We start from the raw sequence: 55466 nt of genomic DNA, 5'->3' as shown, positions 1-55466 counted from the left end.
CCCGGTGCCGGGCGATGACTTTCTCGGCGTGACGCACACGCTTGTCGCCCACCTGGTCATAGCCGATGGACTCGCCGTCGAGCATGATCTGGCCGCCTTGGAACTCTTCCAGCATGTTCACGCAACGCAGCAGCGTGGTCTTGCCCGAGCCACTGGAGCCGATCAGCGTGACCACGTTGCCGCGCTGCATGCTCAGGTCGACGCCCTTGAGCACTTCCAGCGGGCCGTATTGTTTGCGCAGGCCACGAATGTCCAGCAGCGGTTGGGTGTTGGAGAGGGAAACGTCAGTCATGGCAAGGCCACCCGCTTTTCAATGTGCCGCCCGAGCAATTCGATGGCGTAATTGATGATGAAGAAGAGAAAACCGGCGAACAGGTAGAACTCCAGGGTCATGAAGGTCCGGGCGATGATCTGCTGGGTGCTGAGCAGCAATTCGGCCACCCCGATCACCGACAGCAGGGTCGAAGCCTTGACGATCTCGGTGGAGGAATTGACCCAGGTCGGCAAAATCTGCCGCAACGCCTGGGGCAACAGCACGTAGCCCAGCGCCTGGTAGAACGTCAGGCCGATGGCCTGGCTCGCTTCCATCTGCCCACGGGGCAAGGCCTGCAAGGCACCGCGCACGATCTCGGCCACGTGGGAGCCGCAGAACAGCGTCAAGCCCAGCACGCCGGCCTGGAACGCGCCGATCTTCCAGCCCAGGGCCGGGGCCATGTAGAAGCAGGCCAGCACCAGCACGAATACCGGCGTGCCGCGAATCAAGTCGACGTAGAAACGAAACGGCGCGCGCATCCACGCCCGGCCATAAGTCAGCACCAGCCCGGCGACGAGGCCGATCAAGGTGCCCAACACAATCGCCAGCGCCGAACACTGCACGCTGGTGAGGAAGCCGGCCCACAGAGTGTCCCGGGCGACCCACAACTCATGCAACCAACTGGGGGATTCGTACATGGGAAGCTCCTAACGGCGGATCGCCAGGCGCTGCTCGAAATACCGCAGCAGCATGGCAATGAGGTAACAGGCCGCGACATACAGGGCCGTGGTCACCAGCCAGGTTTCGATCACCCGGTAGCTCTCCACGTTGATCTTGCGGGCGTAATAGGTCAGCTCCGGCACGGCAATCGCCGCCGCCAGGGAGGTGTCCTTGAACAGCGAGATGAAGTTGTTCGACAAGGCCGGCAATACGTTGCGCAGCATCACCGGCACGGTCACGTAGGCCTTGACCTGCCACTCGCCGAGGCCGATCGCCAGCCCGGCTTCGCGCTGGCCCTTGTGGATGCTCAACAGCCCACCGCGAAACACTTCGGTCAGGTACGCCCCGGCGTACAGCGAGAGCGTGATGACGAACGACGGCAGCTTGTCCAGGCGAATCCCCAGGCTCGGCAAGGCGAAGTAGATCAACAGGATCAACACCAGGATCGGCGTATTGCGGATCACCGTGACATACACCGACGCCAGCACCCGCAGGACGCGATGCTTGCTGAGCAGCGCGAACGCCATCGCCAGGCCGATCACGCAACCGATGGCGATCGACACCAGCGCCAGGGAAAGCCCCAGGCCCAGCCCCGCCAGCAAGGTGTCGAAATCGCGCCAGACGGCGGCAAAGTTCAACTGATAATTCATGGTCGGCAGCACCTTCGACGGAGCGCCCGCAAGGGGCGCCCCGGACTCACGGGGTCATTTGAATTCAACAGGGAAACCGATCGCCGGCGACGGCAGCTCGACGCCGAACCACTGCTTGAACGACGCCGCATAGGTCGGGAATTCCACGCCGGTCATGGCTTCATGCAAGGTGGTGTTGACGAAGTTCAGCCAGTCCTGGTCGCCGCGCTTGACCGCACAGGCGTAGGTTTGCGGGCTCCAGGCGTAGGCCGGGCTGCGGTAGCGCCCTGGGTTCTGCACCATCAGGTATTTGACCGAGGATTGGTCAGTGGCGGCGGCATCGGCGCGGCCGGAGTTCACCGCCTGGTACATCAGGTCGACGCTGTCGTACTGGTCGACCTTGGCCTTTGGCAATGCCTGGTGCACCAGTTCTTCGGCGTAGACGTTCTGCAACACCGCCACGGTGACGCCATCGCCGGCAGCCTTGAGGTCTTCGATTTCCTTGTACTTGCTGTTGGCCGGCAACAGCAGGCCCACCCCTTCGCGGTAGTACGGCAGGGTGAACGCCACTTGCTGGGCGCGGCTGGCGGTGACGGTGATGAACTGGCAGCTCATGTCGACCTTGTCGGTCAGCAGGTTGGGAATCCGCGCATCGGACGACTGCACCACGAACTCGACTTTCTCCGGGTCATTGAACAAGCCCTTGGCGACCATCCGCGCGATGTCGATATCGAAGCCCTGCAACTTGCCATCCGCTCCCTGGAAGTGCCACGGCGCATTGGTACTGCCCGTGCCCACGATCAATTTCCCGCGTTGCAGCACGCTGTCCAGCTTGCTGTCGGCCGCCTGGGCGACACCCATGGCAGCCGTCGTGGCCGCGAAGAGAAAAACACACGCTTTGAACAAGGAAGGTCGGCATTGCATGGCAAGCACTCCAGGGTGAGTTTATTCCGCTATACCGGAACATGGTATGTAACAACGGAATAGACAGCAGAAAGTGTGCCACAGCCTTTCGACGTGGTGGAGCGGAAATTGGAACGTCAACGAAATCAGGCAGATAGAAAAACTGCCGATGCGGGGCGAAATCATCGCGCGGTTGCGGTTGCTACCGTTGGCTACGGCTGCCGGGTAGCAAGGCCCCAGCGCGAAGCATATCGACGGCGCGATACACCCCACCGCACCAAAAGGGTCATCCCTACGTTTTTGCAACGTTAGCCCAACAGATACAGCAGATTCTTCTTTGCCAAGCCCAACAACGGCACAACCCGCCAGGGCCGCTTTGTTAGCTTATGGGCATGCAATCACGACCTGCTGCGGCAGTCTCATCACCGCTCTACGGGAGCCCGAAGGATGACCAAACCCTCCTATATTCCGCACGACACCGGGCAGTTCTACATCAATGGCCGTTGGCAGTCGCCGGCCCAAGCGACGACGCTGGCCGTGATCAATCCGGCCACCGAAGAGGTGGTCGCCGAGGTCGCCCAGGGATCGTCCGACGACGTTGACCGCGCCGTCGCGGCGGCTCGGGCGGCGATGCCGGGCTGGGCCGCGACGCCAGTGGCCGATCGCGCGAAAATCCTCGGCAAGCTCCACGAACTGATCCTCGAACACCAGGAAGCCCTGGCCCAGGTGCTCTCCCTTGAAATGGGCGCGGCGATCGGTTTTGCCCGATCCATGCACGTGCCACTGGCGGCCGAACACGTCCGGGTGGCGCGCGATGTGCTGGCCACTTATGCATTCCAAAAGATCGAGAACGGCACCGCCATCGTGCGTGAACCCATCGGGGTCTGCGGCCTGATCACGCCGTGGAACTGGCCGCTCTACCAGATCACCGCCAAGGTCGCCCCGGCGATTGCCGCCGGCTGCACCGTGGTGCTCAAGCCCAGCGAACTGTCGCCCTTGAGCGCCCTGCTTTTCGCCCAACTGGTGCACGACGCGGGCTTGCCGGCGGGCGTATTCAACCTGGTCAACGGCGGCGGTGCCGAGGTCGGCGCGGCCATGGCGGCGCATCCCGGCATCGACATGATCTCCATCACCGGTTCCAACCGCGCGGGCGCCCTGGTCGCCCAAGCCGCGGCCCCGACGGTCAAGCGCGTCACCCAGGAGCTGGGCGGCAAGTCACCGAACGTGTTCTTGCCCGACGCCGACTTCGCCAAGGCCGTGCCGCCAGGCGTGATGTCGGCGTTGCGCAATGTCGGCCAGTCTTGCAGCGCTCCGACGCGGATGATCGTACCGAGAAACCGCCTGGCGGAAGTCGAGGCACTGGCGGCGACCACGGCCAATGCGATCGTTGTCGGCGACCCACGGTCGGAAGACACCGTGCTCGGCCCGATCGCCAACGAGGCTCAGTTCAAGCGGGTGCAGGCGATGATCGAAGCGGGCCTCGCGGAGGGCGCCAAGTTGATTTGCGGCGGGCCAGGCCGCGTGGACGGCTTCGCCAAAGGCTTCTACACCCGGCCGACGGTGTTCTCGCACGTCGACAACGGCATGCGCATCGCCCAGGAAGAAATCTTCGGCCCCGTGCTGTGCATCATCCCGTACGACACCCTGGACGAAGCCGTCGCCATCGCCAACGACACCGTCTACGGCCTGGGCGCCCACGTCCAGGGCCAGGACCTTGACCAGGCACGCGCCGTCGCCGCGCGCATCCGCGCCGGGCAAGTGCTGCTCAATTACCCGGCCTGGAACCCCATGGCCCCGTTCGGCGGATACAAGCGCTCGGGCAATGGGCGTGAATATGGGGTCCATGGGTTCGAGGAATATCTGGAGATCAAGGCGATTGTCGGGTTCGAGTAAACGCCCTACTCCTCCGACCGCCCCCTGCCCTCGCGATCACCCTGATACCGCCGCGCCAACGCAAATGCCGGTAGCCAGGACTCTCGGCGCACGGTCCAGCATTCGTAAGTGGGTGTCAGTTGATCAGGGGCGTCGAGCGCGCCGAGGTGCACTTCGATCTCATCGTCGCTGCGGGCGAACAGTGACGAGCCGCAGTGGGGGCAGAAAAAGCGTCCGGCGTAGTCCCGGGTTTCGCCCGTAACAGTCACCGCGTCCCGGGGGAACACGGCCGCCGCGAAAAACACTGCGCCATGGTGCTTGCGGCAATCCAGGCAGTGGCAAAGGCCGACCCGGTAAGGGCGGCCGGAGGCTTCAAGGCGAACGTTGCCGCACAGGCAACCGCCGGTGAATCGGTCCATCGCTGCTCTCCTCTGGTCAAGAAAAATGTCATGGCGCATGCCGATCAAGGATAGGCGCATGTTGCGCCATCAACTCCACCACCCAATCGATGAACACCCGCAGCTTGGCACTGATATGCCGGTTCGGCGGGTAAGCCACGTACATCGGCATCGACTCCAGGCGCCAGTCTTCGAACAACGGCACCAATGTCCCCTGCGCCTGGTGGATCCGCGACATGTAGGTGGGCAACCAGAGCACGCCGAGCCCCGCCAGGCCGGCGGCGAGGTAGGCGTTGCCATCGTCGATTGCCAGGGCGTAGCGCCCCTTGATGTGCAGGTGCTCGTCCTGTCTGTGCATGGCATAGGGCAAGGCTTTGCCGGTGCGTGCCCAGAGGAAACCGACGACGCGATGTGGGGAATCCTCCAGCTCGCGCGGATGCGCCGGGGTGCCCAAGCGCGCCAGGTAGCTCGGCGCGGCGAAGACGCCCAGGGCCAGGTCGCCGACACGCCGGGCGATCAGCGATTGGTCCGTCAGCTCGCCGCCGCGAACCACGCAGTCGACGTTCTCATCGATCATGTCGACGATGCGGTCGCTGACGCCCATGTCGATCTGAATGTCCGGGTAACGCTCATAGAATGCCGGCAACGCCGGGATCAGGATCAGCGCCGCCAGTGGGCTCGGCACATCGACCCGCAGTCGGCCGCGCGGCGACGCCTGGGCGCCGGACAGGCTGGTCTCGGCGTCGTCCATGTCGGCCAGCAGGCGTATCGCCCGCTCGTAGAAAACCGCGCCGTCCGCCGTGACGTTGACCTTGCGCGTCGTGCGGTTGAGCAATTTCACCCGCAGCCGTGCTTCGAGCTGTTGCACCAACTGGGTCACGGTGGTCTTGCTCATGTGCAGCGTCTCGGCGGCCTTGGTGAAACTGCCCGCCTCCACGACACGCACGAACGCTTGCATCGCGTCGAAACGATCCATTCTTTGCCTCGGATTGTTTGGTTTCTACAAACAGTGATCGCCAAGGTTGCTCGTTTATCGCCCGGGCACAAGCCCCTAGAGTGACTTCATCGTTGAGTTCCGGCCGCTTTCGGCCATTGATGGAGAGATCCCCATGACCACCCGTGACGTCGTTTTCCCACCCGGACGCCAGGCGCTTTACGAGCGCAACCGTTATTCACCGGCTGTTCGCTCCAACGGTTTGCTGTTCGTCTCCGGACAGGTCGGCAGCCGCGAGGACGGCTCGCCCGAGCCGGTGCTGGAAGATCAGGTGCGCCGCGCCTTCACCAACCTGAACGCGATCCTCGCAGCCGCCGATTGCAGCTTTGACGATGTGATTGACGTTACCGTCTTCATGGTCGATCCCGAGTCGATCTTCGAACGGGTCTGGAGCGTCGTGCCCGAATTCTGGGGCAACGCGCCGCACCCGACGGTGACGGCGGTGGGCGTGACGTGGCTGTATGGCTTCCAGTTCGAGATCAAGGTAGTTGCCAGGCTGCCTGGACCCTCCCTGTAGCATCTGGCGTGTGGAGAGTCAGCGGTGAGTGTGTTGGCTGACCCTCAGCCATCGCGAGCAAGCTCGCTCCCACATTTGATGGGGGTAACTTCGATTTTTCTGCCAGTACGGATCCCTGTGGGAGCGAGCTTGCTCCGGGCGGCGATCCGACGATGGCTGAGGGTCAGCCTGCATGGTTTTTACTGCCGACCGCAGGCTACCCTCGCACCGCCGCCTCGATTGCCGCGATGTCGATCTTGGTCATCGTCATCATGGCCTCGAAGGCGCGCTTGGCGGCGGCTTTGTCGGCGCTGGTGACCGCATCCACCAGCACCCGCGGGCTGATCTGCCACGACACGCCCCACTTGTCCTTGCACCAGCCGCAGGCACTCGCCTGGCCGCCGTTGTCGATGATCGCGTTCCACAAGCGGTCGGTCTCGGCCTGGTCGTCGGTTGCGATCTGGAACGAAAACGCCTCGCTGTGCTTGAACATCGCCCCGCCATTCAAGCCGATGCAAGGGATGCCGATCACCGTGAAATCCACCGTGATCACATCGCCCTGGCTGCCCGACGGGTAGTCGCCCGGCGCGTGGTGGATGGCGTTCACCGCGCTGTCGGGAAAGGTTCTTGCGTAAAATTCCGCGGCCTCTTGCGCAGTGCCGTCGTACCAGAGGCAGATCCTGTTCTTGTTGTTCATGCGGACTCTCCGAAAGGGACTGGACCGTGAAGTCTAGCAGCCCCTCCGCAAGTGAATGGACTCAGGTGAACAGATCGACGCCCAACTGGAACGCCACCCACAACGCCAGGCCGGTCGCAAACACCAGCGCAACGTTCTCGAACAGGTTGTTGCGGTACTCCTTGCCCAGCAGCGATTTCTGGTTGGACATGATCAGCAGGCCCAGGGAGATCACCGGCAGGCCAACGATGTTCAGCGCATTGACACCGATGGTCAGGGTCACGAAGTCCGGCATGCCCGGCAACGACCAGACCAACGGCGTGACGAGGATGAACAGCATGAACCACTTGTGCATCGGGTCGCGGTGGAATTCCTTGCCATAGCGCTCGCGACGCTCGGGTCGCACGTGCTGGAAGGCGTCGGTGATCAACATCGGGAACGCCGTGGTCTTGCCGGAAATGCTGGCGAACAGCGTGGCGAAGACGCCGATGAAGAACACGTACCAACCGATCGAGCCAAAGAACATTTCCAAGGCCTTGCCCAGGTCGCCCAGGGTCTTCACCTCGATGCCATTGGGCCGCAGGATCTCCGCGCCGACGATCCAGATCGCCAGGTTGATGACGATCCCGACGAACACCGCAAACAGCAGGTCGTTGCGCTGGATACGCTTGTGCTCCGGCCCGACCCAACCTTTCTGGCGCATGACATACGGGTGGACGAAGTTGGCGATGGAACCCGCCACCGCACCGATCACCGAGACTGCCACGAGCAGCGCACCGTGCACGCCTTCATCGGGCGGAATGCTGAAGCCGATGGTGCCTTTGACGATCCCGGCGACATCCGGGCCGGACATGACCGCCAGGGCCAGGAACGCCAGCGTCATGATCGCCAGCAGGGCCTTCATCACGCCTTCGATCATCGAGTAGATATTGCGCCCGACGAGCATCCACACCGCCAGCACCACCGCCACCGAACACAGCAGCGGATAGTCGACCTTGAGCAACATCGCCAGGGCCTCGCCGGCGCCCTTGATCATGTAGGCGTTCATCAAATGGCCCATGAGCAGCGCGTACACCAGCAGGAACCAGGCGAAGAACGGATTGAGCTGGGCGTAGCCCTGGAGGATGGTCATGCCTTGGTTATTGCAGAGCTGGAAGCGCGCGATGATGTTGACGATCAAATATCGCAACAGCAGGGACACTGCCAGCACCCACATCATGGCGTAGCCGTAGTTCGCGCCAGCCACGGAAGAAGTGATGAGGTCGCCGGCGCCCAGCCAGGACAGCACCGCGATGATGCCGGGGCCTAGAAGCTTCAGCAGTCGCACGAAACGGCTTTGCGCAGGGGCCACTGCCTGGCCCTCGGCGGAAGGAATGCTCGACATGGATGGAGTCTCCGTTATTTTTTTTGTGAGAAACGGAAACAGTCGACCACATTACGTACGACGTCGTACAACCAAAATTAAGCTGTAATTATGTGAAAATGTTTCACGCACGGATGTCGAATTGATGGCGCGACAGGCACCCTTTGTCACGGCGCACTCCCTCGCTCGCCGTTATTGATCATCCAGCGAATCATGCTCGCCAACGGCACCCGATAGTGCTGGGCTGCAGATTGACCGACCTCCTGCGGGTCGTACCATTCGACGTAGCGGCTGAGCAGCACATGGCGGCCATCCTCGGCCAACCGCAACTCCATTTCGCGGCAATGCAACGTACCTTGGTCGAGGCTTTTTACCCGCCGGTGCAGGACCAGCGCCTGGCTATTCATTCGCGGCACCCTCTTCCCCACAACGCGGCGCGTCCTGGACGGAACCCAATTTCCCCTGGGCGACGAAATCGGCACGCCGCTGGGCGATGGCGTCGCGAAGCGCCACGTAGTAATCAGGCTGGGCCTGCAGTTTGTCGGTGAGCGGCAACGCCTCCGCACGGCCATCGACGACGCCCCCCACGGTCTTGATGGTGCCCAGGGTTTCGACGGTATCGCTGTTGTCGCCGAACGGATCGACAGCAAAACTCACCACTTTCCCGGTCGCGTCCCTCAGGTTGGCGGTGCCCAGCAACGGCAGCTCGACGATCGGTCCGGGAGCGATGTCCCAGACGCCAAAGGTCTGGCCGAAATCGGACTCGTGGCGCTCGATGCCCAGCTTGCCCGACACATCGATCAGACCGACTACGCCCACGGTGGTGTTAATGACGAAGCGACCCAGCGTGTTGACCGAACGTTGCCCGTTGCCTTGCAGCAAATCGTTGATGAATACCTTGGGCTCGCCGAAGTTGGCGACGAAGTTGTGCACCCCTGCCTGGAACATGTCCGGCAGTTTGCGATAGCCACGGGCGATGGGGGCCAGGGCGTAATCGTCGACGGTGCGGTTGAAGACGAAAATGCCGCGGTTCACCGGCTCGGCTGGATCATGAACGGCGAAGGGCACGCTCTCGCAACTGCCCGGCGTGGCAGTGGGGGTGCTGGTGCAACCGCTGGCGAGTGCCGCCAGCGCGACGATGACGGTGGATCGGACAAGCAACGGCGCGGGTTTGGTGATCGGCATGCGGGGCTATCTCGGGGAGGAATGGGGACGATACCAATCAGCCAATGACGCGGTTCCTGTGGCGAGGGGATTTATCCCCGCTGGGTTGCGAAGCGACCCCAAAACCAGGCACCACGGTACGTCTGGTTCATTGAGTCAACAGCTTTGGGGCTGCTTCGCAACCCAGCGGGGATAAATCCCCTCGCCACGGGTTCCGTTTGCCATCGTCTAACCAACTGGAATCGACCCCATCCTGCCGCCGTTTTCTTGCCCGCAGATTTCCGGAATATTGCCCGCCGGCAGCTTTGTTTCCGGATTGAAATATATGACGCAAGCCCCGGATTGCCCCTAGTATTCCATCCCGTATTCACTGCCCGACGTGACCCCCGTGAGCCATTTACTCCTGGTGGACGATGACCTCGAAGTCCTCGCCCTCCTGCGCAAATTCCTCGAACAACATGGCTATAGCGTCGAAGTCGCCGCCGACGGCAAAGCCCTGTGGCAAGCGGTGGAACGCCGGCAGCCGGACCTGATCATCCTCGACGTGATGCTGCCGGGCGACAACGGACTGGTGCTCTGCCAGCGCCTGCGCACCGAGCACCGGGTCGGGATCATCATGCTCACCGCCATGGGCGAGTTGAGCGACCGGGTCGTCGGCCTGGAAATGGGCGCCGACGACTACCTGACCAAACCCTTCGACGCCCGTGAGTTGCTGGCCCGGGTGCGCGCCGTCCTCCGGCGCACCGGTGAAGCCAGGGGCGCCGTGGGCGACTTGACCCGCCCGGTCCTGGAATTCGACGGCTGGCAACTGGACGTCACCCGCCGCGAGTTGCGCTCCCCCGACAAGGTCATGATTCCCTTGTCCAGCGGCGAGTTCGAACTGCTGCTGGTCTTCGTCGAACATCCACGTCGGGTGCTCAGCCGCCAGCAACTGCTGGACCTGGCCCGCGGCGAAACCTTCGATGCGTTCGACCGCAGCATCGACGTGCAGGTCAGCCGACTGCGTCGCAAGCTGGAGACCGACGTCACGGGCCCGTCGATGATCCGCACCGTCCGCAACAGCGGCTACTTGTTCAGCCCCCACGTGGTGAAGCGATGACAGCGGGCGGCACGAAGGTGCCTCGACCACGGGACACCGTGGCGCGGTGGATCGCCTTGACCACGATGGTGGCGATGCTGACGTTGCTGGCCCTCAACGAATTGTTCGGGGTATTGGCCGGTGCCTGGGCACGCCCTCCCCTGATGGAAACCGGCCTGATGGACAAGGCCGCGGCAATCACGCGCATCATCGATTCCGCCGCCCCCGGGCAACGTCACGACATCGCCAAGACCGCCAGCGACCCGGGGCTCAGCGTGCAATGGTTGCAGCGCTATGAGGACGCGCGGTTGCCAGTCATCGGGGACCCTGAGTTCAGTGAAGGCTCGGTTTTCCTGCGCCGGCAATTGAACAGGCCCGACGCCCGAATCGAAGCCTATGAGCCGGACGATTGGCCAACCAAGGATAGTCCTGACAGGCGCTACGCGGTGATCATCGAGCTGACCGACCACACCTGGGTCATATTCTCGGTGTCATCCCGCAGTTGGGGCCTGGGGGAATGGCAACGCAACCTGATCATCATCGCGCTGATCCTGCTCTCAACCTTGATCGTCGCCCTGATCGCCACACGACACCTGGCGACCCCCCTGGAGCACTTTGCCGAGGGCGCCCGGCGCTTCGGCGTGGATTTCCGGGCGCCGCCGATCCCAGTCGTGGGCCCCTATGAAATACGCCAGGCGATCCTCGCGTTCAACGCCATGCAGGCCCAGCTCAAGCACTTCGTCCAGGACCGCACGCAAATGCTCGCCGCCATCTCCCACGACCTGCGGGCACCGTTGACCCGCATGCGCCTGCGCGGGGAATTCATCGAGGACGCCGACCAGCAATCGAAGCTGTTCAGGGACGTCGACGAGATGCAGGCGATGGTCAATGCCGCACTGGAATTCTTCCGCGACGAAGCGCGCCTGGAACACGCCACGGCATTCGATCTGGCTGAGCTGCTGCACACCGTCGTCGATGACTTCAGGGACGCCGGCACCGAAGTGTCGTTCGAAGGCGCGCAGCGTTTTGTCTATGTCGGCCGGCCCATCGGGATCAAGCGTGCGCTGACCAACCTGATCGACAACGCGGTCAAATATGGCAGCGAGCCCGGCGTTCGTTTGAAGGCCTTCGCCGATTGCGTCGAGATCCGCATCGTCGACCGCGGGCCGGGCATTGCGCCTCACTATCAAGAGCAGGTGTTCGCGCCGTTCTTCCGCGTCGAGGGCTCGCGCAACAAGCATACCGGCGGTGTCGGCCTGGGCCTGTCGGCCGCGCGGGCGACGGTACTGGAGCATGGCGGGACACTGGTGCTCAGCAATCGTCGTGATGGCGGCCTGGAAGCCAGGGTCTCGCTGCCGCTCAATTGACCCCGGCGAGGCGCGCTGAACAACGATGCCCTAAACCCCACGCGATTTCGGTAGGATGTGCGGCCTTTTGACCTGGCCCCTGTTTCGTGGAATTGCCCCGATGATCCTGATCGTTTACGCCCATCCCTACCCCGACCAGTCGCGGGTCAACCAGCAGATGCTCCAGCGTGCGTCGGCCCATCCGGACGTGGTCATACGGTCGCTCTACGCGCTCTACCCGGACTTCGCCATCGACGTCGAGGCGGAACAGCGCGCCGTCGAACAGGCGGATCTGATCGTCCTCCAGCACCCGATGTACTGGTACAGCATGCCGCCGCTGCTGAAATTGTGGATCGACAAGGTGTTCACCCACGGCTGGGCCTACGGCAAAGGCGCCACGGCCCTCAACGGCAAGCGCATGCTGTGGGCCGTGACCACGGGTGGCGAGCGGGAGCATTTCCAGATCGGCGCGTACCCGGACTTCTCAGCGCTGGCCCAGCCACTCCACGCCACGGCGCTTTACTGCCACATGCGCTGGCTGGAGCCGGTCGTCGTGCACGGCGCATATGCCGCCGAGTCCGAAGCCCAACGCGCACAAATCGAACACTACGGCGCACGCCTGGCCGGCTGGAAGGAAGACTGAGATGGAGACGCACAGCCTGATTGAAATGCTCATCTACCTCGCCTCGGCGACGCTGATCGTGCCGATTGCCGTGCGCTTCGGCCTGGGCCCGGTGTTGGGTTACTTGCTGGCCGGGTGTTTGATCGGCCCGTGGGGACTGAAGCTCATCACCGATGTGAAGGCCATCCTGGAATTCGCCGAAATCGGCGTCGTGCTGATGCTGTTCATCATCGGCCTTGAGCTTGATCCCAAGCGCCTGTGGGCGCTGCGCCGGATGGTGTTCGGCGGCGGCGCCTTGCAAATGCTGGCCTGCGGCGGTGCGATCGCGGCGTTCTGCGCCGCCCTGGGGCTCAACTGGACGGCGGCGCTGCTGGTCGGCCTGACCTTGAGCCTGTCCTCCACGGCCATCGCCATGCAGGCGATGAGCGAACGCAACCTGACCGCCACCGCCGTCGGGCGCAGCAGCTTCGCCGTGTTGTTGTTCCAGGACATCGCGGCCATTCCCCTGGTCGCCATGATCCCCTTGTTGTCGGCCCACGGCGAAACCCCATCCGGCATGGCCCTGGCGCTGTCGGTCGTGAAGATCGTCGCCGCCATCAGCGTCGTCGTGCTGCTCGGGCGCTACGTGACGCGACCGCTGCTGCGTTTCGCCGCGCGCTCAGGCCTGCGGGAGATCTTCAGTGCCGTGGCGCTGTTCCTGGTGTTCGGTTTCGGTTTTCTTCTCGAAGAAGCCGGGCTGTCGATGGCCATGGGCGCGTTCCTCGCCGGCGTGCTGCTGGCAAGCTCGGAATACCGCCACGCCCTGGAGAGCGACATCGAGCCGTTCAAAGGCTTGCTGCTGGGGCTGTTCTTCATTGGCGTGGGCATGTCGATCGATTTCGGCACGCTGATCAACGCACCGCTGAAAGTCATCACCCTGACCCTGGGTTTCATCCTGATCAAACTACTGGTGATCAAGACCGTCAGCCGCTTCCTCAACGTCCCCGCCGGCCAACGTTCCTGGCAAGCGGTGCTGCTCGGCCAGGGCAGCGAATTCGCTTTCGTGGTGTTCGGCGCCGCGACCTTGGCCGGCATCCTCACCGACCAATGGGGCAAGAGCCTGACGCTGGCGGTGGCCCTGTCCATGTGCCTGACGCCGCTGCTGATCCTGCTGCTGGACCGCGTGGAGTCGGCCAGCAAGAAGGACCGCCAGGAATCGGACCTCGTCGATCAGCAAAACCCACGGGTGATCATCGCCGGCTTCGGTCGTTTCGGGCAGATTGCCGGGCGTTTGCTGATGTCCTGCGGCGTCGACGTGGTGGTCCTGGACCATGACCCCGACAACATCGAGACGCTGCGCAAGTTCGGCGTGAAAGTGTTCTACGGTGACGCCACGCGCCTCGACCTGCTCCACGCGGCCGGCGCGGCCCAGGCGGTGGTGCTGATCAATGCGATCGACGACCAGCAGGACAACCTGACGCTGACCCGCATGGCCCAGGAGCATTTCCCCGGGTTGAAACTGATCGTGCGGGCGCGGGACATGGCGCACCTGATCACCCTGCGGCAACTGGGCGTGGAAAGCGCCGAGCGCGAGACCTTCGAAAGCGCGCTGGCATTGGGTCGCAGCGCTCTGGTGCAGATGGGCGTCGGCGCGTACGAGGCGCGTGAACGCGCCGATCAGTTCCGCCGCCTCAACCTGCGCATGCTCGAGGAAATCGTCGCCCAGCCGGAAGACGACCTCAAGTTCCGCCACGACGCCTACCGTCGTGCCAATGCGCTGCTCACCGAGATGTTCAACGAGGACCGCCAGCGACCGATTGACAGCTGGCCTGAACATCACCGAAACGAGACGGAAAAAAGCGACGGCTAGGGGCTGGTGCGGCCTGTCTGAAACATCTGTGGCGAGGGGATTTATCCCCTCGCCACGGGTGTCAACTTTGCGAGCGCAATCGGCGCCGGCGCGCGTCTTCAGTGAACCAACCCATCCAACTCGTCCAGCATCTGCGCCGGGATCTTCAGTTCGCTCGCCGAGAGGTTTTCCCGCAGGTGCGTCACGGATGACGTACCGGGAATCAGCAGGATGTTCGGCGCACGTTGCAGCAACCACGCCAGCGCGACACACAACGGCGACGCCTCCAGGCGCGCCGCGACGCTCGAAAGGGTTTGCGACTGCAGCGGCGTGAATCCACCCAACGGGAAGAACGGCACGTAGGCGATGCCTTGCTTGCCCAACTCGGCGATCAGTTGTTCGTCGTCACGATGGGTCAGGTTGTAGTGGTTCTGCACACAGGCCACCTTTGCGATGCCCTGGGCCTGCCTGACCTGGGACGCCGTGACGTTGCTCAGGCCCAAATGCCGGATCAAGCCCTGGCGCTGCAATTCGGCCAGTGCCGAGAATTGTTCCTCGATGTCGTCATCGGCAGGTGCATGCAGATTGCCCCAGGCGCGCAGGTTGACCACCTCCAAGGCATCCACGCCAAGGTTGCGCAAGTTGTCATGGACGGCGCGGGTCAGCTCGGCCGGGCTGTGGGCCGGGTTCCACGACGCATCGGCACCGCGAACGGCGCCAACCTTGGTCACGATGACCAGATCCTCGGCGTAAGGGTGCAGCGCCTCACGGATCAGCCGATTGGTGACATGGGGCCCGTAGAAATCAGCGGTGTCGATATGGTTGACGCCCGCCGCCACCGCTTCGCGCAGCACGGCGATGGCCGCTGCCGGATCCTTGGGCGGCCCGAAGACCTGGGGCCCCGCCAGTTGCATCGCGCCGTAGCCCATGCGCTTGACCGTACGATCGCCCAGTTGAAAAGTCCCTGCGGTGTCTGCCCTGCTCATCTCGTACCCCTTGGATCAAATGTGCCTGGGCCGACTATAGGCGTTGACCACTCCACTGATAATCGGGTGCAATCCGAACGGGTTGTACGGCGGAGAGAACAATGGCGACGGATATCCAGGATTTGCTGTCCTTCGTGGCGGTGGTGAATGCGGGTGGGTTTCGTGAAGGCGCGCGGATCAGCGGCAAATCCGCGTCCAGCCTCAGCGATGCCGTGCGGCGGATCGAAAGCCGCCTCGGCGTGCGCCTGCTCAACCGCACCACCCGCAGCGTGGTGCCGACCGAGGCCGGCGCACGGTTGATGGAACGCATCGTGCCGGCCTTGGGCGAAGTCGAATCGGCGCTGGACGTGGTCAACGATTTTCGCGACCGCCCCTCAGGCACCCTCAGGTTGAACGTGCCGGTCAGCGCCGCCCGGCTGGTGCTGCCCGCGCTCATCGCGCCGTTCCTGAAAACCTACCCCGACATCCGACTTGAAGTGGTCACCGAAGAAAGCTTCGTCGACATGCTCGCGGCCGGGTGTGACGCCGGCATTCGCTACGATGAACGCCTTGAACAGGACATGATCGCCATTCCCATCGGCCCGCGCTTGCAGCGCTTCGCCACCGCGGCCTCGCCGGCGTACCTCGACGCCCGGGGCCGGCCCGGGCACCCGCGGGATCTGCTTCAACACGCCTGCCTGGCCGGCAAGTTCCCCAGCGGCGCCCTTCCGCTCTGGGAATATGAACGTGACGGGGAAACCATCAGCGTCGAGCCGAACGGCCCGTTGATCGTGCGCATCGGCGGCGCCATGGACCTGGCGGTGCAGGCGGCGATCGACGGCCTGGGGGTTGTCCATCTGTTCGAAGATTGGCTGCGGCCCTACCTGGACCGCGGCCTGCTCGAACCCGTGCTCGAACCCTGGTGGCAGCGCTTTACCGGACCGTTCCTCTACTACCCCGGGCGCCGCTACCTGCCCTCGCCGTTGCGGGCGTTCGTGGATTTCATCAATGAGCACCGGGACGGAACGAACAACACCGTCCACTGTGGGAGCGAGCCTGCTCGCGAAGACGCCGGCACATCCAACATCTCCACACACTGAACCACCCCACTGCCCGCTCGTCTCCCCGCCGCAAGGATTTTCGAACCAAGCATTTCGCCACGGCTCGGACCTACATAACACCGCCGAAAGCCAAGGCTTGGACGGCGGGATCATCAGGTTCCTCTGCGCTTCACTGCCGGGAGTTTCGCTATGTGTGACGGTCTTGTTCAACATGTTTCCCCAAAAGACTCCTTGGCGTATTTCGCCCAGCGAGACACGCCTGGCAGTCGTTTCGGGACACACGCAACGCCCGTGGACCTTCGCGTGACCAGCGCTGTACAGAAGCAGGAGCTGCACGGCCTGATCAAACCGAACATGCAAGTCAGCGCCATTCGCCGTCGCGGTGGTCGCCTGGAGTGCATCAAGGTTCGCTGGGGCTGGTCGCCCATCTGGTCGGTGGGGACCATGCCTCCCTTGACCCATCTGCCGCTCCACCTGGTGATGCGCTCCAAGGTCTTCGATCAGATCAAGCGCGAGGGGCGTGTACTGGTGGCCGTCGATGGCTGGTATAAATCGCCGGAACCGTCGTTACCCGGGCAGACGCCACGCTACGTCTACACGACATCACCGCAATCGACGCCGATCTTCCTCGCCGCCCTGGCCCAAGCCAGCGAAACCCCTTTAGGCTGTGACGGCCTGGCCCTGGTGACCTATGGCGACATCGCCAACCAGCATCAGCGAGTGTTGGCGTTCAGCGCCGAAGATGCACTCGACTGGCTGGAGCCGGAGTTGGGATGGGAGCAGGCACAACAGCTGATCGAGCGCATGAATGCCACGCCGCCGCACCTTGAACCGGGGATGACCGTTCAACGCCCGGCCCAGGGCGGCCTTTGATCCTGGAAGATAAAGCCATGTACGTAATCATGGGTGCCACGGGCCACGTTGGATCGGCCACGGCCCGAGCCTTATTGGCGCCAGGGCATGCGGTGATTGTCATGACCCGCAACGCCAGCCACGCCACGGAGTGGCACGCCAGGGGCGCTCAGATCGTCGAAGCGCATGCTGAAAACGTCGAGTCACTGCGCGCCGCCTTTCAACTTGGGCGCAGGGCGTTCATTCTCAACCCGCCGGCGGCCCCCAGTACCGATACCGATGTGGTGGAACGAGGCACCGTCGCCAATATCCTGTCCGCCCTCGATGGCTCGGGGCTTGAGAAAATCGTGGTGCAATCCACCGCTGGCGCCCAGCCCGGCGAACGTATCGGCGATCTCAGCGTCTTGTGGGAACTGGAAGAAGGCTTGCACGACCTGCCTATCCCGGCGGCGATCAATCGCGGCGCCTATTACATGAGCAACTGGGACAGCCTGCTCGACACCGTCCGCGATACCGGCAAGCTCCCCACGCTATTTCCCGCCGACCTGGCCTTTCCCATGGTGGCGCCTCGGGACCTGGGCGAAGTGGCGGCCGCACGGATGCTATCGTCGATCGACGACGTTGGCGTGCGTCACGTACAAGGACCTCGCCTGTATTCGCCCAACGATGTGGCGCAGGCTTTTTCCAAGGCGCTCGGCCGGCCGGTCGAGGTCCAGGTGATACCCAGGGACCAATGGGAAAGCACCTTCCAGCACCTCGGCTTCAGTCCCGCCGCGGCGCAATCCTATGCGCGCATGAGCGCCGTCAGCCTCGACAGCGGCTTCGATGTGGGCGATGACGCGGCCCTGCACGGCACCACGACGCTGGAGGTCTACATTGAGGCGCTGGTGCAACGCAGCGGCCTGGGAGCGCTGGGATAACGGAATGCAGGAACGTTGCAGCAATGGGCGCTAAACTGCCGCGGTCCTTTTTTTCCAGCATGAGGTTTTGCATGAGCAACCCAGACATTACGTTCACCCCCGACCCGGACGCAGACTCCATCTCCTCCGACGTCGCCGGTTTCGGCGGCCTGCTGGTTTCCACGCAGATCCCGACCCGCGCCGACGGCAGCCTGGAACTGGGCGACATCACGCTGCAAAGCGAGTGCACGTTGCAGGCACTCAAGACTGCCTTGGAACGCGCCGGCAGTTCCATGGACCGCGTGTTGCACCTGACCATCTACCTCACCGACATGGCGGATCGCGCGGCATTCAACGAGGTGTACAAACGCTTCTTCGCCAAGCCTTGGCCAGTGCGCGCGGCTGTTGGCGTGGCGGCGCTGGCGGTTGAAGGGATGCGGGTGGAAGTGACGGCGATGGCGGCGAAGGGCTGAACCACACACCTCAGACAAGCGAGGTGCTTTTGTGGCGAGGGAGATTGCTCCCGCTGGTTCTGTAGGAGCTGGCGTAGCCTCGGGCCGCGTTCGGACGATCTTTTGATCTGGATCCTTCAGCTCAAGACCAGAAGAAAAGATCGCAGCCTCGCTTCGCTCGGCAGCTCCTACAGAACCAGCGGGGCGGGCGACGTTTCGCGAATTCCCCTCGCCACGGGTTCTGTGTTACCCATCTTTTCAGCCTACAGAGGGCTGTGTTTATTCGGTTGTAGGATCCTTCGCGTTCGGGCTACGTCGTCTTGCGCCGTTGCCTACAACTACGCCAGAATCCGCCGGCTTGTGCGCCTTGGGGTCGGGCTTTACTGTTGCTTGGTCGCTGAAAATCAGCGATCGGGTTTGGTAGCCCGGCTTTTGACTTGGCGCATAGCACAGCCCTACAAGCCTTTTTGGCATTTGTTATGGCGGTCATGCGCAGGGCGTCTTCGGACGCGCCGGTTGCCAGGTCACCGGTCTACCAACCCGCGTATGGCCGCCACCCTTCGTTTGGTAGCGAGAGTGGATGGCTCCTTTTTCCGACTTGGAGTTTCATCTATGTTCAAAGTAACCCCGAATCCTCCCGACACCGATCCAGCCGACGCGAAGGCATTCGACGAAGCCGCCGACCGCGCCCTCGATTACTACCTCAAGCCCAAACCCGGCAAACCAAAAACCGACCCCAGCCAACTGTTCACCGTGATCAACGGCGTGGGTAACGAAGCCCTGCTCGCCAACCTCAGCGAAACCCTGGCCTCGGCCAACGCCATGATCAATGACCTGGCCTTCGACCTGGACGGCTCGCGACGGCACGTTGCCCTGGGCATCCTGCAGTTGATCGAAATGGGCGCGCTGCTCGCCAACCGTGCGCTGGACAACGTCGAAGCGCGCTAGCCGCCGCTGCACATCACCTTTGTGGCGAGGGAGCTTGCTCCCGCTGGTCTGTAGGAGCTGGCGAAGCCTGCGATCTTTTGATCTTGATCTTGATCTTGATCTTGATCTTTCGCTCTCGATTCTATGGGCAGGGGAAAGATCGCAGCCTCGCTTCGCTCGACAGCTCCTACAGACCTGGCGGGAGCAAGCTCCCTCGCCACAGGGGTTTGGCTGGCCATCGCCTGGCAAATCCCCGCCTATACTTCTCTGCCAATCCCCCCGGGGGCCTGCACTTCCAACAATAAAAAGCAGAGGTGGAACATGGTCTGGCAACAAGTCTACGATCCCTTCGGTAATGCAGTGCTGTCGACGTTCCTGGCGGCGGTTCCGGTGGTGGTGATGCTGGCGTCCCTGGCGTTCTTTCATGTCAAGGCGCACCTGGCGGCGCTGTACGCCCTGGCCTCGGCGTTGCTCATCGCGATTTTCGCCTTCGGCATGCCGGCCAACATGGCCGGCTCGGCGGCGCTTTATGGCGCGGCCAACGGGCTGCTGCCCATCGGGTGGATTGTGCTCAACATCATCTTCCTGCACCGGCTGACCACCGAGAACGGTTCGTTCAAGGTCCTGCAGGATTCCCTGGCACGCATTACCGATGACCGCCGCTTGCAACTGCTGCTGATTGCCTTCTGCTTCGGCGCGTTCTTCGAAGGCGCGGCGGGTTTCGGCACGCCGGTGGCGGTGACCGGCGCGATCCTGATCGGGCTGGGCTTCTCGCCGCTGGCCGCCTCGGGCCTGGCGTTGATCGCCAACACCGCGCCGGTGGCGTTCGGCGCCCTGGGCACGCCGATCATCACCCTCGCCAAAGTCACCGGGCTCGATGAGATGGAGCTGTCGATGATGGTCGGTCGACAGTTGCCGTTCTTCTCGGTGATCGTACCGTTCTGGCTGATCTGGGCGTTCGCCGGCTGGCGCAAGATGCTGGAGATCTGGCCGGCGATCCTGGTGGCCGGCGTCAGTTTCGCCATCCCACAATTCCTGGTGTCGAACTTCCACGGGCCGATGCTGGTGGATGTGATCGCCGCGCTGATCTCCATGGCGTGCCTCACCGGGTTCATCAAGGTCTGGAAACCGGCCACGATACATACCTCCGCAGCGCTGTCGGGCCGACACGATGATTCGAAGATCGACGCCAGCGAAGCACAGGCGCCGGTCGCCAGCGCCGCGTTTTCCAATGATGCCCGTCCCGCCGTGCTGCGCGCCTGGATGCCGTGGATCATCCTCACGGTGTTCGTGTTTGCCTGGGGCACCCAGGGCTTCAAGAACCTGTTCGACACCCGCCCGGCCATCGACCCGCAGACGCAATCGGCGAAGCTCGATCCCCAGGGCAAGCCGATGCGCGAGGCGAACCCAATCTTCTCGCCGCTGCTGACCTTCGGCACCATCCACCAGCAGATCGAAAAGGTCCCGCCCGTGGTGCCCCAGCCTAAAACCGAGGAAGCGGTCTACAAGTTCAACTGGTTCACCGCCACCGGCAGCGGCATCTTCCTGGCGGCGGTGCTCGGCGGCTTGCTGATGGGCTATTCGATCCCGCAACTGGTGCGCCAGTACCTGCGAACGCTGTGGGTGGTGCGCTATTCGCTGATCACCATCGTGGCAATGTTGGCGCTGGGCTTCCTGACGCGTTATTCGGGCCTGGACGCGACCATGGGCCTGGCCTTCGCCGCGACGGGCATTTTCTACCCGATGTTCGGCACGCTGCTGGGCTGGCTCGGCGTGGCGCTGACCGGTTCGGACACGGCTTCGAACGTGCTGTTTGGCGGTTTGCAGCGGGTCACGGCCGAGCAGTTGGGCATCAGCCCGGTGCTGATGGCGGCGGCGAACAGTTCAGGCGGGGTGATGGGCAAGATGGTCGACGCCCAGTCGATCGTGGTCGCTTCCACCGCAACCCGTTGGTACGGCCACGAAGGGGAAATCCTGCGCTACGTGTTTTTCCACTCGGTGGTGCTGGCGATCCTGGTGGGCGGGCTGGTGACGTTGCAGGCGTATGTGGCGCCGTTCAGTCATATGGTGGTGGGCGGACGTTGAATAAGTGCGTTCTGTAGGAGCTGCCGAAGGCTCGGGCCGCGTTCGGACGATCTTTTGATCTTTCGCTTGGGGCCCAAGTGGCTGGGGAAAGATCGCAGCCTCGCTTCGCTCGGCAGCTCCTACAACGTCCCCGTCAGACAGGGGCAAGCTGGTTTTTTACTGAACGTTCTTCAGCTTGACCACATCACCGGACACCGACGTGGTGTAGCCGGTCAGGACCCACGCCCAGAACCAGTTTTCCTGGACTTGGGTGTTGATCATGGCGTCGCCGCCCTTGGCTTGGATCGCCGCGGTCTGGGCACGGACGAAACGGTTGTTCTGACGGATCGGGATCACGCCGAACAGCAGCAGGCCGGTGGCCTTGGCTTCGCTGTGACCGACGACGGTGTATTGGCTGCTGTCGTACTGCTGGGTCTTCATCGGGGTGCCGGTGCAACCCGCCAGGACCAGGCCGAACAGTGCGCCGGCGACAACTTTGCTGATGTGGTTCATTTGAGGCTCCATGGATAAACGCCCGGGATCCATCTCTCGGGCGGCGCGTACTCTAACCGATCAGCAATAAAATGACACAACATCCTCCGCCCATTTCAGGGCTCGAAAGGCCCATGGCAGAGCCATTCGTCAGGTGCGCCTCCAGCGAAACAGACTCGCGTCGATAGCATGAAAACTGCGCCACGGAAGGCAGTTTCTTGTCTTGACGACCGCCAGGTAACGGCCGGTCCCGTTGGAGGGTTTCATCATGATCGACGTAACAGTCTGGAGCGTTACCCTGCCGGTGCAAACGCCCGCGCAGGTCGTGGCGACCAAAGCCATGCCGAGTTTGAAAAACAAGTATTTCGACAATAACGGCCAGCGGATCGTCTTCTGGGCGCCCGTCACCGGCTCCCATACCGGTAACAGCAAATTTCCGCGTTCCGAACTGCGGGAAACCAGCAAGGACGGCAAACATCGCAATTGGCGCTACAACAGCGGCACCAACGCCCTCAAGGGCGAACTGTCGGTCAACCAGGTGCCGTCGGAAGGCCGTGTGGTGGTGGCGCAGATTCACGCCAAGAATGCCCCGACGCCGTTGTTGAAACTGGTTTACCGCTATGAAAAGGGCACCGGCAACATTGACGTGGAATACCGGGTCAAGCCCAACGACAAAAAGAGCCCGGTGATCTACACCGTGCCCAAGGTGCCGTTGAACAAATCCTTCTCCTACACGTTGCAAATGGACAAGCAAGGCCAGCTCACGATACTGATCGGCAGCAGCGGCAAACAGGTGAAGCTGGACAAGTCCTGGTACGGCTACGACTTCTATTTCAAGGCTGGCGTCTACACGCTGGACAACAAGGGTTATTCCAACGAAGGCGGCAAAGTCACCTACACCAAACTGAACGTCAGTCACAAATGACTGACGTTCTTGCTCCCCTCACGCCTCGGACGGTGTCACGGCCCCTTGCCGACCACTGAAGGTCAACAGGAAACCCACGAACACCACCAGCGCAAAACCGGCCGGGAACAGCCAGATGCTTTTCCAATCATGGCCGCCTTCCACCACGAAATGATCGGTCACCTGCCCCGCCACCCAGAAACCGATCAACATGCCCACGCCATAAGTCGCCAGGGTGATCAAGCCCTGGGCCGAGCTGCGCAGGTGTTTCGGCGCCTTGGCGTCGGTGTAGACCTGCCCCGAGACAAAAAAGAAGTCGTAGCAGATGCCGTGCAGGGCGATGCCGATGAACAACATGAACGCCAGGTCAGCGTTGTCGCCGTAGGCAAACAGCACGTAGCGCAACGCCCACGCCAACATCCCCACCAGTAGCGCCAACTTGATGCCAAAGCGCTGGATGAACAGCGGCAACAGCAACATGAACAGCACCTCGGACACCTGCCCGATGGCCATTTTCGCCGTCGGGTTGGTCATGCCGGTTTCGGCCAGGAAGGGATTGGCGTTCTGGTAATAAAACGCCAGGGGGATGCAGATCAGGATCGAGGCGATGAAGAACACCAGGTAACTGCGGTCCTTGAGCAGGCCCAACGCATCGAGCCCCAGGGACTGCTTGATGCCGCTCGCACTCGCCTGCTCCTTGAGCGGTGCCGTGGCGGGCAACGTGAAGCTGTAGAGTCCGAGGGCCAGCGAGGCGATGGCCGCCATCAGGAAGGTGTTGCGCAGGCCACCCGCTGCAATCGCCTCGCGCGAATCCCAGGCGAACACGAAGCTGATCACCACGCCCGCGGCGATCCAGCCCAGGGTGCCCCAGACCCGGATGCGTGAGAATTCCAGCGCCGGGTCGCGCATTTGCCGAAAGGCCACGGAGTTGACCAGGGCCAGCGTCGGCATGTAGATCACCATGTACGCCAGCACGAAGGGGTAGAACGCGCCGAAATCCACCGCCGAATACAGCTGATACAGCAACACCGCGCCCACCAGGTGCAACACCGCCAGGATGCGCTCGGCGTTGAAGTAGCGGTCGGCGATCAGGCCGATCACGAACGGCGCGATGATCGCCCCCCAGGACTGGGTGGCGAAAGCCATGCCGACCTGCCCGCCACTGGCTTGCAGCGTGCTGGACAGGAACGTGCCGAGGGTGACGAACCAGCCACCCCAGATAAAGAACTGCAGGAACATCATCACGCTGAGGCGTGCATTCATCGTGGTCATGACTGTCACCGTCTTGTTGTTGTTCTTGTTGAAACAAAGTCGTGCGCTGTTATTGCGGCCTGCTTTTTGTGACCTGCTTTGTGGATTGCTTTTGTGGCGAGGGAGCTTGCTCCCGCTGGGTGGCGAAGCCGCCCCAATACAATGTTCCAGGCGGACCGCATCGCCTGGTTCTACGACTGCTTCGCAGCCGAGCGGGAGCAAGCTCCCTCGCCACAGGGTTCTGCGATCAGCCGTTACCCAGACAACCCCAACAACCGCCGGTTGGATGCCTCATCCGCCGTGACCCCGGCAAAGTCATCGAATGCCTTGGCGGTCCTGGTGATCATGTGCCGCTGGATGAATGCCGCGCCTTCGGCCGCACCCTGTTGCGAATCCTTCAGGCAGCATTCCCACTCCAGCACCGCCCAACCGTCGAAACCGTATTGGGTCAGCTTGCTGAAAATCGCCTTGAAATCGATCTGCCCATCGCCGAGGGAACGGAACCGTCCCGGGCGATCCACCCAGCCCTGGTAACCGCCATAGACACCGGAGCGGGCGTCGGGACGGAATTCGGCGTCCTTGACGTGGAACATGCGGATACGGTCGTGGTAGCGATCGATGAAGCCCAGGTAGTCCATCTGTTGCAGCAGCAAGTGGCTGGGATCGTAGAGAATCGCGGCCCGTGGATGATGGTCGACCGCCTCGAGGAAGCGCTCGAACGAGGCGCCGTCGTGCAGGTCTTCGCCAGGGTGGATTTCGTAGCACAGGTCCACGCCGGCCGCGTCGAAGTCATCGAGGATCGGCCGCCAGCGCCGGGCCAGCTCGGCGAAACCCTGCTCGACCAGGCCGGAGGGGCGCTGTGGCCACGGGTACATGTACGGCCACAGCAACGCACCGGAAAACGTCGCGTGGGCCTTGAGGCCCAGGCGCTGGCTGGCGCGGGCGGCCAGTTTCAGTTGCTCGATGGCCCATTCGGTACGCGCCTGGGGCTGGCCGCGCAGGTGGGCCGGGGCGAAGTCGTCAAACAACGCATCGAACGCCGGATGCACCGCCACCAATTGGCCTTGCAAGTGCGTCGACAATTCGCTGATCTCGACGCCGGCCGCTGCGCAAGTGGCCTTGAGTTCGTCGCAATACGCCTGGCTCTCGGCAGCCCGGGCCAGGTCGATGTAACGCGTGCCCAGGGTCGGCACCTGGATGGCTTTGTAGCCCTGCGAAGCGGCCCATCGGGCGATGTTCGCCAAGCTGTCGAACGGCGCTTCGTCGGCCATGAACTGCGCCAGGAAAATCGCCGGCCCGCGCAGGCCGCGCGATGTTTGGTCGTGAGTCTTCACAGCTGCGATTCTCCGGTTTCCAGCGCGGTCCACTTCGCCTCGCCACGGTGATTGATGATGGCGGCCTCGATAAACGCCATGCCGCGCAAGCCGGTTTCGATGCCGGGTACGCCTGGCACGTCAGGGCCTTCGACTCGGCCGCGAATGGCCCGGGCGAAATCGCCGTAGAGGTTGGCCATTGCCTCCAGATAACCCTCCGGATGCCCCGCCGGCAGACGCATTCGCCGGGTCGCCGCATCACAGAGCCAAGGCTGGCCGACACCACTGCGCAGGACGCGCAGCGGTTGGTCGAAGGCACGGTGGATCAGGCTCGACGGTTCTTCCTGGCGCCACTCCAGCGCGCCTTTGTCGCCATAGACGCGGATCTTCAGCGGGTTCTCTTCGCCGGTGCAGACCTGGCTGGCGAGCAACACGCCGCTGGCGCCGCCGTCCATCTTGAACAGCATCGCGGCGTCATCGTCCAACTGCCGGCCCGGAACATGGCTGCCCAACGCGGCGCACAGCTGCTGGATCGGTTGGTCCGCGACGAACTCGGCCAGGGAAAACGCGTGGGTGCCAATGTCGCCGATGCAACCGCCCAAGCCGGACTGGGCCGGATCATCACGCCACTGCGCCTGCTTGTTGCCCAACGCCGCGACGTCCTGGCTGAGCCAGCCCTGGGGGTATTCGACGAACACTTTGCGCACCTGGCCGATCACGCCCGAGCGCACCATCTCACGAGCCTGCCAGACCATGGGATAGCCGAGGTAAGTGTGGGCCAGGCCGTAGAGGCAGCGACTGTTTTGCAGCACGTCCTGGAGGGCCAGCAACTCCTTGAGATTCAGCGCGGCGGGCTTCTCGCTGAACACGTGGAAGCCGGCCTTCAGCGCTTGGCTGGCAATCGGTGCGTGGAGGTGATTGGGCGTGACGATCACCAGCAACTCCATGCGTTGATCCAGCGGCAGCAGCGCTTCGTCGTCGAGCATCTGTTGCCAGTCGTGGTAACAACGCGATGCCGCCAGCCCCAGTGCCGCGCCGGTCTGCCGGTTGTTGTGGGGATCGCGGCTGAACGCGCCGCACACCAGCTCGAAACCGCCATCCAGGCCCGCGGCCTGACGATGGGCCTGGCCGATGAAGGCGCCCTCCCCACCGCCAACGAAGCCCATTCTTATTTTCGGTGCTACAGGATTCATCGCGATTCTCTTCTGTTCGGATCGATGATGTAACCGGTTACATCATGACGGGAATCTAGGCTTGGTTTTGTCGCCTGTCAAACGCTATGGAACCGGCTTGAGATGTGTCGGGCGACAAACCTGCGGTAAGCTCGCCGCCATGCCTGGGTCGCCAGGCGCCGAATCGAGGTGCCCTTGTCCAACATCCGTGAAGTGGCCCGGCTGGCCGGTGTGTCGGTGGCCACGGTGTCCAGAACACTGAAATCTCCCGAACGCGTGCTGCCCGAGACCCGGGACAAGGTCAACGCAGCGGTACTCCAGGCCGGTTATCGCCCGAACCTGATGGCGGTGCAGTTTCGCTCCCGGCGCACCGGCAACCTGGTGATCCTCGTGCCGACAATCGCCAACACGTTTTTCGCCCGGGTGATCAGCGGCGCCCAACAAGCGGCGCAAGCGGCCGGCTATCGACTGCTGCTGTGCGACACCCAGGGCCGCGAAGCCATCGAGCAGGAATTCGCCGCGCTGGTCTACGCCCATCAGGCCGACGGCGTGATCCAATTGCGCGCCAGCGACCCCTTTGTCTCACTGCCTCCCGGCACCGATGCGCTGCCGCTGGTCAACGCCTGCGAGGTGGTCAAGGATGCGCCCTACCCGACCATCAGCCTGGACAACCGCAGTGCCGCGCGCGCCATGACCGAGCACTTGATCGGGCTCGGCCATCGGCGCATCGGCATCATCAAGGGCCCGCGCAGCAGCCCGCTGACCCTCGACCGCGTGGCCGGTTACCAGGACGCCTTGCACGACGCCGGCATCGCGCTCGACCCTGAGCTGATCTGCCACGGCGACTTCACCCTCAAGGCCGGCTACGAAGGAGCCGGGACGATGCTCGCCTTGGCCGAGCGCCCCAGCGCGCTGTTCTGCGAGAACGACGAAATGGCCATCGGCGCGCTCAAGCGCATCAAGCAGACGGGCCTGCGGGTGCCCGAGGACATTTCCCTGGTGGGTTTTGACGACATCCCGTTCGCCGCGTATTGCGATCCACCGTTGACCACCATTTCCCAACCGGCTGAAACTTTTGGTCACAAAGCCGTGGAGATGCTCATCGCGCTGATCGAGAAGAAACCCATCGCCCAGCAGCATGTGCAACTGCCGTTCGAACTGACTGTGCGCGGCAGTTCGGCGTCGCGGGTAGGAGCTGGCGAAGCCTGCGATCTTTTGATCTTTTGATCTTTGGTCTTTGATCTTTCGCTTCCGATTCAATCGACAGCGAAAAGATCGCAGCCTCGTTGCACTCGGCAGCTCCTACGGTCCCCTACAGCTCAGATCCGAAGAGTCTTCAATGCGAGTCAACAAGCGCTTCACCTCCTGGCCGTCGGTGCATTGCTGGTGGTGGCGCTGCCGCTGACCGATGAGATCGGCTTCGTCCCGGGTGAGGCCAGGGTCAAGGGCAATGGCGCCGGCATGGAGATACCCGAGGGCGCTCGGCTGGAAAACGGCAGTTGGCGATACCACCGCGAACTGCCACCGCTGCAACCGTTGAAGCTCGGCCGCACGCCCCAGGCCGGTGATTACCAGCTGTGTGATGCCGGCGTTTGCCGGTCGATGGCGCATTGGCTGGGGCCGCCTTCCGCACAGCAACCAGCCGTGGAATTGTGGAGCTGCCCGCTGTGATCGTTCAGTCAGCGCTGATGGAGCGCCACGCTGCTTGCGCCAATAATTCCCGGTGAACCTTCGGACTGGAGGGCACTCGCCCCGCCAGCCATGCCCGGCAATAACTTTCAGACGCGCCGATGATCAGCGAAAACATCAACTCGGCGGGATAACGCTTGAGCGCCTCGCCCTGCTCGGCGGCGCCCAACCACTGCCACAACTGACCGTTACGTGAGGTGTTGCGGCTGGCGAGCTCGTCCTTGAACGGTCCCTTGGTCACCGCAAAGCGCGCGTGATACTGGAAACGCGCCCATTCGGGCTGGCTGTCGACCCAATCAACGTAGCTGTAGATCAACGCTTGGACACCCTGCTCGGCGGTTGTCGCTTCGGACAGGTATTGCTCGCGCAAACGCGCCTGATCCTCCAGGGCAGTGAAAAACAGTGCCGCCACCAAGCCTTCCTTGTTGCCGAAATGATGGTAGATGGCGCCGACGCTGGTCTGGCATTCGGTGCGGATCATCTCAATGGTGGTCGCCTCGATGCCCTGTTCGTTAAACAGGGCCAGGGCCTTGCGAAAGATATCGCGCTTGAGTTCGGCTCTTCTGCCGGGAAAGGCGCGTTCGAGTAAATCTGCTGTTTCCATGCTTGGCATTAACCGGTTCGTTGGATGGACCGGGCGCTGGGTTGCCCGTGACGAAGTGAGCGCAGCTTGACAGATTCGCCGCCAACAGAATACCGTTCTGTCACAGAATATTATTCTGTTACGGAACACTGTTCCGCAAAATCACTTATCAGCGAGGCTTCACATGAATCAGGTTCTCGGTATGTTCAACAGCGCAGGTCCGGACGCCTTCAGCAAAATGGCCTGTCAGATGGCACCGTACTTTTCCACGATCAACCCGCTGGTCACAGCGCTGCGCCAAGGTGCGGCGACCGTGCAGGTCCCGTTTCGCAAGGAAATCACCAATCACCTGGGCACTGTCCACGCCATCGCCATGTGCAACGCCGCCGAGTTGGCCGCCGGCATGATGACCAACGTCTCCATTCCGGAAGGCGCCCGCTGGATTCCCAAAGGCATGACCGTGCAATACCTGGCCAAGGCCAAGAGCGACGTGACGGCCGTTGCGAACGGCGACGAGGTGGACTGGCAGACCGAAGGCGACAAGATCGTGCCGGTGGACATTCATGACGTGGAAGGCAAGAAGGTGTTCACGGCTCAGATCACCATGAACGTGAAGCTGGGTTGAAGTCGAGGGCGTCCGGGACGCCCTCTATCGATGAAAGCCAGATGTTCGTGGCGAGGGAGCTTGCTCCCGCTCGATTGCGCAGCAATCGCAATGGCAACTCAAGCGCCCCAGCCAGTTATTGGTGGAGCCTGGGGGTCAGGCGAACGTCGCCCCTCGGGTGTTCACGAACAACGAGTACAGCGAATGGCTGCCGGCCATGAACAGCCGGTTGCCCTCCCTGCCGCCAAAGCAGACGTTGGGGCAGCGCTCGGGCAACGAGATGTGCCCAATGGCCTTGCCCTCGGGGTTGAACACCCGCACGCCGTCGAGTTTTTCCAGGTCGGCCTTGGGGTCGCCGTTCCCGCCCCACCCGCACCAGAGGTTGCCGCTCTCGTCGCACTTGATCCCGTCGATAGCCGCGTAGTCCAAGCCTTCGATGTGCTTGCGCCGTTCCCCCAGCGTACCGTCATCCTTGACCGTGATCGCCCAGATCAAGCGGTTGGGCTTGGCCCGGCCTTCGACCACGTAGAGGATTTTTTCGTCCGGGGAAAAGCACAGGCCGTTCGGCCCCGCGAGGTCGTCGATGACCCGGCTGAGCTTGCCGGTCTGACCGTCGATGCGGTAGACCGCGTGGGGCTGCGCCGGGGTGACTTTGTGCCCTTCATAATTGTTGCCGGTCTGGAACGGTGGATCGGTGAACCAGATCGAGCCGTCCCGCTTGCAGACGATGTCGTTGGGCGAATTCAATGGCTTGCCGTCGAAACTGTCGGCCAGCACGGTGATCGTGCCGTTGGGTTCGGTGCGCGTGATGCGCCGACCTTCGCTCGTCGTGGTCGAGCCTTCGCAGACCAGCAACCGCCCCTGGCGATCGCGGCACATGCCATTGGAGAAATTCGAGTTCTCGCGGTACACCGACAACCCGCCGGTGACTTCGTCCCAACGCACGATGCGGTTGTTGGGGATGTCACTGACCAGCAGATAGCGACCGTCGCCGATCCATACCGGACCTTCTGCCCAACGCAGGCCGCTGGCGAGTTTTTCCACGCTGGCGTTGAAAACGCGCAGGTCCATGAACGAAGGGTCGAGAATATTCACCAGGGGGTCTGGATAACGCTGGCTCAACGGCTCGGCCTGGGCGAGCCCGGGCAAGTTGCCCAGTGTCGCGGCGGCGGCCGAGACCACCAGGGATTGTTTCAGGAAGATCCGGCGCCCCTGATCGGCGATTGCAGGTTGCGAAGCATCCATCGTACGTCTCCGTTAATTATTATTGGACGGGGACGTCTGTTTTACCTCGTGATAAGACATCGTACAAGTAAATATGAATGCCTTGCCCATCACTCGCCACGGAGCGGAATCCGAACGGTGAACGTGGTGCCCCCGCGCGCCTTGGAATGAACTTCGATAGTCCCCTGGTGAGCCGCGACGATCGCCGAGGCGATGTAGAGACCCAGCCCCAGGCCGGCCGTGGGGCCGTATTGCAGGTCGCCGCTGCGCACTTGTCGGATCAAGGGATTGAAGAGGCTCGCGATGGCGTCCTTCTCGATAGGCTTGCCCTGGTTGTTGATTGCGATGACGGCGTCATCCTCTTCACGGCTCAGCGATACGGTGATCGGCGCGCCCTGTGCGCCGTGCTGGACCGCGTTGCCGATCAGGTTGGAAAAAACCTGTTCCATCCGCGCCGGATCGAACAGCCCTTCGAGCGGACCGTGGGGCTCGAAAAGGATACTGCTTTCCGGATGGAACGCCCGTGCCTCCTCCACCATGCCTTCGCACGCGGCGACCAGGTCGCCATTGAAGCGCTGCACCGGTATGCCCGCGCCCAGCTGGGTTCGGGTGAAATCCAGCAGGTCGCCGACAATCTTGTTGGCCCGTTTGACGCTGGTGTAGATGCGCGAGGAAATCTTGGTGGCCTTGGCGGGTAGATCGCCCGCCCGCAGGAGCACTTCGGAACTCAACAGGATCGCGCCCAGCGGGCTGCGCAGGTCATGGCCCAAGATCCCGAGGAAGATATTGCGCGCCGCATCGACAGCGCCTGAGTAGCTGACCACCGATTCCGCCAGGGCCTGGTCGACGGCCTCGTTGAAGCGGATCACATCCGACATCGCCTGCGCCTGGCCCAACTGTGCGTGGGGCATCCATAACATCAGCACGCTGGTGCGCAACGCGCGGTACTCCGAGACCATCTGCTGCACGGTAAAGCCGGAGGACTGGCGAATGACGGCATGGGTCTCCGCCGCAGTCTCGGCTTCTGCCGCCGGCGCTTCGCCCTGGGACTTGGCGATCTGCTCCTCGGTGGTCTGGGCGGTGCGCAGGTCAATGGCAATGGTTCGCAGCATCTGCTCGGCATGGTCGCGCAGCGCCGTCGAATCCATGCCGATGGACGCCGGCCTGATGGTCCTGGCGAAGTCTTCCCAGGCCTGGAGGATCGGTTCGATGTTGTCGACAATGAAATCAGCCAGGCGCATGGGTTGCTCCGCGGAAAACTCAGGGGGATCGGTGCCGGAAACAACACAGCGCTCAGGTTGTTGTACAGCAAATCGTCGGGGGGCGTATGCAGGCGTCTGGAATTGATTGGGCTAATGGCGCTGACGACTGCTTCGCAGCCGAGCGGGAGCAAGCTCCCTCGCCACAAGGGTCTGCGAACATTTGCAAGGAACTGCTCGACGATCGCAGACCATCGCTTGTCTCCGTCGGCTTGATCCGGTACAAATCCCGATGTTGTACGACAACCTATAACTACTAGATCAGCCACCGGAGCCTCGTTGCAGCGGTGGTACACCTTTGAGATTCCTGCCATGACCCGCTCCACCGCCGCAGCCGATGTCCCCATTCCTTTCTCCCGCCCCATCGCCGTGCTCATTCTGCTGTGCATGGGCTGCGCCTTCGCCGGCAACCATGTCGCCGCGCGGGCGGCGTTCGATGACGGTGCCGGCGTGTTGCTGGCGATCCTGCTGCGCTCGGGCGGGACGTTGCTGGTATTGGCGACGATGGTGTTGTGGCAACGCCAGAGCTTGCGCCTGCCGCCCGGTGCCTGGCGCTGGCAGTTGGCGTTGGGCCTGCTGATCGGCGCCCAGAGCCTGTGCCTGTATTCCGCCGTGGCCCGGGTGCCGGTGGCGCTGGCTCTGTTGGTGGGCAACGTGTTCCCGATCCTCTTGGCCCTGTTGACCTGGGCCCTCGGCGGCCCGCGGCCGACTGCCCGTACCGCAACGTTGATGGGCATGATCCTGGTGGGCCTGGTGTTCGTGCTGGAGGTGCCGACGCGGTTGGCGTCCCAGGCGGATGTCGGCCCGCAATGGTTGCTGGGGGTGGGCCTGGCGTTCTGCGCCGCGTGCGTCTTCGCGTGCGCGTTGTGGATCACCGATCACAAACTGTCCCAGGTGCGCGGTTCGGTGCGCAGCCTGCTGACGATTTTCATTGTGTTCAGCAGCGTCAACCTCGCCGGCCTGACCGGCGCCCTGCCCGGCGGCCTCGCCTTCCCCGCCAGCAGCACCGGCTGGCTGGCGCTCGCCACCCTGATGGTGCTTTATGGCACCGGGTTCATTGTCTTGTTCATGTGCGTGCCGCGCCTGGACATGCCGCGTAACGCCCCGGTGATGAACATCGAACCACTGGCGACCCTGCTGATCGGCTGGCTGGTGCTGGACCAGATGCTCAACCCGGGCCAGATCCTCGGCGGCGCGATCGTAGTGACCGGCATCGTGTTGCTGACGTGGCGCAAGGTCGAGCGGGCCAAGGCGCCGGTGGAAGCTCACAACTGAACACCTTTGTGGCGAGGGAGCTTGCTCCCGCTGACCTCTGTAGGAGCTGGCGAAGCCTGCGATCTTTTGATCTTTCGCTTGATATTCAAGTGTCCTTAGAAAGATCGCAGCCTCGCTTCGCTCGGCAGCTCCTTGTATCTCGACTATCGCTCCGTCAGGAGCGATAGTTCTCGACTGATCATCGAGGGAGGGACTTGGAAGCCGCGCAGCTCCTTAGGCTTTTTGCCTGTGATGTAGATCGTGCTCCAGCCCTCCACACTCACTCGTACAGTTCGCACGGTATCTTGGGCCCGCCTCCGGCTAGAGCCCGCATTCGCAAGGTTGGACCGAGTGACGTGATGATCGCAAAAGGGAACAAGTGGAGAAACGATCATGTCTGGTTTCGTTGGCGTCGACGTTGCAAAGAACACTTTTGATATCGCTACACACCTGCCCAACGGCAAGCACAAAACCAAGGCCAAGCTGGCCAACAATCCAAAAGGTTTTAAAGAGTTTGAGGCTTGGCTAGACACAAACGTCGAGCGTTCGGCCCTGATCGTGATGGAAGCCACCAGCGTCTACCACTTGGAGCTCGCCGAGTTCGTTTACAACAAAGGCTTCCGAATCTGCGTCGTGAACCCGGCTACGACCAAAGCGTACGCTGACAGCGAGCTGCGCCGCATCAAGACCGATAAAAGCGATGCCAAACTCATCGCCGACTTCGCCCGGGAAAAGGATCAGAAGCTTCAGCCATGGGCACCTGAGCCACTGAAGTATCGCCAGTTGAAAGCTATGGTGCGCCGCCTGGATGACCTTCAGGAAATGGAACAAATGGAGCTTAATCGTCTGGACGTGTCTGACGAAAAGGTCAAAGACTCGATCAACTCCGTTCTGCGCCATATCGAAAAAGAGATCGTTGAAACACATAAGGCGATCAAAAAGCACATCGATGACGACCCGGATATGCGTCAGATGCGGGATCTGATCGTAACCATCGACGGTATCGGACAAAAAACGCTTGAGCGATTGCTAGCCGAACTGGGCGACTTGCGCAAATACAGCGATCCTCGCCAATTGGTCGCCGCTGCGGGGCTGAATCCCAAGCTGCAAGAATCAGGAAAGCTCAAAGGTCATACCCTAATTTCGAGAATCGGGTCAGCACGGCTGCGTGCAGGCCTTTACATGCCTGGCATGGTGGCGCTGAAACACAATAAGGCGATCATGGCGATGAAAGAACGCCTGGAGGCCAACGGCAAGGCCCCCAAACAAATCATCTGCGCGGCAATGCGCAAACTGCTGCACTTCGTTTACGGAGTGCTCAAGTCAGGACTGCCATATGACCCGAAACTTGCGCTTGCCCGGTGAGACTTAAGACGGTATCTACAGTACAGTCGAGCGGGAGCAAGCTCCCTCGCCACAAGGACCTCGTGTGGTCCAGACATTATGTGTTCGCCCAGCCTGAAACTAGTTCTGAAACCCGCAGTCCTACCCCAGCCCTGAACAACCACGTCCAGGGCTGACCGGCGCCGTTCTGGCGTCAAGGCAATTCCCTCCCGAGCCGTTCGCCCCATGCGCCATCCTGTTCGCTCTCGCCGTTTCGCCTCGCTGTGCCTCACGATCCTGTCTTCTCTGCTCGCCAGTCCGGCCCATGCCCGGGGCGAAGGGCAACTGGTGAGCGCCATCAACGATTACCGCAGCCAGTCCCAACGGTGTGACTGGCGAAGGTCGCGCGCCGCGCCACCCTTGGCTCTGCGCTCGAACCTGGCCTTGCCGATCGGTTTTCGTGGTGGCCTGCGCGACGCCCTGAATGATGTTGGCTATCAAGCCCGCGAGGTGCGCAGCATTCGCCTGACCGACGCACGGGACGCCGACGAAGCCTTCGAGATGCTGGCGGACGAACATTGCGCGGCGCTGCTGGACAATCAATACGCCGATATCGGTGTCAATCGGGTCGGTGACGAGTGGCGCGTGGTGTTGGCGCAACCCATGGGGGGCAGCACGCGAATGAGCGATGCGGGCGCGTCGGACAAGACGCTGCTGGCCCAGGTCAACGCCGCCAGGGCCAAGCCACGGATGTGCGGGCGCCAGCGCTTTGCCGCCGCCCGGCCGTTGAGCTGGAACGCCGCACTGGGTACCGCTGCCCTCGGGCATAGCCGGGCCATGGCCCGTGGCAATTATTTCGCCCATCGCGACCCGGACGGCCGTTCCACGTCCGATCGAGCCAAGGGCGCCGGCTTTCGCGGACATAAGCTGGGCGAGAACATCGCCGCCGGACAACGCTCGCCGAGCCAGGCCATGGGCGACTGGCTCGCCAGCCCCGGGCATTGTGCCAACCTGATGAACCCGATGTTCACCCAGATGGGCGCCGCGTCCGCCAGCGATTCGCGCAGCGATGCGGGGGTGTACTGGACGATGGTGCTTGGCGCGCCTTGATATACAGACGCACACCTTTGTGGCGAGGGAGCTTGCTCCCGCTCGACTGCACCGTAGGAGCTGCCGAGCGAAGCGAGGCTGCGATCTTTCCAAGAGCAGTTGAATTTCAAGCGAAAGATCAAAAGATCAAAAGATCGCAGGCTTCGCCAGCTCCTACAAAGGTCAGCGGGAGCATGCTCCCTCGCCACGGAGGTCCGTACACGTCTTTCGGCCTCAAGCCGGCCGGCGCACCGCCCTCACCTTCCCGCTGCCGCCCCCGCCACAAAAGAACCGGTCCGCGCCATCGGACTCCAGCCCCGACACGCCGATCCCCGGCGGCATCGTCACGCTTTCCAGCACTTGCGCCGTTTGCGGATCGATACGCCGCAGGTCGCTTTCATCATTTTCCCAGGTGCCGTGCCACAGCTCGCCGTCAACCCAGGTCACGCCCGTGACGAAGCGGTTGGATTCGATCGTGCGCAGAATCCTGCCGTCGGCCGGGTCGATCTGCAGGATCTTGCGCGCCTTGTACTGACCGACCCAGAGCGATCCTTCGGCCCAGGCCAGGCCGGAATCATCACCACTGTTGGGCGCCGGGATCGTCGCCACTACCTGGCCGGTGCATGGATCGATCTTGCGGATGCTGTCGCCGGCGATCTGGAACAGATGCTGACCGTCGAATGCCGTGCCCGCATTCGCTGGAACCTCAAGGGACTGCACGGTCTGGCCACTGGCGGGATCGAGGGCGTGCAGCTTTTCGCCCGAGGCGAACCAGACGCGCTCGCCGTCATGGCTCACGCCGTGCACGCAGTCGACGCCTGGAAACGGGCCGTATTCACGCAGGATTTGTGCCTCTGAACGTTTCATCTCACATCGCCTCATCGGTGGGTGTGATTGCATCCTAGCCATCGAACGGCAGCGCAGTGAGTAACAATACCGTCGCGAATCCGGGCATCGGTGCCGCCGTCCAGCGCCGGGCCCTGGCGCGACCGAACGACTGCGCCTTGCCGTTGGCCGCCAGGGTTTCCAAGGCTCGCTGCACACTGCGCTGGCTGGTGCCCAGGGCCAGCGCAAGCGCCGAGCTGGACCAGGCTTCTCCGTCCGCCAACAGCGCCAACACCGACCCGTAGGGCTGCTCGACGACATGCGCCAGCAGCTGGATCGCGTCGGCATGGCGTGGCGTCATGATAAAACCGCGCCGGGTCGCGACCACGTCGGCCACCGGGCGCAGGGCCTTGCGCAACCGCCCCATCTCGACCCGCAGCCGGGCGCGGTGGGAGTCGTCCGTCAATTTCAAGCCAAAGGCCTGGGTCATGAGCACTTCCCGCGAGGCATCGCCGGGCCAGGCTTGAGCCAGTTCGCGGGCCAGGGCAAACAGCACCGGGCGCCGGGCAAGGGAAATCTGGATACCTGCGCTACTGATCCCGTATCGGCAGGCGTCGACCACCAGCGCCGCGCCGCCCAACAGGGCTTGCACCTCTTCGAGTCGCAACAAGCGCTCTTCGCCTCGGGCGACCAGGCGCGCTGCGGGCATACGCAGCATTTGCCAGGCGCTTTCGATTTCAGCGTTCAACGCGCCAATGCCCGCTTGCCGTGCGGCGTGCCCGGCCCGTTCAAGGGCCGCGCGGGCGGTCTGCGCCTGCAACCGTCGCATGGCAATGCCGGCGGTCGCCAATTCGCAGGCCGCCCGGGACGCCAAAGGCAGGCCGTCAAGGTCCAGTTCGACGAGTTTGAGCTCGGCCTCGTCGAGCCGGCCAATCAACAACGACCGGCGAATTTCAAGGGTCCGCGCATGGCCCGCGTTCGCTCGATCGCCTTGGGTTTCGAGCACCACCCGGGCGGCGTCGAGGCGCTTCATCGGCCAGGCGAGGTCACGGGAAGCCAGGGCAATTTCAGCCTCGGCCACGACGCACCGCGCCCGAGCCATGGCCTCCTTGGGCCCGAAGGCCAAACCGGCCCGCCGCATCAGGCCCTTGGCTTTTTCCAGCTCTCCCAACTGGGCCATGGCAATGCCACGAAGCGCGAGGGCCGGGGCATCGTTGCGCAAGGCGACACGATTGAGCGCAGCCACCGGGTCCCCCGCCGCCAATGCGCGCCCCGCCGTGGTGATTTCGTGATCCATGAAGGATGACCTTTTTGTGGCGAGGGAGCTTGCTCCCGCTGGGTGGCACTGTAGGAGCTGCCGAGCGAAGCGAGGCTGCGATCTTTCCAAGGGCACTTGAATCTCAAGCGAAAGATCGAAAGATCAAAAAATCAAAAAATCAAAAGATCAAAGATCAAAAGATCGCAGGCTTCGCCAGCTCCTACAGAGGCCAGGGGGAGCAAGCTCTCACGCCACAGGTTAGTCCTGCCACATCGGCTACAGCCGGATCTTGGCCGCCGGCATCACATCGATCCGCGACACCGCGCTGCTCAACCGTCCCAGTCGATGGTTGTGATTGGCGATGATCTGCTCCGCCGTCATGCTGCCGTTGTCCACCGTCGAATGGGCGTCGGCGGCCAGGACCACTTCGTACCCCAAGGCATGGGCCTGGCGCACGGTCGCGTTGATGCAATAGTCGGTTTGCAGCCCGCAGATCACCACGCGGTCGATGCTCCGGGCTTGCAACAGCGCCAGCAGGTCGGTCTGGTAGAACGCGTCCGGCGTGGTCTTGCGCACCCGCAAGTCATCAGGTCCGGTGAGCAGGCCGCCGGCCAATTGCCAGGCGGCACTGCCATGTGCCAGCGAACCGTCCAGCTCTTCATGCTGGACCAGGATCACCGGCAGGTCGACAGCCCGCGCCCTGGCGCTGAGGTCGTTGATGGTCTGGACCAGGCGCTGGCTGTCGAAGCACTCCTCCTCGCCAGCACACAACCCCTCCTGGACATCGATAATCAGTAATGCGGTGCTCATGTTTCCCTCTTCGAATGGTCAGTAGCCCAACGACAATCCGGTGTTGCGGCGTGGATCGTTAGCGCCGTAGAAGCGGTTCTTGCCCACCGGCTTGCCGCCCAGTGACGGCGCGCCCACCAGGATTGCGGCGATGTGGTTCGGGTCCTGCGGCCCGGCGAACTTATGGCCCCAGCTCTCCAGTAACTTGAGCGTATCGGGGCTGGCGGCGAAGGTTTCCAGGTTGGTTTCCTCCGGCATCCACTGTTGATGGAAACGCGGCGCATCCACCGCTTCCTGCAGGTTCATGCCGTAGTCGATCACGTTGAGGATGGTCAGCAAGGTCGCGGTGATGATACGGCTGCCGCCCGGGGTCCCGACGACCATCACGGTCTTGCCGTCCTGGGTGACGATGGTCGGGCTCATGGACGACAGCGGCGCCTTGCCCGGCGCGATGGCGTTGGCTTCGCCCTGCACCAGGCCGTACATATTGGGCACGCCGACCTTGGCGGTGAAATCGTCCATTTCGTCGTTGAGGATCACCCCGGTCTTGCTCGCCATCACGCCGGCGCCGAACCAGTCGTTGAGGGTGTAGGTGACGGAAACGGCGTTGCCCCACTTATCGACGATCGAATAATGGGTGGTGTTGCTGCCCTCATGGGGGGCCACGCCGGGTTTGATTTTTTTCGAGTCACCGGCTTTCTGCGGCTCGATCGCGGCGCGCAGCTTCGCCGCGTAGTTCTTGTCCAGCAGGTGGTCGATGGGGTTCTGCACGAAATCCGGATCGCCCAGGTAGCTGTTGCGATCGACGTAGGCGTGACGCATGGCTTCGATCTGGTAGTGCATGCCCTGGGCCGAGTGGAAACCCAGGTCCTTCATCGGATAACCGTCGAGGATGTTCATGATCTGGCACAGCACCACGCCACCTGAGCTGGGTGGCGGCGCGGAGATGATGTGGTAGCCGCGATAATCACATTCCACCGGCGCCAGCTCGCGGGTCTTGTACTTGTCCAGGTCTGCCTGGGTGATGATGCCTTTGTTGGCCTGGCTGGAGGTGACAATAGCGTCAGCGACCCAGCCTTTGTAGAACCCATCGGCGCCCTTGGTGGAGATTTCCCGCAGCGTCTTGGCGAGGTCCTTTTGCACCAGTTTCTGGCCGGCCTGCATCGGCTCGCCGTTGTGCAGGAAGATCGCGCCGGAATCACGCGCATCCTTCTTGAACACATCGGTGGCGGTTTCCAGCAGATCGACATCCCCCTGCTCCAGCGTGAAGCCTTCCTCGGCGAACTTGATGGCCGGGGCGATCAGCTCTTCCCGCGGTTTGCTCCCATATTTCTTCAGCGCCAGTTCCATGCCGGAGACGGTGCCGGGCACGCCTACCGCCAGATGGCCGCGCGTACTGAGTTCGGGAATGACGTTGCCGTCCTTGTCCAGGTACATGTCGGCCGTGGCGGCCAGGGGCGCTTTTTCACGGAAGTCCAGGAAGGTCTTGCGACCGTCGGCCATTTGCAGGGTCATGAAACCGCCACCGCCGAGGTTGCCCGCCGCCGGGTAGACCACCGCCAGGGCATACCCCACCGCGACCGCCGCGTCCACCGCATTGCCACCGTTCTTGAGCACATCGACGCCAACGTGGGTGGCCAGGTGCTGGGCGGTCACCACCATGCCGTTCTCGGCGGCAACCGGGGCTTGGGACGCAGCGTGGGCAGTCAGACAGCAGAGGGAGAGCGAGGTGGCGATGAGGGTCCGGGCCAGGGATTCGAACTTCATGAGTCGGTCTCTTCTTGTTTTAAGGGTCGGGATCGCTTCAAAAGCACAGACGAGTATGGCTCGATTTACGCAATATGCCCGTTTCCCGTCGAGCGGCTTACGTCATCGTCGTCCTTGGGATAGGCTCACTGCGCTTGATCATCCCAATGCACAAGGACATCACTGATGACGCTGCGAATCGAACGCACGGACGCTCCAACCGATGAACAACGCCAGGCCATCCTCGCGCCACTGCGGACCTATAACATCGCCCAGACAGGCGGAAGCGCGCCAGAACCGGTCGCCTGGCTGGTGCGCGACGAGCACGACGAAATCGTCGGCGGACTCTACGGCCGGGTATTTTTCCGTTGGCTCTATATCGAGTTGCTGGTGGTGCCGGAACAGGCCCGGGGTCAGGGCACAGGCTCGGAATTGATGCAGATGGCCGAACAGCTGGCCAGGGAAAAGGATTGCGTGGGGATCTGGCTCGACACCTTCGACTTCCAGGCCCCTGATTTCTACCGTCGGCATGGTTTCACCGAATGCGGCAAGATCGAGGACTATCCGCCGGGGCACCGACGCTTCTTCTTCCAGAAGCGCCTGAATTCCGAAAATTGAAACGCCCCTGTGGGAGCGAGCTTGCTCGCGATCGCGGTGAATCAGTCAACTGCCACGCAAGAAGATCAAACCCCTCGCGAGCAAGCTCGCTCCCACAGTGGTTTGGGTGCTTAGAGACACGTCGCCAACGCCGCCAACCGGCGCTTGGCGACGAAGTCGTCATGCTTGGCGTAGTAGCTCAACGCGGTCCCCGTGGCACTGGCTTGCAGATCGACAAACGATTCGGCCGAGCGGGTGTACACCGTCGAGCCGCCATTCTTGCCCGGTTGCAGGTAGGCGCCGGCATCGACACCAAACACCGATTCATCTTCCCAGGCGAATTTCACGCACTCGGCGACATTCTGCTGCGGCTTGTCGGAGGCCAGGGTCTTGTAGGGGGCTTGGGTCCGGGCTTGTTCCATCGCCGACCCCGCGCAGCCGGCCAGCAGGGTCGCGGCCACGGCCACCATCAGCATTCGCATCGCATTCACTCATCGAGAAAAAAACGGACTGTAGCATTGCGCCCCCTGTTGCCGTGCGGCTTTACCGAAATTTGCACGCGACAACGACTGTCGATTCGCGCAACCTGTTGGCTTATGACCAAGGAGCGACCATGGCGACAACCGAACAGCAACACGAACGAGCCTTGCAGATTTTTCTCGCCCAGCGCCCCGAGCTGCGTCTCGAACTGGACACTCTCAACCCGTTGCTGGCCCAGGCCAAGGGCGAGTCGGCCGAACAGTACCGCGCCGAACACTTGCACGAAGCATTCGAAGCCGAGGCCGAAAGCCTCGGGTTGTTCGCCTGGGAACTGACGCTGTTGCTGACGACCGACTCCGCCGAGGACTACCAGGCCCAACGCATGGAAGTGCACAAGGAAGTCGCGGAAATGGCGGGGATGGAATGGGCGGAGTATTGCCAGTTACATGGCCTCGAAAGCCAAGGCTGAACACAGGCCCCCCTGTAGGAGCTGCCGAAGGCTGCGATCTTTTGATCTTGATCTTGATCTTGATCTTTCGCTTGAGACTTAATCGTCAGGACAAGATCGCAGCCTCGTTGCACTCGACGGCTCCTACACAGCTCCTACCATCTCCTACCAGCTCCCCTCCAGCGCCTACACCCGCGGTCCAACAGGTCTTGCCCTTCTGGCAATCGCCCCCTCGTCCATAAAGCATTATCATGGCCGCAGTTTTGCTGATCGGGTCTGTCATGAAGTTCGCCATCGCGCTGTTTTCCGCCGCCCACGCGCCCTCCTCGCGCCGCGCCATGCTGTTTGCCCAGTCCGTCCTGGCCGGTGGGCATGAGATCGTGCGGTTGTTTTTCTACCAGGATGGCGTCTACAACGCCGCCAACAGCGTCGTCACGCCTCAGGACGAACAAGACCTGCCCCAGCAATGGCGCGCATTCGTCACCGAGCATCAGCTCGACGGCGTGGTCTGCATCGCAGCGGCGTTGCGCCGTGGCGTGTTGAACGCGGAAGAAGCCCAGCGCTACCAGCGTTCGGCGGCCAGTGTCGAAGCGCCCTGGGCGTTGTCCGGGCTCGGCCAGCTGCACGATGCGATCCAGGACGCCGACCGCTTGATCTGTTTTGGAGGCGCGTGATGGCCAAGTCTTTGTTGCTCATCAGCCGTCAGGCCCCATGGTCGGGCCCTGGCGCCCGGGAAGCGCTGGACATCGTCTTGGCCGGCGGCGCGTTCGACCTGCCCATCGGCCTGTTGTTTCTCGATGACGGCGTGTTCCAGCTCGCCGCCGGACAGCACGCCAAGGTTGTCCAGCAAAAGGACCTGAGCGCCAATTTGCAGGCATTGCCGATGTTTGGCGTCGACGACCTGTTTGTCTGCGCCGACAGCGCCGCCGAACGCGGTCTCGCTGTCGATGCCCTGGCGCTGGACGACCTGAACGTATTGGGCGCAGCGGACATCGCCGCGCTCATTGACCGCTATGACCAGGTGATCACCCTCTGATGTCGACCTTGCATGTGTTGTCTCATTCCCCCTTCGGCGACAGCCGTCTCGCCAGCTGCCTGCGGATCCTGGGCACTCACGACGCGCTGCTGCTATGCGGCGACGCGGCTTACGCGCTGCAACCCGGTACCGCGCCGTTCGCCACGCTGCACGCCGGCGGCTGCAAAGTGTTCGTCCTGACCGAAGACGCACAGGCCCGCGCCTTGCCTATTCCGGACTGGGCCGAGGCCATTGATTATCCAGCCTTCGTCGAACTGTCGATCCAGCATGACAAGGTCAACAGCTGGCTATGAAGACCCTGACCGTAGGCGAGCGCCGCATTGCGCTGGACAAGGATGGCTACCTGGCCGACCTCAATGACTGGTCCGCCGCCGTAGCCACGGCCCTGGCCACTGCCGAAGACGTCGAGCTGAGCCCCGAACACTGGGAAATCCTCGAACTGCTGCGGGCCTTCTACGATGAATTCCAGCTGTCCCCCGCCACCCGGCCGCTGATCAAGTACACCGCGCTGAAACTGGGGCCGGACAAGGGCAACAGCCTGCACCTGAACCGATTGTTCAAAGGCACTCCCGCCAAACTCGCCGCCAAGCTGGCGGGCCTGCCCAAACCGACGAATTGCCTATGACCGACTTCCCAGCACTGACCCTCGAAACCCCCGCCGAGCACCCGTTCGCCCAGTTCGTTCGCATCCTTGGCAAAGGCAAGCGCGGCGCCCGCAACCTGACCCGTGAAGAAGCGCGGGAAGCCATGGGCATGGTGCTCGACGAGCAGGTTGAAGAAACCCAACTCGGTGCATTCCTGATGCTGTTGCGGCACAAGGAAGAAAGCGCCGAGGAAATGGCCGGCTTCACCGACGCCCTGCGTCAGCGCCTGGAGGTGCCGACATTGGCGGTGGACCTCGACTGGCCAACCTACGCCGGGAAGAAGCGTCATCTGCCTTGGTACCTGTTGGCGGCCAAATGCCTTGGACAAAACGGCGTGCGCATCTTCATGCACGGCGGCGGCGCCCACACGGCGGGCCGGCTCTACACCGAGCAACTGCTGGGCTTCTTGAGCATCCCCTTGTGCCGCGACTGGCAGCAGGTCGGCACGGCACTGGACAACGGCGGCCTGGCCTTCATGCCGCTGGTGGATTGGGCACCGCAGATGCAGCGCATGATTGACCTGCGCAACACCCTGGGCCTGCGCTCGCCGATCCATTCCCTGGCGCGGATCCTCAATCCGCTGGGCGCACGCTGCGGCCTGCAAAGCATCTTCCATCCGGGCTACCAGGCCGTGCACCGCGAGGCCAGCGGCTTGCTGGGCGACACCGCCATCGTGATCAAGGGCGACGGCGGCGAGATCGAGATCAATCCGGACGCCGACAGCCATTTGTACGGCACCGCCGGCGGCAGCAGCTGGGATGAGGAATGGCCGCGCCTGTCCGAGCAACGCCACGTCAAACCGGAGAGTCTTGACCCCGAGCATTTGAAAGCGATCTGGCGTGGCGACGTCGAAGACAGTTACCCGCAACTGGCGCTGATCGCCACCATGGCTTTGGCCTTGCGCGGCCTGGGCGACACGCGCGACGAAGCGTTCGACAAGGCCCGCCAGTATTGGGATGCCCGAGACAGATCGATTTAATCGATCATCAGCGCCCAACCTTTGCGCTATTAGTTCGAACCTATCGGAATAGACTCGTCTCCAATGATGATTGAGCGAGGACATCCAGATGGGTTTGTTGGTCAAGGGCCGCTGGCAGGACCAGTGGTATGAAAGCAAGGACGGCAGCTTCCAGCGTGAACAGGCACAACGGCGCAACTGGGTGACCGCCGACGGCAGCGCCGGCCCCTCGGGTGAGAGCGGTTTCGCCGCCGAGGCCGGGCGCTACCATTTGTACGTCTCCCTGGCCTGCCCCTGGGCGCACCGGACGCTGATCTTTCGCAAGCTCAAGGGCCTGGAAAACCTGATCGACGTCTCGGTGGTCAGCTACTTGATGCTGGAGAACGGCTGGACCTTCGACAAGGCCCACGGCTCGACGGGCGACAAGCTCGACCATCTCCGATTCCTGCATCAGCGCTACACCGCCGACACGCCGGACTATACGGGCCGCGTGACCGTCCCGGCGCTGTGGGACAAACAGCAACGGCGTATCGTCAGCAACGAATCGGCGGAAATCATCCGCATGTTCAACGGCGCTTTCGATGGCTTGACCGGCAACGACCTGGACCTGTATCCCGAGCCCCTGCGCCACGAGATCGATGGCTTGAACGAGCGGATTTATCCAGCGGTGAACAACGGTGTGTATCGCGCCGGGTTCGCGACGAGCCAGGCCGCTTATGAAGAGGCCTTCGATGAGCTGTTTGCCGAACTGGATCGGTTGGAAGCCTTATTGGAAACCCGCCGCTACCTGGCGGGCGAATACCTGACCGAAGCCGATATCCGCTTGTTCACCACGATGATTCGCTTCGACGCGGTGTACTTCGGTCACTTCAAATGCAACCTGCGGCGCATCGCCGATTACCCGAACCTGTCGAACTGGCTGCGAGAGCTGTACCAATGGCCGGGCATTGCCGAGACCGTGGATTTCACCCACATCCAGGGGCACTACTACGGCAGCCACAAGACCATCAACCCGAATGGGATTGTGCCCAAGGGGCCGAAGCAGGATTTCACCGTGGCCCATGACCGGGGACGGTTGAGTGGGAAAGGGATCTGGCGAGGTGCTGGGAACTGATCCTGGATTCTCGCGGTATTTGAAGGCCTAATCGCGAGCAAGCTCGCTCCCACAGTGGACTGTGTTCAAACATGGCCTCCTGTGGGAGCGAGCTTGCTCGCGATGGGGACAACGAGGTCCTCAGACCTGCCCTTGAGCCCCTTCAAACCAAGCCAGCTTCTCGCGCAACTGCACCACTTCCCCAACGATCACCAGGGTCGGCGCATGCACCTCATGCTCGGCCACCAACCGTGGCAGATCCGCCAAAGTGCCGGTGAAAACCCGCTGGTTTGAAGTGGTGCCTTGCTGGATCAATGCCGCTGGCGTGTCCGCCGCGCGACCGTGCTTGATCAGCTCGTTGCAAATCACTGGCAAGCCGACCAGGCCCATGTAGAACACCAGTGTTTGCGCCGGCGAGACCAGGTCAGCCCATGGCAGGTCGCTGGTGCCGTCCTTGAGGTGACCGGTGATGAAACGCACCGACTGGGCATAGTCGCGATGGGTCAGCGGAATCCCGGCGTAGGCCGCGCAACCGCTGGCGGCGGTGATGCCCGGAACGACCTGGAACGGGATGCCATGGGCCGCCAGTTCTTCGATTTCTTCGCCACCACGACCAAAGATAAACGGGTCGCCGCCCTTCAACCGCACCACGCGCTTGCCTTGCCGGGCCAGGTCGACCAATTGCTGGTTGATCTGATCCTGCGGCACCGCATGCTCGGAACGACGCTTGCCGACATAGACCCGTTCGGCGTCGCGCCGGCACAGCTCGAGGATCGCCGGGGCCACCAGGCGGTCGTAGAGCACCACGTCCGCCTGTTGCATCAGGCGCAGCGCCCGGAACGTCAACAGGTCCGGATCGCCCGGCCCCGCGCCCACCAGATAGACTTCACCCGGCGCGTTCGGCGCCTCGCCATCAATCTTCTCCCGCAGCAGCCGCTCGGCCTCCGCGCCCTGCCCGGCCAACTGACGGTCGGCAATCGGGCCTTGGAACACCTCTTCCCAGAACGCCCGCCGTTGCTGGACATCGGGGAACAAGCCTTTGACCTGGTTGCGAAAACGCGCCGCCAAACCGGCCAGCTGCCCGTATGTCGAGGGAATCCAGGTTTCCAGCTTGGCGCGGATCAACCTCGCCAGCACCGGCGCATCGCCGCCACTGGACACCGCGATCACCAGGGGCGAGCGATCGACAATCGCCGGGAAAATCACGCTGCACAGGGCCGGCGCGTCCACCACGTTGACCGGCACGCAGCGCTTGTGGGCGTCGGCCGAGACCTGGGCATTGAGCGGCTCGTCGTCGGTGGCGGCAATGATCAGCCCGCAACCGTCCAGGTCTGCCTCGACGTATCCGCGCTGGACGCATTCGCCGCCGCTGCCACTGACCAGTTCCCGCAGTTGCGGTTCGATGTCGGGTGCGACCACCCGCAGCAACGCGCCCGCATCGGCCAGCAGGCGAGACTTGCGCAAGGCAATCTCACCACCGCCGACCACCAGCACGCGGCTGCCGCGCAGGTTGTGGAACAGTGGCAAATAGTTCATTTAACCAATGACCTCGAGGCCGCCCATGTACGGTTTCAACACCTCGGGCACGCGGATCGAACCGTCGGCCTGCTGGTAGTTTTCCAGCACAGCCACCAGGGTGCGCCCCACCGCCAGGCCAGAGCCATTGAGGGTGTGGACCAGCTCCGGCTTGCCGGTTTCCGGGTTGCGGAAGCGGGCCTGCATACGGCGGGCCTGGAAGTCGCCGCAGTTGGAGCACGACGAAATCTCGCGGTACTTGTCCTGGCTCGGAATCCACACTTCCAAGTCATAGGTCTTCACCGCACTGAAGCCCATGTCGCCGGTGCACAAGGCCAGGGTGCGATACGGCAGCTCCAGCAGTTGCAGGACTTTCTCGGCGTTGGCGGTCAGGCTTTCCAGGGCTTCCATGGATTTCGACGGTTCGACGATCTGCACCATCTCGACCTTGTCGAACTGGTGCTGGCGGATCATGCCGCGGGTATCACGGCCCGACGCGCCGGCTTCGCTGCGGAAGCACGGCGTATGGGCGACGAACTTGATCGGCAGTTGCTTGGCATCGACGATCTCGCCCGCGACGATGTTGGTCAGCGAGACTTCGGCGGTCGGGATCAGGTACAGGTCGGCTTCGCCGTCGCGGCTGATCTTGAACAGGTCTTCCTCGAACTTCGGCAACTGGCCGGTGCCTTGCAGCGCCGGGGCCTGGACCAGGTACGGGGTGTAGGCTTCTTCGTAGCCGTGCTCGGTGACATGCAGGTTGATCATGAACTGCGCCAAGGCGCGATGCAGACGGGCGATCGGCCCGCGCAGCAAGGCAAAACGCGCGCCCGACAGCTTGGCGGCGGTCTCGAAGTCGAGCCAGCCGAATTTCTCGCCCAGGGCCACGTGGTCCTGTACCGGGAAATCAAAGGTGGTCGGCGTGCCCCAGCGGCGTACTTCGACGTTGCCGTCCTCGTCTTCACCGACCGGCACCGATTCGTGGGGCAGGTTCGGAATACCCAGCAGGATCGAATCCAGCTCGGTCTGGATCGCGTCCAGTTCGGTCTTGCCTGCGCTCAACTCGTTCGCCATGCGCTCGACATCGGCCATCAGCGGCGCGATGTCTTCGCCGCGCTGCTTGGCCTGGCCGATGGATTTGGAGCGCGCGTTACGTTCAGCCTGCAGGGCTTCGGTGCGGGTCTGGACGGTCTTGCGCTGTTCTTCCAGCGCTTCGATGCGCGCGACGTCCAGGGCAAAGCCACGGGAAGCCAGGCGGTCCGCTACGTCCTGAAGGTTGCTACGTAACAGTTTGGAATCGAGCATGTCGGTCTCTCGTTATCAAAGTTTGGTCAGGGACAGGCCGGCCCAGGTGGCGAGCAGCCCGCCGAATACGGTGATGGCCGCGTAGCCCAGGGCCAGCAGCACTTGGCCGCTTTCCAGCAGGCGCACCGTATCCAGTGAAAAGGATGAAAAGGTCGTCAGGCCGCCAAGAAAGCCGACCATCAGCCCCGCACGCACCTCGATGGGCACCTCGGGGCGAATCAAAAACAGCCCGTAAAGAACGCCGATCAGCAGACAGCCCACGATATTAACGGCCAGCGTCGCAGTATAGAAGTGCCTGGGCCAATTTGCGTTGATCCAGTTACCGGTGGCGAAACGCAACAACGTGCCGGCAACGCCGCCAGCGGAAACTGCGAGTATCAGGGGGATCAAGGCTTTCTCCGCTGCCGTGGACTCAGGCGATCCAACTGCGCCAAGTGGTTGAGCTTCTCGCCGATCTTCAACTCAAGGCCACGGGGGACGGGCTGGTAGAAGCGCTGGGGTTCGAGTTCTTCGGGAAAATAGTCTTCGCCGGCGGCATAAGCGTCGGGCTCGTCATGGGCATAGCGGTATTCGTCGCCATAGCCCAACTGCTTCATGAGCTTGGTCGGCGCGTTGCGCAGGTGCAGTGGCACTTCGAGGGAGCCGTGCTCGGCGGCGCTGCGCATCGCGGCCTTGAAGCCCATGTACACGGCGTTGCTCTTCGGCGCGCAAGCCAGGTAGGTGATGGCCTGGGCCACGGCGAGCTCGCCTTCCGGGCTGCCAAGGCGCTCCTGCACGTCCCAGGCCGCCAGGCACAGGCTCAAGGCACGCGGGTCGGCATTGCCGATGTCCTCGCTGGCCATGCGCACCACCCGCCGGGCCAGGTACAGCGGATCGCAGCCGCCGTCGATCATGCGCGCAAACCAGTACAGGGCACCGTCAGGATTGGAGCCGCGTACCGACTTATGCAGGGCCGATATCTGGTCGTAGAACGCCTCGCCGCCCTTGTCGAAACGCCGACGGGTATCGCCCAGCAGGCTTTGCAACAGCTCGACGCCGATCTCGCTGTCGTCTTCGGCCAGGTCCGAGGCGTTTTCCAGCAGGTTGAGCAAGCGCCGGCCATCGCCGTCGGCGGCGCTGAACAGTATCTGGAAGCCCTCATCGCTGAGGCTCAAGTGACGCTTGCCCAGGCCACGCTCTTCAGTCAGCGCGCGATGCACCAGCTTGCGCATGGCCACTTCGTCGAGGCTCTTGAGCACGTACACCCGCGCGCGTGACAGCAAGGCGTTGTTGAGTTCGAACGAAGGGTTTTCGGTGGTCGCGCCGATGAAAATCAGCGTGCCGTCTTCGACATAGGGCAGGAATGCGTCCTGCTGGGATTTGTTGAAGCGGTGGACCTCGTCGACGAACAGGATGGTGCGCTTGCCGTACTGGCCAGCCTGTTGCTTGGCGACTTCCACCGCCTGGCGAATTTCCTTGACCCCGGCCAACACCGCCGACACCGTTTCGAAATGCGCGTCCGAGACTTCCGCCAACAATCGCGCCAGGGTGGTCTTGCCCACGCCTGGCGGCCCCCAGAAGATCATCGAATGCAGGGCGCCCTGCTCCAGGGCCTCGCGCAGAGGCTTGCCGCGGGCGAGCACATGTTCCTGGCCGACGTACTCATCCAGGTTGGTCGCGCGTAGACGGGCGGCCAATGGCTGGGCAATCGGGGCGCTTCGAAACAGGTCCATCACTGCTTATGCAACCTCCACTGGGGTCCTGTTGAACACCGCTCCCACAAAGGGGGCTTGGGGTTATTCCTGGATCACGTCCGCACCCTTGGGGATGTCGAACTTGAACTTGGACGCGGCGATCGGCTCGTTGGCCTTGACCCCGGTGAACAGGATATTGGTGCGCTGACCAACGCTGTCGATCAGTTGCATGTCATTGACCAGGCCATTACGGAACGACAGGCGCAGGCTGTCGAACAGGCTGTCCTTGGTCTTGGGCTTGAGCGTGAAGTCAATCACGCCACCGGCTTCCTTGGAGGTGATGTCGAAACTCTGGCTGATCTCGGAAATGTCACCGGACAGCAGCAACGCCGGCGTCTGGGTCAGGCGGTGGTCGAGGGTCTTGATGGTGACCTGCTCCAGGTCCGGGTCCCACAGGGAGACTTTCTTGCCATCAGACACCATCAGTTGTTCGGCGGGTGCATCGGTGTGCCAGTAGAACAGGCCGGGGCGCTGCAGGGCCATGTCACCGGCGGTTTCCTGCAATTGGGTGCCACTGCCGTCGAGGGTCAACTGGGAGAAACGTGCCGTCAGGGTCTGGGAGCCACCCAGCAATTGAGTCAGGCGGGCCACGTCCTTTTCGCCGGCGTGGGCCGACAACGTGCTCAAGGCCAATACGGGCAACAGCAGCATGCGAATCAGGCGCATGGGAATCCTCATGAATTCGTGGGGGGTCGAGCGGCGCGTCATCACGCCGCCCGGGTAGTCAGTCGCGCATCGGGCCCGGCGCGAGCACTTCGCGCGAACCGTTGGTATTCATGGCCGTCACGACCCCGGCCATTTCCATGGCTTCGATCATGCGGGCGGCGCGGTTGTAGCCGATCTTCAGCTTGCGCTGCACTGCGGAAATCGAGGCCCGGCGGCTCTCCAGGACGAACTGCACCGCTTCGTCATAGAGCGCGTCGGTCTCGGCATCGTCATCGCCACCACCGCCGCTGCCGCCTTCAAAGCCACTGCCAGCCTCTTCGACACCGTTGAGGATGTCATCGTTGTATTCGGGCGCGCCGCGCAGCTTCCAGGCTTCCACCACGCGGTGTACTTCATCATCGGAAACAAACGCGCCGTGGACACGAATCGGCAGGCTGGTGCCCGGCGGCATGTAGAGCATGTCGCCGTGGCCCAGCAGCTGCTCGGCGCCGCCCTGGTCGATGATGGTCCGCGAGTCGATCTTGCTCGACACCTGGAACGCCATGCGGGTCGGAATGTTGGCCTTGATCAGGCCGGTGATCACGTCCACGGATGGCCGCTGCGTGGCAAGGATCAAGTGGATACCGGCCGCACGGGCTTTCTGGGCGATACGAGCGATCAGTTCTTCGACCTTCTTGCCGACGATCATCATCATGTCGGCGAATTCGTCCACCACCACCACGATGGTCGGCAGCTTGTGCAGCAGCGGCGCTTCGTCGTGGATGCTTTCGCGGTGATACAGCGGATCGCTCAATGGCGTGCCGGCCTCTTCGGCTTCCTTGACCTTGGCATTGAAGCCCGACAGGTTGCGCACGCCCATCTTCGCCATGAGCTTGTAGCGACGCTCCATCTCGGCGACACTCCAGCGCAGGGCGTTGGCCGCATCCTTCATGTCGGTGACCACCGGGCACAGCAGGTGCGGGATGCCCTCGTAGATCGACAGTTCGAGCATCTTCGGGTCGATCATGATCAGCTTGGCGTCTTCCGGGCCGGACTTGAACAGGATCGACAGGATCATCGCGTTCACACCCACCGACTTACCGGAACCGGTGGTACCGGCCACCAGCAGGTGGGGCATCTTCGCCAGGTCGGTGATGACCGGCTTGCCACCGATGTCGTGGCCCAGGGCCAAGGTGACCGGCGATTTATGGTTGTCGTATTCCGGCGTCGACAGCACTTCGGAGAAGCGCACGATTTGCCGGTCTTCGTTGGGAATCTCGATGCCCACGGTGGTCTTGCCGGGAATGACCTCCACCACCCGCACGCTGGTCACGGCGAGGGAGCGCGCCAGGTCCTTCGCGAGGTTGGCGATACGGCTGACCTTCACACCGGCGGCCGGCTGGATTTCGTAACGGGTGATGACCGGGCCCGGGTGGATCGAATCCACCGAAACCTCGACACCGAATTCCTTGAGCTTGATTTCCAGCAGGTGACCGACGGCTGCCAGGGACTCGGGGGAATAATTGAGTTGCTTCTTCTCGGCCGGGTCGAGGATCGAAATCGGCGGCAAGGTGCCCTCGACCGCGCTGTCGACGAACAACGGAGCCTGTTTTTCCTTCTGCACGCGCTTGCTTTGCTCGGGCGGCTTGGCCGGGGCCATGGTGATGACCGGCGGCACCTGCTTCTCGCGCTCGGACATGTGTTTGCTCAGGGCCTGCTCGCGCTCGATCAAGCGTTCCTTGACCTTGGCCTGCTCGCGTTTGTCCGGCGTGGTCGGCGCCACCACGTCATGGACCCGGTCGTCCACCTCGCGCAGTTGCGCCACCAGTTGCTTGCGTTCGTTGCGCGCCGCCCACCAGCGGTTCAGCGCGCCCTGGATCAATTCGATGAGGTCGAGGGTGATCTTGCCGGTGACGTCCATGACCTTGAACCACGACAGGTCGGTGAACACCGTCAGGCCGAACAGGAACAGGGCGATGAACAGCAGCGTGCTGCCTTGGATATTCAGCGCATTCCTGGCCAGGTCGCCGAGGCTTTCACCCAGCGCGCCACCCGCCCCGGCCGGCAGGCCAGTGGGCGCATGGAAATGGATATGGGCCAGCGCGGCCCCCGACAACACCAGGAACACCAGGCCGATCAGGCGCCAGGAGAACAGCCAGCCGCTCCACTGCCAGGGCTCATGGCGCTGGCGGAAGATCTGATAGGTCTTGATCGCCAGCAGCAAGGGGAAAATGTAGGCGAAATAGCCCAGCACCATGAACAGGATGTCTGCGCTATAGGAACCGGCGGGACCGCCGAAATTCTGCACGTCGTCGATCTTGCTGTTATGACTCCAGCCCGGATCGTCCTTGCCGTAGGTCAGCAAGGCCATCATCAGGAACAGGCACAGGGCACCAATGGCGATCAACGCACCTTCCTTGAGCCGGTAGTGCAATTGTTGGCGCCAGAGCGGAACGACTGTCTTGGGTGCTGCGGTGGATTTCTTCAAAACGCTTCTTTTCCTGCGCCAATGGCGCGTCCATCTGTTGAATGACTATGAAAAACTGCCCGTGACGAGCAGGTAAAAAAGTGAATGTGCACATCCGGTACTACTTTTACCACTGTGGCATGCGTCCGGAAAACCGCAGGTGTTGCCGAAGATTTTGATCTTTTGCCCTCCCTGCGCTCAAAACTCAAGCATTGTACGGGTTTGTCATGCCCAAGGCATTGCCCGCACGCTCGGCGACAGCATAGCCATGATCAGGGTTCTCGGGCGCCAATTTGAGCATGCATTCTCTTTTGTGACAAAGGCTTATGAGGTGTTTTTATGAGCGAAGCGAAGCATTCACGCCTGATTATTCTCGGTTCCGGCCCTGCAGGGTACAGCGCAGCTGTCTATGCGGCCCGTGCCAACCTCAAACCCGTAGTCATTACCGGCATGCAGGCCGGCGGCCAGCTCACCACCACGGTCGAAGTCGATAACTGGCCGGGCGATGTCGAAGGCTTGACCGGCCCGGTGCTGATGGAGCGCATGCAGCGACACGCCGAGCGCTTCGACACGCAGATCGTCTACGACCATATCCACACCGCCAAGTTGCAACAGCGTCCGTTCGAGCTGGTCGGTGACAGCGGCACCTACACCTGCGACGCACTGATTATCGCCACCGGCGCCTCGGCTCAGTACCTTGGCCTGCCATCGGAGGAAACCTTCGCCGGCAAAGGCGTTTCAGCCTGCGCGACTTGTGATGGTTTTTTCTACCGAAACCAGGTAGTGGCAGTGGTCGGTGGCGGCAACACTGCAGTCGAAGAAGCGCTGTACCTGTCGAATATCGCCAAGGAGGTGCACCTGATCCACCGACGGGACAAGCTGCGCTCGGAAAAGATATTGCAAGACAAGCTTTTCGAGAAAGCCACCAACGGCAATATCCGCCTGCACTGGAACCAGAACCTGGATGAAGTTCTCGGCGATGCCAGTGGCGTGACCGGCGCGCGCCTGCGGCACAGCGAGACCGGCGAAACCAGTACGCTGTCCCTGGCCGGGGTCTTCATCGCCATCGGTCATAAGCCCAACACCGACCTGTTCCAGGGCCAACTGAAGATGCGCGACGGCTATCTGATCGTGCGCGGCGGCAGCGAAGGCAACGCCACGGCCACCGACATCGAAGGCGTGTTTGCCGCCGGCGATGTGGCCGATCATGTCTACCGCCAGGCCATTACTTCCGCCGGCGCCGGGTGCATGGCCGCCCTGGATGCGGAAAAGTATCTCGATGACATCCCGGCCGTTTGACGGTTAACCTCTAGGCGGGCTCTGGTTCATCTGGAGCGCCGCCCTCCCCTTCTGCAAGCCCGGACACCCATGCTGACTTGGTTACAACGCAACACTTTCGATTTTCCGCCACTGGAAAAAGCCATGCGCGACCCCAACGGCCTGCTCGCCGCCGGTGGGGATCTGTCCGCCGACCGCTTGATCCAGGCCTATCGCCACGGCTGTTTCCCTTGGTTTTCGGAAGGCCAGCCGATCCTGTGGTGGTCGCCGGATCCGCGTACGGTGCTGTTTCCCGACGAGCTGCACGTCTCGCGCAGCCTGGGCAAGCTACTGCGCAAGCGCCGCTATGAAGTGACGTTCGACCGGGATTTCGCCGCCGTCATCAAGGCCTGCGCCGCGCCCCGCGATTATGCCGACGGCACCTGGATCACCGAAGCCATGCAGACCGCTTATCTGGAACTGCACCGGCGCGGCTTCGCCCATTCGGTGGAAGTCTGGGATCAAGGCGCACTGGTGGGTGGCCTGTACGGCCTGGCGATGGGGCAACTGTTTTTTGGCGAGTCCATGTTCAGCCGGGCCGACAACGCGTCGAAATTCGGCTTCGCAACCCTGGTCCAACATCTCAAGGAGGCGGGTTTCGTGCTGATCGACTGCCAGATGCCCACGGAGCACCTGCATAGCCTGGGCGCGCGGTCGATCCCCCGCCCGACGTTTGCCGGCTACCTGAAGGCGCATCTGGACCAACCGAACCATGCCACCTGGGTTTGCTGAGCGATATTCGCGCTCCTGGCTTACACTTGAATTTGAAGCTTATACCGAGGGTTGATCATGACCGAGTTGGCGCGCTTGAAGTTCTATGCCACTCAACCCCACTCCTGCAGTTACCTGCCCGAGGAGCAGGCCACGACCCTGTTCCTCGACCCTAGCCAGCCC

The 55466-nt window shown here is 62.7% G+C and carries 58 protein-coding genes and 1 pseudogene (2 of these 59 only partly in view); 30 read left to right on the top strand and 29 right to left on the bottom strand.

The annotated features are described in order from the left end of the window. The 4 genes in view from M8Q45_RS08200 to M8Q45_RS08185 are tightly spaced (at most 54 nt apart) and all read right to left on the bottom strand, a layout consistent with a single transcriptional unit that may run on beyond the window. Positions 1 to 292: the start of an amino acid ABC transporter ATP-binding protein gene (locus M8Q45_RS08200; protein WP_249874258.1), read on the bottom strand. It extends 497 nt beyond the left edge of the window; the window shows 292 of its 789 coding nt (coding positions 1-292); it begins with the start codon at positions 290 to 292; its stop codon lies beyond the left edge, outside the window. Continuing rightward, complete coding sequence (locus M8Q45_RS08195) at positions 289 to 951, bottom strand: amino acid ABC transporter permease (protein ID WP_249874257.1); 663 nt, start codon at positions 949 to 951, stop codon at positions 289 to 291. Before M8Q45_RS08195 ends, M8Q45_RS08200 begins: the two co-directional genes overlap by 4 nt. Positions 952 to 960: 9 nt before the next feature. Then, positions 961 to 1623: an amino acid ABC transporter permease gene (locus tag M8Q45_RS08190; protein WP_014338685.1), complete on the bottom strand. Its 663-nt coding sequence runs from the start codon at positions 1621 to 1623 to the stop codon at positions 961 to 963. A gap of 54 nt (positions 1624 to 1677) precedes the next feature. Then, entirely contained in the window at positions 1678 to 2526 is an 849-nt protein-coding gene (locus tag M8Q45_RS08185; protein ID WP_249874256.1) for a transporter substrate-binding protein, read from the bottom strand. A 426-nt stretch (positions 2527 to 2952) separates the two neighbouring features. Between M8Q45_RS08185 and M8Q45_RS08180 the strand changes: the two genes are divergently transcribed. Beyond that, entirely contained in the window at positions 2953 to 4398 is a 1446-nt protein-coding gene (locus tag M8Q45_RS08180; protein ID WP_249874255.1) for an aldehyde dehydrogenase family protein, read from the top strand. 5 nt (positions 4399 to 4403) lie between these two features. On the opposite strand, the gene M8Q45_RS08175 is transcribed toward M8Q45_RS08180, so the two are convergent. Continuing rightward, positions 4404 to 4796, bottom strand: coding sequence for a GFA family protein (locus M8Q45_RS08175; RefSeq protein ID WP_249874254.1), 393 nt, complete (start codon positions 4794 to 4796; stop codon positions 4404 to 4406). 28 nt (positions 4797 to 4824) lie between these two features. Beyond that, positions 4825 to 5751 (bottom strand): LysR family transcriptional regulator, encoded by a 927-nt coding sequence (locus tag M8Q45_RS08170; RefSeq protein WP_249874253.1) that lies wholly within the window; start codon positions 5749 to 5751, stop codon positions 4825 to 4827. 133 nt (positions 5752 to 5884) lie between these two features. Between M8Q45_RS08170 and M8Q45_RS08165 the strand changes: the two genes are divergently transcribed. Continuing rightward, positions 5885 to 6286 carry a RidA family protein gene (locus M8Q45_RS08165; protein WP_249874252.1) on the top strand — a complete coding sequence of 134 codons (402 nt, stop codon included), beginning with the start codon at positions 5885 to 5887 and terminating at the stop codon, positions 6284 to 6286. Positions 6287 to 6482: 196 nt separating this feature from the next. On the opposite strand, the gene M8Q45_RS08160 is transcribed toward M8Q45_RS08165, so the two are convergent. The 4 genes from M8Q45_RS08160 to M8Q45_RS08145 all read right to left on the bottom strand — a co-directional run bounded on the left by M8Q45_RS08160 (position 6483) and on the right by M8Q45_RS08145 (position 9489). Next, on the bottom strand, positions 6483 to 6962 hold the full coding sequence (locus M8Q45_RS08160) for a VOC family protein (protein WP_249874251.1): 480 nt from the start codon (positions 6960 to 6962) through the stop codon (positions 6483 to 6485). 61 nt (positions 6963 to 7023) lie between these two features. Continuing rightward, complete coding sequence (locus M8Q45_RS08155; RefSeq protein ID WP_249874250.1) at positions 7024 to 8325, bottom strand: Nramp family divalent metal transporter; 1302 nt, start codon at positions 8323 to 8325, stop codon at positions 7024 to 7026. A 146-nt stretch (positions 8326 to 8471) separates the two neighbouring features. Continuing rightward, entirely contained in the window at positions 8472 to 8711 is a 240-nt protein-coding gene (locus tag M8Q45_RS08150) for a hypothetical protein (protein WP_249874249.1), read from the bottom strand. Next, positions 8704 to 9489: an MlaA family lipoprotein gene (locus M8Q45_RS08145; protein WP_249874248.1), complete on the bottom strand. Its 786-nt coding sequence runs from the start codon at positions 9487 to 9489 to the stop codon at positions 8704 to 8706. Before M8Q45_RS08145 ends, M8Q45_RS08150 begins: the two co-directional genes overlap by 8 nt. A 367-nt stretch (positions 9490 to 9856) precedes the next feature. Here M8Q45_RS08145 and M8Q45_RS08140 point away from each other — a divergent pair, with 367 nt between their 5' ends. From M8Q45_RS08140 to kefC, 4 genes are all read left to right on the top strand, one after another. Then, a complete protein-coding gene (locus M8Q45_RS08140) occupies positions 9857 to 10567 on the top strand; it encodes a response regulator (RefSeq protein ID WP_249874247.1) in 711 nt (236 codons plus the stop codon). A gap of 65 nt (positions 10568 to 10632) precedes the next feature. After that, the gene (locus M8Q45_RS08135; RefSeq protein ID WP_249877290.1) at positions 10633 to 11913 is read left to right on the top strand and encodes a sensor histidine kinase; all 1281 of its coding nucleotides are present in this window, start codon (positions 10633 to 10635) and stop codon (positions 11911 to 11913) included. A gap of 100 nt (positions 11914 to 12013) precedes the next feature. After that, a complete protein-coding gene (kefF, locus tag M8Q45_RS08130; protein ID WP_249874246.1) occupies positions 12014 to 12535 on the top strand; it encodes a glutathione-regulated potassium-efflux system oxidoreductase KefF in 522 nt (173 codons plus the stop codon). A 1-nt stretch (position 12536) separates the two neighbouring features. After that, positions 12537 to 14363: a glutathione-regulated potassium-efflux system protein KefC gene (kefC, locus tag M8Q45_RS08125; protein WP_249874245.1), complete on the top strand. Its 1827-nt coding sequence runs from the start codon at positions 12537 to 12539 to the stop codon at positions 14361 to 14363. A 98-nt stretch (positions 14364 to 14461) separates the two neighbouring features. On the opposite strand, the gene M8Q45_RS08120 is transcribed toward kefC, so the two are convergent. Further along, positions 14462 to 15328, bottom strand: a complete 867-nt coding sequence (locus M8Q45_RS08120) for an aldo/keto reductase family oxidoreductase (protein WP_249874244.1) — start codon at positions 15326 to 15328, stop codon at positions 14462 to 14464. 101 nt (positions 15329 to 15429) lie between these two features. Here M8Q45_RS08120 and M8Q45_RS08115 point away from each other — a divergent pair, with 101 nt between their 5' ends. The 6 genes from M8Q45_RS08115 (at position 15430) to M8Q45_RS08090 (ending at position 21583) form a co-directional block, all read left to right on the top strand. After that, entirely contained in the window at positions 15430 to 16407 is a 978-nt protein-coding gene (locus M8Q45_RS08115; RefSeq protein ID WP_249874243.1) for a LysR family transcriptional regulator, read from the top strand. A gap of 264 nt (positions 16408 to 16671) precedes the next feature. Next, positions 16672 to 17241 (top strand): SOS response-associated peptidase family protein, encoded by a 570-nt coding sequence (locus M8Q45_RS08110; RefSeq protein ID WP_249874242.1) that lies wholly within the window; start codon positions 16672 to 16674, stop codon positions 17239 to 17241. Positions 17242 to 17258: 17 nt separating this feature from the next. After that, entirely contained in the window at positions 17259 to 18140 is an 882-nt protein-coding gene (locus tag M8Q45_RS08105) for an NmrA family NAD(P)-binding protein (protein WP_249874241.1), read from the top strand. A 71-nt stretch (positions 18141 to 18211) separates the two neighbouring features. Next, positions 18212 to 18592 carry a RidA family protein gene (locus M8Q45_RS08100; RefSeq protein ID WP_249874240.1) on the top strand — a complete coding sequence of 127 codons (381 nt, stop codon included), beginning with the start codon at positions 18212 to 18214 and terminating at the stop codon, positions 18590 to 18592. 591 nt (positions 18593 to 19183) lie between these two features. Beyond that, positions 19184 to 19519, top strand: coding sequence for a DUF6124 family protein (locus tag M8Q45_RS08095; protein ID WP_249874239.1), 336 nt, complete (start codon positions 19184 to 19186; stop codon positions 19517 to 19519). A 300-nt stretch (positions 19520 to 19819) separates the two neighbouring features. Further along, a complete protein-coding gene (locus M8Q45_RS08090) occupies positions 19820 to 21583 on the top strand; it encodes an L-lactate permease (RefSeq protein WP_249874238.1) in 1764 nt (587 codons plus the stop codon). A 156-nt stretch (positions 21584 to 21739) separates the two neighbouring features. Here M8Q45_RS08090 and M8Q45_RS08085 read toward each other — a convergent pair whose 3' ends face one another. Further along, positions 21740 to 22075, bottom strand: coding sequence for a hypothetical protein (locus M8Q45_RS08085; protein ID WP_030141372.1), 336 nt, complete (start codon positions 22073 to 22075; stop codon positions 21740 to 21742). Between the two features lie 247 nt (positions 22076 to 22322). Between M8Q45_RS08085 and M8Q45_RS08080 the strand changes: the two genes are divergently transcribed. Beyond that, entirely contained in the window at positions 22323 to 22979 is a 657-nt protein-coding gene (locus M8Q45_RS08080; protein WP_249874237.1) for a polysaccharide lyase family 7 protein, read from the top strand. Positions 22980 to 22997: 18 nt separating this feature from the next. Here the strand turns inward: M8Q45_RS08080 and M8Q45_RS08075 are convergent, their stop codons facing one another. From M8Q45_RS08075 to M8Q45_RS08065, 3 genes are all read right to left on the bottom strand, one after another. After that, a complete protein-coding gene (locus M8Q45_RS08075) occupies positions 22998 to 24230 on the bottom strand; it encodes a nucleoside permease (protein WP_249874236.1) in 1233 nt (410 codons plus the stop codon). Between the two features lie 233 nt (positions 24231 to 24463). Next, positions 24464 to 25480 carry a sugar phosphate isomerase/epimerase family protein gene (locus M8Q45_RS08070; RefSeq protein ID WP_249877289.1) on the bottom strand — a complete coding sequence of 339 codons (1017 nt, stop codon included), beginning with the start codon at positions 25478 to 25480 and terminating at the stop codon, positions 24464 to 24466. Between the two features lie 59 nt (positions 25481 to 25539). Then, complete coding sequence (locus M8Q45_RS08065; protein ID WP_249874235.1) at positions 25540 to 26715, bottom strand: Gfo/Idh/MocA family protein; 1176 nt, start codon at positions 26713 to 26715, stop codon at positions 25540 to 25542. Between the two features lie 174 nt (positions 26716 to 26889). Between M8Q45_RS08065 and M8Q45_RS08060 the strand changes: the two genes are divergently transcribed. Further along, entirely contained in the window at positions 26890 to 27921 is a 1032-nt protein-coding gene (locus M8Q45_RS08060; protein WP_249874234.1) for a LacI family DNA-binding transcriptional regulator, read from the top strand. Between the two features lie 189 nt (positions 27922 to 28110). Further along, positions 28111 to 28365, top strand: a pseudogene (locus M8Q45_RS08055) (DUF1850 domain-containing protein); the annotation flags it as partial. 4 nt (positions 28366 to 28369) lie between these two features. On the opposite strand, the gene M8Q45_RS08050 reads toward M8Q45_RS08055, so the two are convergent. Further along, on the bottom strand, positions 28370 to 28987 hold the full coding sequence (locus M8Q45_RS08050) for a TetR/AcrR family transcriptional regulator (RefSeq protein ID WP_249874233.1): 618 nt from the start codon (positions 28985 to 28987) through the stop codon (positions 28370 to 28372). A 163-nt stretch (positions 28988 to 29150) separates the two neighbouring features. On the opposite strand from M8Q45_RS08050, the gene M8Q45_RS08045 reads away from it, so the two are divergent. Then, positions 29151 to 29591 (top strand): hotdog fold domain-containing protein, encoded by a 441-nt coding sequence (locus M8Q45_RS08045; protein WP_249874232.1) that lies wholly within the window; start codon positions 29151 to 29153, stop codon positions 29589 to 29591. Positions 29592 to 29726: 135 nt separating this feature from the next. Here the strand turns inward: M8Q45_RS08045 and M8Q45_RS08040 are convergent, their stop codons facing one another. Together M8Q45_RS08040 and M8Q45_RS08035 are read right to left on the bottom strand one after the other, a co-directional pair. After that, a complete protein-coding gene (locus M8Q45_RS08040; protein WP_249874231.1) occupies positions 29727 to 30815 on the bottom strand; it encodes an SMP-30/gluconolactonase/LRE family protein in 1089 nt (362 codons plus the stop codon). Between the two features lie 89 nt (positions 30816 to 30904). Continuing rightward, entirely contained in the window at positions 30905 to 32035 is a 1131-nt protein-coding gene (locus M8Q45_RS08035) for a sensor histidine kinase (protein WP_249874230.1), read from the bottom strand. Positions 32036 to 32365: 330 nt separating this feature from the next. On the opposite strand from M8Q45_RS08035, the gene M8Q45_RS08030 reads away from it, so the two are divergent. The 3 genes from M8Q45_RS08030 to M8Q45_RS08020 all read left to right on the top strand — a co-directional run bounded on the left by M8Q45_RS08030 (position 32366) and on the right by M8Q45_RS08020 (position 35740). After that, entirely contained in the window at positions 32366 to 33328 is a 963-nt protein-coding gene (locus M8Q45_RS08030) for an EamA family transporter (RefSeq protein WP_283939021.1), read from the top strand. A gap of 372 nt (positions 33329 to 33700) precedes the next feature. Next, a complete protein-coding gene (locus M8Q45_RS08025; RefSeq protein WP_249873132.1) occupies positions 33701 to 34672 on the top strand; it encodes an IS110 family RNA-guided transposase in 972 nt (323 codons plus the stop codon). A 204-nt stretch (positions 34673 to 34876) separates the two neighbouring features. Then, the gene (locus M8Q45_RS08020) at positions 34877 to 35740 is read left to right on the top strand and encodes a CAP domain-containing protein (protein ID WP_249874229.1); all 864 of its coding nucleotides are present in this window, start codon (positions 34877 to 34879) and stop codon (positions 35738 to 35740) included. Positions 35741 to 35953: 213 nt separating this feature from the next. On the opposite strand, the gene M8Q45_RS08015 is transcribed toward M8Q45_RS08020, so the two are convergent. From M8Q45_RS08015 to ggt, 4 genes are all read right to left on the bottom strand, one after another. Then, complete coding sequence (locus tag M8Q45_RS08015; protein ID WP_249874228.1) at positions 35954 to 36586, bottom strand: Vgb family protein; 633 nt, start codon at positions 36584 to 36586, stop codon at positions 35954 to 35956. A 34-nt stretch (positions 36587 to 36620) separates the two neighbouring features. Further along, entirely contained in the window at positions 36621 to 37841 is a 1221-nt protein-coding gene (locus M8Q45_RS08010; protein ID WP_249874227.1) for a helix-turn-helix domain-containing protein, read from the bottom strand. A 237-nt stretch (positions 37842 to 38078) separates the two neighbouring features. After that, a complete protein-coding gene (locus M8Q45_RS08005; protein WP_030141357.1) occupies positions 38079 to 38612 on the bottom strand; it encodes a cysteine hydrolase family protein in 534 nt (177 codons plus the stop codon). Between the two features lie 18 nt (positions 38613 to 38630). After that, entirely contained in the window at positions 38631 to 40358 is a 1728-nt protein-coding gene (gene ggt, locus M8Q45_RS08000) for a gamma-glutamyltransferase (RefSeq protein ID WP_249874226.1), read from the bottom strand. A 165-nt stretch (positions 40359 to 40523) separates the two neighbouring features. Between ggt and M8Q45_RS07995 the strand changes: the two genes are divergently transcribed. Beyond that, complete coding sequence (locus M8Q45_RS07995; protein WP_249874225.1) at positions 40524 to 40955, top strand: GNAT family N-acetyltransferase; 432 nt, start codon at positions 40524 to 40526, stop codon at positions 40953 to 40955. Between the two features lie 110 nt (positions 40956 to 41065). Here the strand turns inward: M8Q45_RS07995 and M8Q45_RS07990 are convergent, their stop codons facing one another. Further along, the gene (locus M8Q45_RS07990; RefSeq protein WP_249874224.1) at positions 41066 to 41416 is read right to left on the bottom strand and encodes a hypothetical protein; all 351 of its coding nucleotides are present in this window, start codon (positions 41414 to 41416) and stop codon (positions 41066 to 41068) included. Positions 41417 to 41547: 131 nt separating this feature from the next. Here M8Q45_RS07990 and M8Q45_RS07985 point away from each other — a divergent pair, with 131 nt between their 5' ends. The 7 genes from M8Q45_RS07985 (at position 41548) to M8Q45_RS07955 (ending at position 45614) form a co-directional block, all read left to right on the top strand. Then, on the top strand, positions 41548 to 41883 hold the full coding sequence (locus M8Q45_RS07985; RefSeq protein ID WP_249874223.1) for a DUF6388 family protein: 336 nt from the start codon (positions 41548 to 41550) through the stop codon (positions 41881 to 41883). Between the two features lie 260 nt (positions 41884 to 42143). After that, a complete protein-coding gene (tusD, locus tag M8Q45_RS07980) occupies positions 42144 to 42536 on the top strand; it encodes a sulfurtransferase complex subunit TusD (protein ID WP_249877287.1) in 393 nt (130 codons plus the stop codon). After that, complete coding sequence (tusC, locus tag M8Q45_RS07975) at positions 42536 to 42898, top strand: sulfurtransferase complex subunit TusC (RefSeq protein WP_198796057.1); 363 nt, start codon at positions 42536 to 42538, stop codon at positions 42896 to 42898. The genes tusD and tusC overlap by 1 nt, the downstream gene beginning before the upstream one ends. Further along, positions 42898 to 43191, top strand: a complete 294-nt coding sequence (tusB, locus tag M8Q45_RS07970) for a sulfurtransferase complex subunit TusB (protein WP_249874222.1) — start codon at positions 42898 to 42900, stop codon at positions 43189 to 43191. The genes tusC and tusB overlap by 1 nt, the downstream gene beginning before the upstream one ends. Next, positions 43188 to 43523: a TusE/DsrC/DsvC family sulfur relay protein gene (locus M8Q45_RS07965; protein ID WP_249874221.1), complete on the top strand. Its 336-nt coding sequence runs from the start codon at positions 43188 to 43190 to the stop codon at positions 43521 to 43523. Before tusB ends, M8Q45_RS07965 begins: the two co-directional genes overlap by 4 nt. Continuing rightward, complete coding sequence (locus M8Q45_RS07960) at positions 43520 to 44521, top strand: glycosyl transferase family protein (protein ID WP_249874220.1); 1002 nt, start codon at positions 43520 to 43522, stop codon at positions 44519 to 44521. Before M8Q45_RS07965 ends, M8Q45_RS07960 begins: the two co-directional genes overlap by 4 nt. A gap of 88 nt (positions 44522 to 44609) precedes the next feature. Continuing rightward, a complete protein-coding gene (locus tag M8Q45_RS07955; protein WP_249874219.1) occupies positions 44610 to 45614 on the top strand; it encodes a glutathione S-transferase family protein in 1005 nt (334 codons plus the stop codon). Positions 45615 to 45734: 120 nt separating this feature from the next. Here the strand turns inward: M8Q45_RS07955 and cysG are convergent, their stop codons facing one another. The 6 genes from cysG to M8Q45_RS07925 all read right to left on the bottom strand — a co-directional run bounded on the left by cysG (position 45735) and on the right by M8Q45_RS07925 (position 53276). Next, complete coding sequence (gene cysG, locus M8Q45_RS07950; protein WP_249874218.1) at positions 45735 to 47129, bottom strand: siroheme synthase CysG; 1395 nt, start codon at positions 47127 to 47129, stop codon at positions 45735 to 45737. Next, positions 47130 to 48410, bottom strand: a complete 1281-nt coding sequence (gene serS, locus M8Q45_RS07945) for a serine--tRNA ligase (protein WP_181287759.1) — start codon at positions 48408 to 48410, stop codon at positions 47130 to 47132. 15 nt (positions 48411 to 48425) lie between these two features. After that, complete coding sequence (crcB, locus tag M8Q45_RS07940; protein ID WP_030141344.1) at positions 48426 to 48800, bottom strand: fluoride efflux transporter CrcB; 375 nt, start codon at positions 48798 to 48800, stop codon at positions 48426 to 48428. Further along, entirely contained in the window at positions 48797 to 50122 is a 1326-nt protein-coding gene (locus tag M8Q45_RS07935; RefSeq protein ID WP_249874217.1) for a replication-associated recombination protein A, read from the bottom strand. The genes crcB and M8Q45_RS07935 overlap by 4 nt, the downstream gene beginning before the upstream one ends. Before the next feature lie 63 nt (positions 50123 to 50185). Then, positions 50186 to 50809 carry an outer membrane lipoprotein periplasmic chaperone LolA gene (gene lolA / locus M8Q45_RS07930; protein WP_030141342.1) on the bottom strand — a complete coding sequence of 208 codons (624 nt, stop codon included), beginning with the start codon at positions 50807 to 50809 and terminating at the stop codon, positions 50186 to 50188. Between the two features lie 58 nt (positions 50810 to 50867). Then, positions 50868 to 53276, bottom strand: coding sequence for a DNA translocase FtsK (locus M8Q45_RS07925; RefSeq protein ID WP_030141341.1), 2409 nt, complete (start codon positions 53274 to 53276; stop codon positions 50868 to 50870). A gap of 318 nt (positions 53277 to 53594) precedes the next feature. On the opposite strand from M8Q45_RS07925, the gene trxB reads away from it, so the two are divergent. From trxB to M8Q45_RS07910, 3 genes are all read left to right on the top strand, one after another. After that, on the top strand, positions 53595 to 54554 hold the full coding sequence (trxB, locus tag M8Q45_RS07920) for a thioredoxin-disulfide reductase (RefSeq protein ID WP_249874216.1): 960 nt from the start codon (positions 53595 to 53597) through the stop codon (positions 54552 to 54554). A gap of 69 nt (positions 54555 to 54623) precedes the next feature. Next, positions 54624 to 55304, top strand: a complete 681-nt coding sequence (gene aat, locus M8Q45_RS07915; protein WP_249874215.1) for a leucyl/phenylalanyl-tRNA--protein transferase — start codon at positions 54624 to 54626, stop codon at positions 55302 to 55304. Between the two features lie 57 nt (positions 55305 to 55361). Then, positions 55362 to 55466, top strand: the 5' end (the start) of a protein-coding gene (locus M8Q45_RS07910; protein WP_030141338.1) for an arginyltransferase. 603 nt of this gene lie beyond the right edge of the window; 105 of the gene's 708 nt are visible here — the first part of the coding sequence; the start codon lies at positions 55362 to 55364; the stop codon falls past the right edge of the window.

Source organism: Pseudomonas sp. T1.Ur, from assembly GCF_023516725.1.
Classification (GTDB): Bacteria; Pseudomonadota; Gammaproteobacteria; order Pseudomonadales; family Pseudomonadaceae; genus Aquipseudomonas; species Aquipseudomonas alvandae.
The sequence above is the reverse complement of the archived record's forward strand: the minus strand, read 5'-3'. Positions and strand labels throughout refer to the sequence as shown.

Bases quoted from the DNA above. Each gene is read 5' to 3' on its own strand.
- serS (WP_181287759.1), bottom strand. From the start codon at position 48,410: ATGCTCGATTCCAAACTGTTACGTAGCAACCTTCAGGACGTAGCGGAC.
- M8Q45_RS08010 (WP_249874227.1), bottom strand. From the start codon at position 37,841: ATGGATCACGAAATCACCACGGCGGGGCGCGCATTGGCGGCGGGGGAC.
- kefC (WP_249874245.1), top strand. From the start codon at position 12,537: ATGGAGACGCACAGCCTGATTGAAATGCTCATCTACCTCGCCTCGGCG.
- M8Q45_RS08185 (WP_249874256.1), bottom strand. From the start codon at position 2,526: ATGCAATGCCGACCTTCCTTGTTCAAAGCGTGTGTTTTTCTCTTCGCG.
- M8Q45_RS08155 (WP_249874250.1), bottom strand. From the start codon at position 8,325: ATGTCGAGCATTCCTTCCGCCGAGGGCCAGGCAGTGGCCCCTGCGCAA.
- M8Q45_RS08150 (WP_249874249.1), bottom strand. From the start codon at position 8,711: ATGAATAGCCAGGCGCTGGTCCTGCACCGGCGGGTAAAAAGCCTCGAC.
- M8Q45_RS08035 (WP_249874230.1), bottom strand. From the start codon at position 32,035: ATGCGCCTGGCTGATTTCATTGTCGACAACATCGAACCGATCCTCCAG.
- M8Q45_RS08005 (WP_030141357.1), bottom strand. From the start codon at position 38,612: ATGAGCACCGCATTACTGATTATCGATGTCCAGGAGGGGTTGTGTGCT.
- M8Q45_RS08045 (WP_249874232.1), top strand. From the start codon at position 29,151: ATGAATCAGGTTCTCGGTATGTTCAACAGCGCAGGTCCGGACGCCTTC.
- kefF (WP_249874246.1), top strand. From the start codon at position 12,014: ATGATCCTGATCGTTTACGCCCATCCCTACCCCGACCAGTCGCGGGTC.
- M8Q45_RS07955 (WP_249874219.1), top strand. From the start codon at position 44,610: ATGGGTTTGTTGGTCAAGGGCCGCTGGCAGGACCAGTGGTATGAAAGC.
- M8Q45_RS08115 (WP_249874243.1), top strand. From the start codon at position 15,430: ATGGCGACGGATATCCAGGATTTGCTGTCCTTCGTGGCGGTGGTGAAT.
- tusB (WP_249874222.1), top strand. From the start codon at position 42,898: ATGTCGACCTTGCATGTGTTGTCTCATTCCCCCTTCGGCGACAGCCGT.
- M8Q45_RS08195 (WP_249874257.1), bottom strand. From the start codon at position 951: ATGTACGAATCCCCCAGTTGGTTGCATGAGTTGTGGGTCGCCCGGGAC.
- M8Q45_RS08070 (WP_249877289.1), bottom strand. From the start codon at position 25,480: ATGGCCGACGAAGCGCCGTTCGACAGCTTGGCGAACATCGCCCGATGG.
- M8Q45_RS08170 (WP_249874253.1), bottom strand. From the start codon at position 5,751: ATGGATCGTTTCGACGCGATGCAAGCGTTCGTGCGTGTCGTGGAGGCG.
- M8Q45_RS08095 (WP_249874239.1), top strand. From the start codon at position 19,184: ATGTTCAAAGTAACCCCGAATCCTCCCGACACCGATCCAGCCGACGCG.
- M8Q45_RS08020 (WP_249874229.1), top strand. From the start codon at position 34,877: ATGCGCCATCCTGTTCGCTCTCGCCGTTTCGCCTCGCTGTGCCTCACG.
- M8Q45_RS08025 (WP_249873132.1), top strand. From the start codon at position 33,701: ATGTCTGGTTTCGTTGGCGTCGACGTTGCAAAGAACACTTTTGATATC.
- M8Q45_RS08080 (WP_249874237.1), top strand. From the start codon at position 22,323: ATGATCGACGTAACAGTCTGGAGCGTTACCCTGCCGGTGCAAACGCCC.
- M8Q45_RS08075 (WP_249874236.1), bottom strand. From the start codon at position 24,230: ATGACCACGATGAATGCACGCCTCAGCGTGATGATGTTCCTGCAGTTC.
- tusD (WP_249877287.1), top strand. From the start codon at position 42,144: ATGAAGTTCGCCATCGCGCTGTTTTCCGCCGCCCACGCGCCCTCCTCG.
- M8Q45_RS08015 (WP_249874228.1), bottom strand. From the start codon at position 36,586: ATGAAACGTTCAGAGGCACAAATCCTGCGTGAATACGGCCCGTTTCCA.
- M8Q45_RS08105 (WP_249874241.1), top strand. From the start codon at position 17,259: ATGTACGTAATCATGGGTGCCACGGGCCACGTTGGATCGGCCACGGCC.
- tusC (WP_198796057.1), top strand. From the start codon at position 42,536: ATGGCCAAGTCTTTGTTGCTCATCAGCCGTCAGGCCCCATGGTCGGGC.
- M8Q45_RS08100 (WP_249874240.1), top strand. From the start codon at position 18,212: ATGAGCAACCCAGACATTACGTTCACCCCCGACCCGGACGCAGACTCC.
- M8Q45_RS08090 (WP_249874238.1), top strand. From the start codon at position 19,820: ATGGTCTGGCAACAAGTCTACGATCCCTTCGGTAATGCAGTGCTGTCG.
- M8Q45_RS08030 (WP_283939021.1), top strand. From the start codon at position 32,366: ATGACCCGCTCCACCGCCGCAGCCGATGTCCCCATTCCTTTCTCCCGC.
- lolA (WP_030141342.1), bottom strand. From the start codon at position 50,809: ATGCGCCTGATTCGCATGCTGCTGTTGCCCGTATTGGCCTTGAGCACG.
- M8Q45_RS07985 (WP_249874223.1), top strand. From the start codon at position 41,548: ATGGCGACAACCGAACAGCAACACGAACGAGCCTTGCAGATTTTTCTC.
- M8Q45_RS08175 (WP_249874254.1), bottom strand. From the start codon at position 4,796: ATGGACCGATTCACCGGCGGTTGCCTGTGCGGCAACGTTCGCCTTGAA.
- M8Q45_RS07995 (WP_249874225.1), top strand. From the start codon at position 40,524: ATGACGCTGCGAATCGAACGCACGGACGCTCCAACCGATGAACAACGC.
- cysG (WP_249874218.1), bottom strand. From the start codon at position 47,129: ATGAACTATTTGCCACTGTTCCACAACCTGCGCGGCAGCCGCGTGCTG.
- M8Q45_RS07935 (WP_249874217.1), bottom strand. From the start codon at position 50,122: ATGGACCTGTTTCGAAGCGCCCCGATTGCCCAGCCATTGGCCGCCCGT.
- M8Q45_RS08165 (WP_249874252.1), top strand. From the start codon at position 5,885: ATGACCACCCGTGACGTCGTTTTCCCACCCGGACGCCAGGCGCTTTAC.
- M8Q45_RS07990 (WP_249874224.1), bottom strand. From the start codon at position 41,416: ATGCGAATGCTGATGGTGGCCGTGGCCGCGACCCTGCTGGCCGGCTGC.
- M8Q45_RS07960 (WP_249874220.1), top strand. From the start codon at position 43,520: ATGACCGACTTCCCAGCACTGACCCTCGAAACCCCCGCCGAGCACCCG.
- M8Q45_RS08050 (WP_249874233.1), bottom strand. From the start codon at position 28,987: ATGGAAACAGCAGATTTACTCGAACGCGCCTTTCCCGGCAGAAGAGCC.
- M8Q45_RS07965 (WP_249874221.1), top strand. From the start codon at position 43,188: ATGAAGACCCTGACCGTAGGCGAGCGCCGCATTGCGCTGGACAAGGAT.
- M8Q45_RS08135 (WP_249877290.1), top strand. From the start codon at position 10,633: ATGGTGGCGATGCTGACGTTGCTGGCCCTCAACGAATTGTTCGGGGTA.
- aat (WP_249874215.1), top strand. From the start codon at position 54,624: ATGCTGACTTGGTTACAACGCAACACTTTCGATTTTCCGCCACTGGAA.
- ggt (WP_249874226.1), bottom strand. From the start codon at position 40,358: ATGAAGTTCGAATCCCTGGCCCGGACCCTCATCGCCACCTCGCTCTCC.
- M8Q45_RS08145 (WP_249874248.1), bottom strand. From the start codon at position 9,489: ATGCCGATCACCAAACCCGCGCCGTTGCTTGTCCGATCCACCGTCATC.
- M8Q45_RS08180 (WP_249874255.1), top strand. From the start codon at position 2,953: ATGACCAAACCCTCCTATATTCCGCACGACACCGGGCAGTTCTACATC.
- M8Q45_RS08120 (WP_249874244.1), bottom strand. From the start codon at position 15,328: ATGAGCAGGGCAGACACCGCAGGGACTTTTCAACTGGGCGATCGTACG.
- M8Q45_RS08085 (WP_030141372.1), bottom strand. From the start codon at position 22,075: ATGAACCACATCAGCAAAGTTGTCGCCGGCGCACTGTTCGGCCTGGTC.
- M8Q45_RS08160 (WP_249874251.1), bottom strand. From the start codon at position 6,962: ATGAACAACAAGAACAGGATCTGCCTCTGGTACGACGGCACTGCGCAA.
- trxB (WP_249874216.1), top strand. From the start codon at position 53,595: ATGAGCGAAGCGAAGCATTCACGCCTGATTATTCTCGGTTCCGGCCCT.
- M8Q45_RS08040 (WP_249874231.1), bottom strand. From the start codon at position 30,815: ATGGATGCTTCGCAACCTGCAATCGCCGATCAGGGGCGCCGGATCTTC.
- M8Q45_RS08190 (WP_014338685.1), bottom strand. From the start codon at position 1,623: ATGAATTATCAGTTGAACTTTGCCGCCGTCTGGCGCGATTTCGACACC.
- M8Q45_RS08065 (WP_249874235.1), bottom strand. From the start codon at position 26,715: ATGAATCCTGTAGCACCGAAAATAAGAATGGGCTTCGTTGGCGGTGGG.